This window comes from Collinsella stercoris DSM 13279 (genome assembly GCF_020735465.1).
GTDB lineage: Bacteria > Actinomycetota > Coriobacteriia > Coriobacteriales > Coriobacteriaceae > Collinsella > Collinsella stercoris.
In genome coordinates, this window is the sequence record NZ_CP085935.1 from 1,323,525 (window position 1) to 1,381,195 (window position 57,671).

The window sequence follows — 57,671 nt, forward strand, 5'->3', positions numbered from 1 at the left end:
CCATCTTGCAGCCCTCGCCGTTCATGAGCTTGATGCCGTTGTCGGTGTAGGGGTTGTGGCTCGCCGAGATCATGATGCCGCAGTCAAAGCGACCGTCGACGGTCTCGTACGCAACGCCGGGCGTGGGGATGACATGCACCATGTAGGCGTCGGCGCCCGACGCGACCAAGCCGGAGATAAGCCCCGACTCGAACATGTAGCTCGATCGACGGGTGTCCTTGCCCACCACCACGCGGGCCTTGCGCCCCTGACGCGCGCCGTAGTACCAGCCAACATATCGACCGATCTTGTACGCATGCTCGACCGTGAGCGTGGTACCGGCCTCACCGCGAAATCCATCGGTTCCGAAGTACTTCATACAGGGTCCTTCCGTTTATCCGCGCATTGCCTCCGCGCGGTTCAACAACGTGCCTTCGCACATGTCACCATGGTACAAAAAAAGGGCCCGCCGAGTAGCTCGGCAGGCCCAATTCCATACTGGAAACGTGTTCGCAAACGCCTTAGCGCTTGGAGAACTGGGGAGCGCGACGGGCCTTCTTGAGGCCGTACTTCTTGCGCTCGACGACGCGGGCGTCGCGGGTGAGGAAACCAGCGCGCTTGAGGTCGGCGCGGTAGTCGCCAGCCTCGAGAAGGGCGCGGGCGATGCCCAGACGCAGGGCGCCGGACTGACCGGTGATGCCACCACCATCGCACAGGGCGATGACGTCGAAGGAACCGAGGGTGTCGGTCACCTTGAACGGGGCGAGGGCGTCCTCAACGAGCTGATGACGGCCGAAGTACTCCTCGGCGTCGCGCTTGTTGATGGTCACCTTGCCGGTGCCAGGAACGATACGGACACGAGCAACGGCGTTCTTGCGACGGCCGGTGCCGTAGTAAACAACGGTGTTCTCAGCCATCTTTTAGCCCTCCAGCTCGATCTTAACGGGGTTCTGAGCAGCGTGCGGATGCTCGGTGCCAGCGTAGACCTTGAGCTTGGTCAGCTGCTTGCGGCCGAGGGTCGTCTTGGGGAGCATGCCGCGGACAGCGCGCTCGACGACCTTCTCCGGGTGCTTCTCCATAGCCTGGCGGAAGGACTCCGCCTTGAGGCCGCCATTGTAGCCGGAGTGACGGTAGTAGGTCTTGTGGTCGGCCTTGTTACCGGTAAGCTGGACCTTATCGGCGTTGATGACAACCACGAAGTCACCACAGTCGGAGTTGGGCGTGAACTGGGGCTTGTTCTTGCCGCGCAGGATCTTGGCAACCTGGGCAGCGAGACGGCCCAGCGTGGCGCCCTCGGCATCGATGAGGACCCAGTTGCGGGCAACCTCACCCTGCTTGGCGTAGTGAGTCGATTTCGAAATCACTTTTCCTCCATGTACAGTACGTGTCTTAACAGAGTTTCACGGGGCTCTGGAAAGTAACTTGTCAATAATACCGCCCCACGTTGCGAAGTCAACGCATTTCCGACATACGTGCAGAACTTCTGCACAGGCGGCGAGCGCAAAAAGGAACCCGGGGGCCATCGCGCCTACCCGGGTTCCCGACCTCTCCGCCCTCTGATGGGACTTCTCTGAGTATCTCAGTGGAGAGGACCCTTTGTTCACTCTTCTTATACCATGAAGTGCCAGCAGGTAGTCTTACTGGTATGAGAAATCAAGACCAACCGGTAAGCGGTCGATATTCAGCCGCCAACGGAATGCGCGGTATCGGCGTCACGCCTCCGTCCAGCCCCTATTTGCCCACGAACTCCCGTATCTCATCAATATGGGCAACCGCCTCTTGGCGGCCCTGAATATACAGATCGAGCAACTTCGCCGCATCGTGCTCGACATGCCCCACCTCAACGGGGCGCGGCGGCGCCAGCACAAATGCCCGGCCCTCACGCTCATATTCCCAAATATGCTCGCGCTGCTCGTTGTAGCGCACGTGACGATTCTCCATTGCCTCCAGCAAATACGGATATGCGGCGTATGCGCGCTGAGCAGCCGGCATGAGCCCATAGGTGCCCTTGACGTAATCGCGATCCTGCGTAAGCACCACAATCGCCCGGTCAAAACCCGCATCTTCGAGCGCATGCTCAACCGGTACGGAATCGGCGGCGCCACCGTCCAGATACAGGTGCCCGTCGATCTCGACAGGCTGCGTAACCAGCGGCAAGGACGTGGAGGCGCGCACGGCGTCGATGTCGAGCATTGCATTGCAAACCGGCAGGTACGCGGCAGTTCCGAACATCACATCCGTGGCGCATGCATACATTTCCATGGGATTTGCCAGATAGGCGTCATTATCGAAGGGGTCAAGGCGATCCTGCACGTCGTTAAGCATGAAATCGTAGCCAACCATGCTGCCGGTGGTAATGAGCGACTGAGCGCCCATGTAGCGCGGATCATTGCAAAATGCCAGGTTCACGCGGTTTGCACGGCCGATCTGACGGCTCTTGTAATTCAGGCCGTTGAGCGCACCCGCAGAGGTTCCGTAACACGCTGCGACCTCAACGCGGTGCTCCATGAGAACGTCGAGCACGCCCGCGGTGAACTGGCCACGAAAGCTGCCGCCCTCCAAAACAATCGCAACCTTACCCGCGTTTTTCGCCTTGTCTTCCATCTGAGCTCCTCTCGTCTGTATGACTTGTACCCCAATGAGTCGTGAAGATGAACAGATGTCCGCAAATCAAGGGGGCTTCTTCTCCCGCTGTGCGTCACATGAGTGCCCTGAAGACGCTCGAGACGCGAACGTGGTATACTATTCGCTTACGGATTGCGCCACGTTCGCAGTTCGGGTACTTTGACAGGTCGTCGCCGCTCATGCGGCACCACGACCCTCACATGAGGGGCCGACTGGTTTCGACACGATAGTTCTGAGAGAGGAAGCAGGCCGTGGTCTCCTCGCCCACGTTAAACAGGGGTACCGTCAAAATGAATTGACAAGAATTCTTCTTTTGAGCCCCAGCTGGCTCTCGCTGCTTAATTTATAGCGGCGCGTCAACCCGGTGATTTCCCCGACACCGGCGCGACGTCATTTGAGGGGAATGCTCCCGCGCACGTGATCGGTATGGCGCGGGCTAAGACCGAACCGGTTGGGACGCCGAGAGCGTGTCGCTCCGCGCGAGGCGTCCGAGACTAAATGAGTGACTGAGCCTGGAGATGCCGATCAGGGAGCTGTCGTGGACCGGAGTTCGATTCTCCGCGGCTCCACCATAGGAGAATTAGGCGAACTGTCAACCACGGTTGACAGTTCGCCTTTTTGTTATCTTCTCCACCATCCACCAGCTGCGATACCGCCCGGCGGACATAAGTCGCCGGAGGTTTTTCTTTGGCTTGCCATCATCTCTTCTCGGCACGGGCCACGGCGCGTTTGACGCCCAGCAGGATGAGCACAATGCTCACACCCAAAACGATATGGCCCAACCCGGCGATGCCGGAGATCGCCGCGTCCATGCCGCGGGCAAGATCGATGCCCAGAACCTGGGGCACGCCGCGAACCACGAGCATGAGGGCGGTAACGTTGAGACCCACGTGGTAGGCAACCACCGCACGGGACACGGAGCGGTCGGCGATGTGCAGGGTCTTCTCAAGCACGAGGAACAGCAAGAACATGATCATGCCCAGCGCGAAATAGTGCGTATGGACAAACGCCAGCGTGGTGACGCCATCGAACCCGTTGAACTTCGTGAATTCGCGGAAGAACACACCTCCGACCATCGCAAGAACTGCATACAGCAGAGCGCTATTCGCATACCTCTTCATGAGAGCCGCCTCTCTATCGCGCCCGTCCCATCGGGCGGTCATTTACCATGCCATCAGGGTACCAGAGCGCGCGGCATTTGATATCGTTTTTGCATCATTACCGTAATTCCCAATGAACGCTCAACACGTTCGTTCAGCTCCTTTGCCACGAGGCCCCAACGATGCGTCGGCGCCGCTTTCCGCAACACTCCCCATACGCCTTGCCCGAGCCGCATGGGCACGGGTCTGCGTCGCTCACGCGGATCTCGCTTCCGTCCGGCGCGTAAAACACCTTACGACCCGTCAGGTGCTCCATGTGCTCTCGTCTTGACCAGCCGTTATCATCCCACGAGGGCAGTGCCTGGTAGAAATTGATGACGAGGCGAATGAGCTTCACCGTGGAAGGCGCTTCGTACGGATATCCATAGAGCTTCAACGCGCGCACGGCAGATCCGAGCGAGCCCGTGGCAACCACGGAGGTCATCAGATCCTCGACCATGCGATCGGCGAAGAAATATTCGTTCTCCCCATCCGGCACGATGCCATCGAGGAAATTCCTAAGTGCTATGGCCTCCGGCAGCGAACAGGCAAAATCGAGCCATCCGTCTTTGACCAAATCGGAGCTGAGCGGACAGCGCGGGGTGGCACGGTGCTCTTGGATAAGCTGGTCGATATACTCGTTGGTTTGACTCTCAAAACGATCATAGGCAGCCTGGATGCGAGCTGCCGTCGTATCGTTGGAGGGACGTGAGTCGAGCTGTTCGCGCAACGCATCAAAGAGCTCATCGACCGTCGCACCGCCCTCTTCCATTGCGGCGAGAAGACCGAGAAGCGCCCCGTCCCCGCACTCCTTGACTGCATCGTGCACGAGGCAGGGAACGCTCAGCACGCGATTGGCTACGTACTCGGTACCATGGCGGAAGACTAGCCCCGTGCGGCACAGACTCCAATACCTGCCAGATGCGACACCCCTGAATTCTTCGAGTGAGATGGGCGTGAGCGTCATTTCCGCATACAGGCGGTACGCCTCTGCCAATTCGATCACACCGTACAAGTACGTACACGATTCAATCACTCGAACGGCCTGATCCAACGGGAACCCAATGGCTTCGAGCTCACCACAGTCCTGCGCAGGCGTGGATTCCCCCTGCCCCTGGGGTTTTACTTGGCAATCGGCCACCCCCTCTCCCTCAAGCGACTCAAGCAGCGCCACGGCCTCTTGCTCAACGAGCTCAGCGCGCTCTTCTTCGGGAAGGCCATAGAGCACGCCGCGATGGAAGCCCTCGCTGGGCTCGTCCTCGTGCTCGGCATCATTAAGCAAGTAATCGATCTTGTTTTGGAGGGCGCGCGTCTTCTCGGCGCGCGCGGCGAGTTTGAACGTCCGCGAATCCGAGATGGGCGGGCATTCCACAGACGCAGCGTACGCATTCGCTTCCTCTTTTGACAGAGGGGGCAGCCCATGCACGCGCATGGGCTCTTGCATCACGATGACATCGCCGAAAGGAAGCAAAGCGCCCTCAACGCAAACGGGAAGCACCGGAAATCCGAGCTCCAGGGTCTCCCCAAAGCCACTCACCCTGAACAAGATGCCATCGCCCACGAGCAAGGCAGTACCGTCTTGCACTTCGAGCACGATGTATATGCCAAACAGGGCATCTTTCCAGCTCCGGACCAGATTCAGCTCAGAAGCCGACAAGCGATAGACTTCCTCTTGCGCAAAGTCATCAATCACGTCGGGCGTGTGCCACAGCTCCTGCAACACGAGCAGGCATTTTTCCTCAAGTTCAGGTTCAATGGGCCAAGCTGGACTGAATACATCGAAAACCGGCACAACCCCCAAGCGCTCGTTGGCGTACGTCATGAGCTCGCGAAGGAGCCCATGGTATTCCCTTTGTTGCGCCTCATCCATGCGCATGGTCTTCCCTTCGACGCCACATCGCGCGGACCTTTTAGAATGGAAAGCCCAACGCTCCCGATTCCCTTAGAAATCATGACGCACCAATGGGACAATTACCAGTTACTCATATTCACTCCCGATATGCCGGACACAGATAGCTGCGGTAATGGAGTGCTTTTGGGATGACGACTCGTGAGTCTAGGCCGATTCTCATGTGGTTTTGCTTTTGTGGTCCATCAACTGGCCGTTTTTTTATTAAGGTGCATAGATCTTTGACGGCGCATCCGAGCGTCAACCCGCGTAGCTACCGCCGTGGGCACCTACCCCGAGAACCGGGCAACAGCGGCAAGAGACTGGGTATTGAACACCTTTTCAACCGCAACCTCATACTCATTGATCTTCCGGACCTTCCGCACCGCGCGATGGACGGCCATGGGGTCGGCGAGGGCGCACTTGGCGTAGAACCACCACTCCTTCATGCGGAAGACCGCGTTGCCGCCGATTTCATCGACGTATGCATGAAACAGCTTGTCGTGGAACTGTTTGAGCTCGGAGGCTGTTGCCGGTACACCACCGGCAAGCATGCGCACAAGTGCCGGATTGGCGAGCAGGCCGCGGCCGAGCATGACGTGACGGGTGGCAGGGTATGCGGCGCAGAGGGCGCTCGCGTCCTCGGGCACGAAGATGTCTCCGTTGTATGCCACCGGGAACGGAGCTCGAGCGAGCGTGTCCCCGTAGCGCCCTTGTCGGGGGCTGCCCGTGTACCGGTCCTTTTGCACGCGCGGGTGCACGATGAGCTCCGCGAGCGGCAGGCTGCGATACAGATCGAGGATCCGCTCGTACTCGGCGTCGTCCTCCAGGCCCAGGCGCGTCTTGACCGAGACGGGGATCGGCGAGCGCTCGCACACGTCGCGGAGGAACACCTCGAGCTCGTCGAGGTTGCGCAGGAAGCCGGACCCCTTGCCCTTGGAAACCACCGTGCCGGAAGGGCAGCCGAGGTTCAAATTGACCTCGCGGTACCCCATGTCCGCAAGCAACTTTGTCGCCCACACGAACTCTTCCGCGTTCTTGGTGAGCAGCTGCGGGATGACGTTCAGCCCCTCGTTGTTGGCGGGGTCGATCTCCTTGAAGGCCTTGCCGCCAAACGACGACCCCACGCGCGGCGGGGCCAGAAACGGCGTGTAGTAGCGGTCGAGCGCACCGAAGCACTCAGCGTGCACGCGTCTAAACGCATGCCCGGTGATCCCCTCCATGGGGGCGAGCGAGTAGATCATCTAGCGATCCTCCCAAGGCGTGATGACCAACTTGAGGCAACCGTCCTCGTGCGCCTCGAACGCGCGGTAGGCCTCCACGACGTCGTTGAGCGGGTAGCGGCCGGAGATGAGGCAGCCCGTGCCGATGCGGCCCTCCCGCACCAGGCGCATGGTCTCGCCCATGTTGCACGCGTCCACGCCGCCGGTCTTGAAGACGAGGTTCTTGCCGTACATCTCGTGCAGCGGCAGCGTCTGCGGGCCCTCGTACATGGCGGAGAGCACCACCACGCCGTGCGGGCGGGCGATGCGCCAGGCCATCTCGAAGGTGTTGGAGCCGCCGGCCGCCTCGATCACGCTGTCGGCGCCTCGGTTATGGGAGAGCTCGCGCACCGCGGCCTCCACGGCGGCGAGGTCCATGCCGCTCGCGTCGATCGCCTCGTCCGCCAAGCCGCGCTCACGGGCGAGGGCCAGGCGCGCGGAATCGATGTCGATCGCGATGATGCGGGCGGGCTCGTGCAGGCGGGCGCACATCATGGTGGTGAGGCCGACCGGGCCGGCACCGATCACAGCCACCGTGGAGCCGGCCTCAATCTGGGCGATGCTCGCGCCCCAATGGCCCGTGGCAACGATGTCGCCCAGGAAGAGCGCGTCCTCGTCGGTCACGCCCGCGGGGATGGGCGCGCACGTATGGTCCGCATGCGCCACGCGCACGAGCTCGGCCTGGCAACCGTCCTCGCAGCAGCCGAGCTCCCAGCCGCCCTCGATGCAATTGTTGACCCAGCCGCGCTCGCAGTAGAAGCACTCGCCGCAGAAGGTCTCGCAGCTCACGGCCACGCGGTCGCCGGGCGCAAGGCCGCGCACGCCCTCCCCCACCTGCTCCACCACGCCCACGAACTCATGGCCGAGCACCGTGTCGGGCGTGGCGCGCGGCACGGCGCCGTGGATGATGTGCAGGTCGCTCGTGCAGATGGTCGAGCGCGTGACGCGCACGATGGCGTCGGTGGGCGCCTGCACCTGCGGCTCGGGCCGATCCTCGAGCGCGATGTGTCCGTTGCCGTCGTGTACCAGGGCTTTCATGGGGGGCTCCTTATCGCTTGTCTACCGGCAATGATAGGCGATTGGGAAGACGGTCAACAGGGTGCGAAACGGCGCACATTTTGGGTTTACGTCCGGCGAATCCGCACTCCGAAAGCCGTACGGTTTTTTGATTGTGGTCAAAATACCCTGTCCGTGCGCCGAAACGCCGCTGGGATAGGCCCGAAACCCCTATACACTTCTTGGATGGCAGTCATCTGTCCATTATTTCTGCTCCTGAACGCTCTCCAAGATGGAAATGAGAGTGAAATGCCCAGCATCGGGAGCTTTCGCGGCTGTTTCCCGACTCTTTTCAGCGCACAGGTAGGGTATTTTGACCAGAGCTTCGAAAACGTACGGCACCCGACGGGCAAAAACCGCGCCTTTTCTTCGCCTCAGTTTTTGGCATGCATAAGCGTTGATGGCTACCTGCGATAATTCAATGACTCATGTATAGCTCATCCGCCCTTCCATGTGACAAATCAACAATCACCGAGGAGGAGCTCGAGCAGGCCCGGTCGACAGGGCACGGCCGCTACGTCTACGGATTATTCTCACGGTCTGGATTCAACGACGATATCGAGCGACGCGAGGCAAGGACGAACACCTGGTCGAGGTGAGCTTTGAGCTGTGCGACTATAAATTGGCCATGGTTCTTCGCGCGGCACACCTCAGCGGCATGGCCCCCGGCGAGTTCGTGAACATCGCGATCAGAGAGCGTCTTGACTATCTCGAATCCCAGATGGAAGACAAAGACGACGGAAATGAGGAAAAGGCTGCACCCCCTGAAGGGCAGGGTGCGGAGTGGCAAGAGGGACAGAAGCGAGACGAGGACGCCGCGAAGCCGAGATAGACCGAGGCGGCGGGGCGCAGACGTCATGGCTCCGAGCTTGCGCTGAGCGCCGACGCATCGATGCCGTTCGGGGCAAAAGAGGGACTCTTCGCCGAAATGAAGACGCGCCGGAAAAAAGCAACCACCATAGTGGGGAAATGCCGAGTCGAAGCTTACCCCAAGAAAGGAATGGGCTATGGTTCATGCAACAACCCGCAACAGATTGCTGGTGGGTGCAACGCTCATCGCGCTCGTCGCGCCGCCGGTCGTGGCACCGTGGAGCGCAGGGGCAACCGAGTACATCCAAAACAATACGACACAAGTGACCGCCACACCTCAGGGGCAGGTCGCTAACTTGGCCCTCAACGATTTCGCCACCGTGAGCGCCTCCGGCACCGAAGCCGGAACGCAATGGCAGCCCGAGCGCGCGGTCGACGGCGACAAGGGCAAAGATTTTGCCTGGCGCGACAAGGGCGAGAACTTCCGAAGCCCCAATGCCTCGCGCTGGTCGGCGGAAAGCACAGACGAGGGCTGGCTTGCCGTCGACCTGGGCGCTGAGGCGAACCTCGATCACGTGACCGTCACCTGGGGCAAGCAGTACGGCGTGGATTACGTCATCGAGACCTCCAGCGACGGCCAGAACTGGACGCAGGCCGGGGAGACGCAACACGGTGAGGCGTCAAAGGAACAGGAGACCAAGCTCTCCGGCTCCGCCCGCCATGTGCGCGTGCGATTCACCAAGCGCAACAGCACGTGGCCCGTGGGAATCTGGGAACTCGAGGTCTTTGGGACATGGAAGGACAACCCGCCCTCTCGCCCAGACGGGGGCCTTCCATCCGTCCTCCCCATGCCCGTGGTCTATGAGGGACGCGAGGGCGATGCGTTCGTGCTGGACCCCAAGTCCGATATCGTCGCCCCTGGTGAGGCCAAGGGGGAAGGCGAAAAGCTCGCCGAGACCCTTCGCGCATCCACCGGCTACTCCCTAGATGTCGTGGACCAGAGCACGGACGCCGTTGCCGACATCGAACTCTCCGTCGAGGGCGCGCGCGAAGAGGAGGCCTACACGATCGACGTCTCCCATGAGGAGCTCGCCATTTCCGCCTCCACCGCGCACGGCCTGTTCAACGGCTGCCAGACCACCTACCAGCTGCTGGGACCCTGGTCCACCGCGACGTACGTCACCAACGGCCCCTGGTCCGTCCCGGCGCTCCACATCGATGACGCCCCGCGCTTCGCCTACCGCGGCATCATGCTCGACCCTGCCCGCTCGTTCCTCACCAAAGACGAGGTCAAGCAGGCCATCGACGTCCTCTCCAAGTACAAATACAGCTATTTGCACCTGCATCTGGTCGACGACCAAGGCTGGCGCATCGAGATCACCAATGACGGTCGCGAGGCAGGCGACACGATCGACTACACCAAGCTGAGCGAGGTCGGCAGCCAAACCGCAATGGGCACAACCGACCAGCAGGAGAAGCCCGGTATTTCCGGCTTCTACACCCAAGCCGATATGCGCGAGATCACCGCGTACGCGCGCGAGCACCACATCAAGATCGTGCCCGAGATCGACATGCCCGGCCACTCTCAGAGCATGCTGCACTGCATCCCCCAGCTCAACACCCCGGGTTCCTCGCATGACGGCACCAAGGACGCCCAGGGCAACCCGATCAAGAACCCCGCGGACTACATTGTGGCGCCGCACCAGGCCACGGGTGCCGTTGGCAATTCCTATCTCGATCCCAACAGCGACCACACTTGGACGTTCCTCAAGCACGTGGTGAAGCAGGTGGCTGAGCTCACCGATGCCGAATACTTCCATTTTGGCGGCGACGAGACCCACAAGCTCAACACCGATCACCCGGGGCAGGCAAAGCCCTTCTTGACCAAAGCCGCCACCATGGTCCGCGACATGGGGCTCAAGCCCATCGGCTGGAATGAGTGGGCAATCGGTGACATGCAGCCCGGCGACGGCATCCAGTACTGGAACGGCGGCATGGGCGACACCATCGCCAAGATCAAGAACCAAGGTGCCAAGGGCCTGTACTCAAGTGCGGCCCACTGCTATTTCCCGCAAAAGGCGGGTCAGGACATCTGGGGCGCCACATGGGCGACCGGCATCGCCGACATCAACGATTTCTACAATTACGATCCTGCCCGCGAGATGGGTGCGACCGACGATCAGATGCTTGGCGTCGAGGGCGCGATGTGGAGCGAGCACGTTCGCGGCATCCAGGACTTCTTCTTCCCCTCGTTCCCGCGAGCGATGGCGACTGCCGAGGTGGGCTGGACCCCTCAAGCCAAGCGCAACGGCCAGGTAAGCGACCTTCGTCGCCGCATGGCGGACGTGCTACCCCAGCTCACCATTGCCGGGGCCGACTTTTACGCCAAGGACGGCTTGGTGCACACGCCGCAACTTGCGGCCGCAGACGTGATGATCGCGCTCCAGCAAGATGGGAGCGGCGCGACCATCGGATACGGTTATATGCCCGAGACCTACACCCAAGATGCAAGCGCGACCATAACCTGGGATAACGGCACGTCTGCATCGCTGACCGTCAAACAGGCACGCGACTACAGGCCCTCCAACCCCGACAACAATAACAACCGCGCTCAAAACGGCATCTTTGAACTTGTGCTTTCCTCGCCGGTGCCAAAAGAGGCCAAGAGCGGGACCATCGAGTTCAAGGTCAAGGACCAAACGGCCACCGACACGCTGCAAATCGAGCGCGAGGTCGCACCGGAACCGCTTCAAAAGCACACTGTCACGCTCGATCTCAATGGGGGCACCGGCCCTACTGCCACCTTGGAAGTCGCAGACGGCGACAGGCTGCCCGCCATCGCGGCACCCACGTTCGAAGGGCATACGTTCGTCGGCTGGTTTGACAAGGCAACCGGCAAGCCATGGAATATGGACGCGCCCGTGACGTCGGACCTTGTGCTTATCGCGCGCTGGAACAAATCGGCCATGGAGATCGCACCGACGCCGAACAAGCCCAACGGCTCTGAAACAAAGCCCGAGCCAAAGCCCGAACAGAAACCCGGCGCTCTTCCCAGCACCGGAGACGCCGCCACCGTGCTTGGCGTATTCGCGGCTCTTCCGGGCATCGCCGCCCTTGCCGGCGGAACCCTGCTGCGCAAGAAGCGCTAACAGACAAATGCAGCATAGGCCATTCAGAGGGGTCCGACACTCGGGCCCCTCTTTTGCATTTGCCTGCTCCACACAGGCGATCATCTCGGAATTGTTGGTGTAAGCGAAATCGATACATGTGCGAGCTCATGAACGTAGAGGCCCAGCAAGCGGCAGATGCAGTTTGCCGGGCCGCTGGTCGACATAGCGAGCATAGCCGCCCGATATGAGAAGCCAGAAGATCTCTACGCTGCAGACGGGGTTCATCCAAGCAAAGCCGGTTCCCTGCTCATCGCGAATCACATTGCAAGCCTTGCCGGGGAATTGCTTTCCTCTAGACGAGACGCCGTGAGCTCCTTGAGTCGCTGGGCGTCACGCGTTTTCGTGATTGTGGTCAAAATGCTCTGATTGTGCGCTGACTTGGAGACGAGATGCGCGCAGAAACCTAATACATATCCCAGATAGTAGTCATCTGTTCATCATCCTTGCCTCCCGATCCCTCCCCAAGGCGAAAATCGCGGGAAATACGCTGAGTCGCGAGGCTTTCACCGCCGTTTCCCGGCGCCTCTTGGCGCACAATCAGGGTATTTTGACCACACCCAGAAAAACGAACGGCCGCTGACAAGCGAAATCCGCGCTTTCCAGTATGCGAGATTATCGCCCTGCATAGACACTGGCAATTACCTGCGGCAATTCGACAGCCTTTGCATAGCCTTGCTCGCTCTCCTATGTGACTAAGTCACGCTCATTTCCTGATATGCTGAAATCGAACAAGCCCAAGAGAAAGGCACGACATGAACCGTCGCACATTCCTGAATGCCGTATTCCTCGCGAGCGTTATCTCCCTCGCCGGGCTCACTGGCTGCCTTGGCGCACCTACCGGTGACAACGGCAACACAAACAGCGACAGCGGCAGAAACTCCAACTCCTACCAACAGGTTGATGCCGAAGCCGCAAAGGAGCTCATGGATACCGAGGACGATTACGTCATCCTCGACGCTCGCACGCAGACCGAGTACGACGAAGGACACATCCCCGGAGCCATCCTCATCCCGCACGACACCGTGGCGACCGCCGCCGAGAACGCACTGCCCGACAAGGACCAGCTCATCCTCGTATACTGCCGCAGCGGCAATCGCAGCAAGGAGGCCTCGCAGGCGCTCGTGGACCTCGGCTACACCAATGTCGTCGAGTTCGGCGGCATCAACAGCTGGCCCTACGAGGTCGAGAAGTAAGCGCACACGCCACAACACAACCCATCCACCCCAACTGACGGGCGGGGCGAGACCATTCCCCAATCGAGTTCCGTCCTTTTGGCTTGGAGACTCCTCTAGTCGTAGCGGCTTGTGCGCCTACGGTGGGATACGCATTGGCGCGCGCTTGCCCCGCTGCGCCACTAGGCCACGCCGACCACGCGCAGCGACTCGCCGTCGACAGTAAATGCCACGTCGAGCCCCGCGTAGGCCAAATGATACACGCGCTCGGGCTCGTGCTTGCTGCCAGCGCGGCGCGGGTCCTGACGCAGCACCTCGACTAGGCCCGGTAGCTTGGGGGCCGGGACACACCCCTGCAGCTCGAATGGGAAATCGACCACGAGCTCCTGCCATGGCGCTCGGTCGGTCCAACCGCCGGTCGCCTCGGGATGGCTGTCGGCGAAGGGGATGTAGGGCTTGATGTCGAAGATCGGCGTGCCGTCGCGCAAGTCCGCGGCGAGCACGTGGATCACGGGGCCGGCGTCGGTGAGCTCCACGTGGTCGAGCTTCACGCAGGTCAGGCCGATGGGATTGGGCCGAAAGGGACTGCGCGTGGCAAAGACGCCGCGGCGCTCGGAGCCGCCCAGGCGGGGCGGGCGAACGGTGGGGGTCCACTTCGCCGTGGTGCCGGGCTTACTGGCAGTCACCGTGTCCATGGCGATATCGGCCGCCGTTCCACCGGGCGTGCCGTTTTCGAACTCCCAGAGCAGCCACAGATGGCTGAACTCCTCCAAACCCGCTACGGCCTGGGGCAGTGCGAACTCCGGCTCGAACACGATGCGCCCCTGCAAATGCGGCGCCAAGAAGCTGTTGCGCGGAATGCCGAATTTCTGCGGCAGGTCCGTCTCGATATGCGCGATGGGCGTCATTTCCATGCCGGCCCCCTACCCGTGGAACCGCGCGACGGGAGCCAGGGGCTCGGTGCGGAACACACGCTCGACCGCCGTCTCGTACTCCTCGACCTTGCGGGCCTTGCGCACCGCGCGATGGACGGCCATGGAGTCGGTGAAGGCGCACCTGGCGTAGAACCACCACTCCTTCATGCGGAACACGGCGTTGCCGCCGATCTCGTCGAGATACGCGCAGAAGAGCTTGTCGTGGAAGCGCTTGAGCTCGGACGCGCTCGCGGGAGCGCCGCCGGTGAGCATCCGCGCCAACGCCGGGTTAGCCAGCAGCCCGCGCCCGAGCATGATGTGGCGCGTCTGCGGATACGCCGCGACAAGGGCCGCCTGGTCCTCCTCGCCAAAGATGTCGCCGTTGTAGGCCACCGGGAACGGGGCACGGGCGAGCGTCTCCCCATACGGCTCCCAGCGCGGCTTTCCCTGGTACCGGTCCTTTTGCACGCGCGGGTGCACGATGAGTTCCGCGAGCGGCAGGCTGCGATACAACTCGAGGATGCGCTCGTACTCGGCATCGTCCTCCAGGCCCAGGCGCGTCTTGACCGAGACGGGGATCGGCGAGCGCTCGCACACGTCGCGGAGGAACACCTCGAGCTCGTCGAGGTTGCGCAGAAAGCCGGACCCCTTGCCCTTGGAAACCACCGTACCCGAAGGGCAGCCGAGGTTGAGATTGACTTCCGCGTAGCCAAGCTCGGCCAGCTCGCGTGCGGCCCACACGAACGCGTCCGCGTTCTTGGTGAGCAGCTGCGGAATGACGTTCAGGCCCTCGTTGTTGGCGGGGTCGATCTCCTTGAGGTTCTTGCCGCCAAACGACGACCCCACGCGCGGCGGGGCCAGAAACGGCGTGTAATAGCGGTCGAGCGCACCGAAGCACTCAGCGTGCACACGTCTAAACGTATGGCCGGTGATCCCCTCCATGGGGGCGAGCGAGTAGATCATCTAGCGGTTCTCCCAAGGCGTGATGACCAGCTTGAGGCAGCCGTCCTCGTGGGCCTCGAACGCGCGGTAGGCCTCCACGACGTCGTTGAGCGGATAGCGGCCGGAGATGAGACAGCTCGTGTCGATGCGGCCCTCCCGCACCAGGCGCATGGTCTCGGCGAGATTGCACGCGTCCACGCCACCCGTCTTGAAGACGAGGTTCTTGCCGTACATCTGGTGCAGCGGCAGCGTCTGCGGGCCCTCGTACATGGCGGAGAGCACCACCACGCCGTGCGGGCGGGCGATGCGCCAGGCCATCTCGAAGGTGTTGGAGCCGCCGGCCGCCTCGATCACGCTGTCGGCGCCGCGGTCGTGGGAGAGCTCGCGCACCGCGGCCTCCACGGCGGCGAGGTCCATGCCGCTCGCGTCGATCGCCTCGTCCGCCAAGCCGCGCTCACGGGCGAGGGCGAGGCGCGCGGGGTCGATGTCGATCGCGATGATGGCAGCAGGCTCGTGCAGGCGGGCGCACATCATGGTGCTAAGGCCCACCGGGCCGACACCGATCACAGCCACCGTGGAGCCGGCCTCGATCTCGGCGATGCTCGCGCCCCAATGGCCCGTGGCCACGATGTCACCCAGGAAGAGCGCGTCCTCGTCGGTCACGCCCGCGGGGATGGGCGCGCACGTATGGTCCGCATGCGCCACGCGCACGAGCTCGGCCTGGCAACCGTCCTCGCAGCAGCCGAGCTCCCAGCCGCCCTCGATGCAATTGTTGACCCAGCCGCGCTCGCAGTAGAAGCACTCGCCGCAGAAGGTCTCGCAGCTCACGGCCACGCGGTCGCCGGGCGCAAGGCCGCGCACGCCCTCCCCCACCTGCTCCACCACGCCCACGAACTCATGGCCGAGCACCGTGTCGGGCGTGGCGCGCGGCACGGCGCCGTGGATGATGTGCAGGTCGCTCGTGCAGATGGTCGAGCGCGTGACGCGCACGATGGCGTCGGTGGGCACCCGCAGCCGCGGCTCGGGGCGATCCTCGAGCGCGATGTGTCCGTTGCCGTCGTGTACCAGGGCTTTCATGGGGGTCTCCTTATCGCTTGTTCGCCCGCAATGATACGCGATTCGGGAGCCTCGTGACATGCCGCCGGCAACGTCCGCCTGCAGGTTTCGTCCTTAAAAATGTTGGACTTCACATTTTTAAGGACGTAAAAGTGTTGAGTTCAACATTTTTCAGGACGAAAGACCCGTCTGCCAGCTTTGGGCAAGGCTACCGCGGTCTAGAGTGCAATAGCTATTGCACAATTCGGCGTGCAACCTACAGCCTAATAGCCATCCGGCCCGACTCGCCTATGCGTCTGAACCCAAAACGGCCATAGGACGCCATGGCAAGCTGGACGGACCGGGAGAACCCAGCCGTCATACCCAGGTCTCCTCGCGAGCAAGCAGATCGCGGGTCGACTCCGGTGGCGGAGTGTCGAGCGTCGAACGGAACTCCTCGAACGCAACCCCTGCAAGCGGGGTCAGGCGCGCAGACTCTATATCTGCTGCCGCCGCCGAGCGATGCTCCAACATGAGGCCGAGCTGCTCGCCCTCGTCCAGCACCCCGAGAGCGACGCGGTAGCGCTCGCGCCTTCGAGAGAGCTCCGCCTCGTCGACGCGCCCGCAACCCTCGAACCGCGTCTCGTCCAAGTTATGCATGAGGTCGGCGCGCTTGACCGTGCGCGCGACCGGGTCGACGACAAGGGCGTCTATGTAATCGCGGTAAGGCACGGCAGGGTCGTGCGTGAGCAGCCGCAGGGGCTCGGTGACCTCCGACGGGAACTCGCGCTCCAGCTCATCGAGCGTGATGGGCGTGTCTTCCACCACATCGTGCAGCAGGGCCACGCAGGTCGTGACCTCGTCGGGCATCTGTTCCGCGAGATGATACGGATGGAACACGTAGGGCGTGCCGCACTTGTCGACCTGCCCCGCGTGCGCCTCGTAGGCAATTTGCATGGCGCGGTTGGTAAGCGCTGTGTAGATCATGGGCGGCTCCTTTCTCGTCGTGCGCATTATCTCATGGCAGAATGTCGAGCCGTCCCGTGCGGCTACAGCGCCTCGACGCGCGGCGTCTCCTGGTCGTCCACGGCAAAGGAGCCGTCACTCAGCTCCGCGATGCGGGCGTTGAGCCTGCCCAGCAGCTCGAGCATGAGGGGTTTGTCGGCCCTCTCCTGCTCCTCGTTGGACCAGCAGGCCTGGTCGTGCGAGTCGAACTCGTAATAGGACGAATACAGCTCGCAAATCTGGTCGTTGAGGGCCTGCAGAGCCGCGTCGTTGTCGATCACGGGGATGCCGGTTCGAGTCTCACCGTCGATGAACTCGTCCTTCCGCAATGGACCAGCAAGGAAATCGAGTGAGATCTTGAGAGTCCTCCTCATTGCGCCTTTCTGTTCTTCAATGGATGGGCGCTGGCCCGGAAGCCGTTTAAGTCTATTCCCGTAAGAAGGAGGCGCTCGCCATTGTATTCGTAAATCAGCTCGTAGCCCTCTCGGCCGTTGGTTTTCTTGATCTTGTTGGAGGGCCAAAGGAAGCCTGCAAATCAGCCATTTTGCCTATGGCGGAGTTATTCTGAAAACGCAAAGCCATGACAGGCGGCCTGCAAAGTGCAGGTTACTTGCTATAATTATGTTCATAATTATGCAAGGAGGTCCCTATGCCAGTCTGTGTTCCCGTGAAAGACATGCGCGACACCTCTCGCTTCGCCGAGCTGGTGGAGTCTTCTGCCAGTCCGGTTACGGTCACTAAAAACGGATACAGCAAATTCGTCGTGATGCGCTCCGAGGATTACGATCGCATGGAGGCCGAGCTTGCCCGTGCTCGCCTGATGGGGCGCATCGCCCTGGCGGAGCGAGAGCGCAACGACGATCTCGCCAAAGACGCCTTCGAATCCCTCGCGTCGATCGAGGAAAAGCATGGCCTATGACGTCAAGATCCTCCCGACGGCGGAGCTCGAGGTCGAGGACATCGTCGAGTATCTCAGCGGATTCGGCGTGCAACCCGCCCGCCATTTCATTGAGGACTACAGGCGCCAGCTCGAGCTGCTCGCAAGCGGCGTTATCGACTACGGGCTATGCAAATTGCCGGAGGTCGCGAAGCTGGGGTACCACGCCTGCCGCGTCAACTCCTACATCATGCTGTACTACTTTGAGGGCGATGCGGTCGTCATTGCCCACGTGTTTCACCAAAGGCAGGACTACGCCCGACTGGTGTAGCAACGGATTTTGATATCACGACAGACATGGACGTGTGCGCATATGCCGACATTGCTGCATCTACATCGACCCTCCCCTTAATCCGGACAGAATCAGGACATGTTCTGATTTATTGAGACATGTCCTGACAGGCAGCAGTTCAACCACCGTTCAAGTGTTCATTGCCCGAACCGCGCCCGGCCCTCTCTTCATGAGAATGATCTCCGAGGATGCCGCACGCGCTGACAGGCCCCCGTCGCCGCGCTCCCTCATTGTCCTAAATTCCCTAAAAGGCAAGCGAAGACCGTCTGCCCCGAGCTTTTTGAACAGGTCCCCCTCTCTGACACGGTGGCCTGCTCGGCCCTCGGCAATCTTATCGAGGTGGGCCCCGTGAAGCCAGGGGTCAAGGAAGCACCAGGGCGTACACGCTGAGCAAGAGCGTGTACGCCCGCGCGGAAGAAGAGACTGGGCACATACGGCAAGCAGATATCGATAAGGCGCGCCTGTTCAGCGCCGAGAGGACAAGCAGGTCAACAGCTTGGCCGAAACATAGTTCATCGGACGAGATGGAACTGCGACCTTTTTCCTAGACAATCCTGCGCCGTGTAACCCGGTGCGAGACGGTATAGGTACAAGAATTCGTCCGCAGTCCCCCATGTCTTATAATGATTGTCAATAGCCAAGTGCATACCTTTCGCAATTTCGTAGATAGGTTTCTCCCATGGTTTTCGATAAAGAGGCCACTTTCGAAGAAGCGGTCATCACTGTGCTGAAGCAACACGGCTGGGACGACGCGGAGGGAGTGCTTCGCTATCCCACCGAGCAGGTCCTCATAGACAACTGGGCGAAGATTCTGTTCCAGAACAACGCCGGCATAGACCGCCTGAACGGCTGCCCGCTCACCCAGGGCGAGATGGCGCAGGTCATCGAACAAATCGAAATGCTCAAGACCCCGCTCGCGCTCAACGGGTTCATCAACGGAAAGACCGTCGTCGTCACGCGCGACAACCCCGACGATGTGCTTCACCTGGGCAAGGAGGTGAGCCTGAAAATCTACGATCGTCAGGAGATCGCAGCCGGGCAGAGCCGCTACCAGATAGCCCAGCAGCCGGTCTATCCTGCGAAGAGCAAGATCCTGAACGACCGTCGTGGGGACCTGTGCCTGCTCATCAATGGCATGCCGGTCATCCATATCGAGCTCAAGCGCAGCGGCATCCCCGTCAGCCAGGCCACCGGCCAGATCGAGAAGTATGCCCACGAGGGCGTGTTCACGGGGCTCTTCCGCCTGACGCAGATCTTCGTGGGGATGACCCCCGACGAGGCGCGCTATTTCGCCAACCCCGGCATGGGCGCGTTCAACCCGAACTTCTTCTTCCACTGGGAGGACTTCAACAACGAGCCCGTCTGCGCGGGCGATAAACCCGGAGCAGACGAATGGAAGCGCTTCACCTCCACCCTGCTCTCCATCCCCATGGCACACCAGCTCATCGGCTTCTACACCGTGGCCGACAGTTCGGACGGTTGCCTTAAGGTCATGCGCAGCTACCAGTACTACGCGGCTGCCGCCATATCCGACAAGGTGCGCAGGTGCAAGTGGGACGAGAGGCCCAAGAGCAGCGCCCCGGGGCGTCCCGGCGGCTACATATGGCACACCACCGGCTCCGGCAAGACCATGACGAGTTTCAAATCTGCCCAGCTCATAGCCGACTCGCACGACGCCGACAAGGTGGTCTTTCTCATGGACCGCATCGAACTGGGCACGCAGTCGCTTTCCGAGTACCGCGCCTTCGCCGACGACGCCGACGACGTGCAGGGAACCGAGAACACGCAGGTGCTGAAGTCGAAGCTCGCGAGCGACGACCCCAAGAACCGCCTCATCGTGACCTCTATCCAGAAGATGAGCAACGTGAAGGCCGGCGAGGGCAGGATAACCCAGACGGAGCTCGACCGCCTGGCCGCCAAGCGGATCGTGTTCATCATAGACGAGTGCCACCGCTCAACCTTCGGCGACATGCTCCAGGACATACGCCGGGCTTTCCCGAACGCGCTGTTCTTCGGCTTCACGGGTACGCCGATCCTCGACGAGAACCAGAAGAAGGGTTCCACCACCGCCATGGTGTTCGGCGAGTGCCTGCACCGCTACAGCATCGCCGATGGCATCCGTGACGGCAATGTGCTGGGCTTCGACCCGTACATGGTGACGACCTTCGACGATCGCGACGTACGCGAGGCCGTGGCCCTCGAGCAGGCTAAGGCCTCGAGCGTCGGCGAGGCCATCTCCGACGAGCGCAAGAGCAAGGTCTTCTATCACTACATGGACCAGGCGAAGGTCCCCATGGGTCCCATGGTTGACGGCGCCGGTAACCACATCAAAGGCATCGAGGACTTCCTGACCCGCGCCCAGTACTGGCCCGATACGCCACACCACGGCAAGGTCGTCGAGGACGTGCTGCGGCGCTTCCCTGTGCTTTCCCACGGTGGCAAGTTCCACGCAATTCTGGCGACGAGCTCCATCCCCGAGGCCATCGACTACTACCGCGCCTTCAAGAGGGAGGCACCGCAGATGAAGGTGACGGCGCTCTTCGACCCAAGCATCGACAACGATGCCGGCTCCACCGTGAAGGAGGACGCCCTGGTCGAGCTTATCGAGGACTACAACAAAGCATATGACCAGGAGTTCACCATTCCCACCTGGCCCGCCATGAAAAAGGACATCTCGGCGCGCCTTTCCCATAAGAAACCCTACGGCAACGTCGACGCCAACCGAGAGGGCTGCATCGACCTGCTCATCGTGGTGGACCAAATGCTCACAGGTTTCGACTCCAAGTGGCTCAACACCCTCTACCTCGACAAGGTCATCGACTACGAGAGCATCATCCAAGCCTTCAGTCGCACCAACCGCCTGTTCGGCCCTGACAAGCCCTTCGGTACTATTCGCTACTACCGCCTCCCCCACACTATGAAGGGCTACATCGAGGCTGCGGTGAAGCTGTACTCAGGCGACCGTCCGCTCGACATGTTCGTACAGAAGCTCCCGGACAATATCGCGATGATGGACGCACGACTGCAGGAGATACTCATGGTGTTCGAGGCCGCGGGCGTTGGTGATCTCTCGAAACTTCCCGCATCGCAAGAGGCCAGGCGCAAGTTCGCCAAGGAGTTCGTTGAGCTCAATGAGTTCCTCGAGGCCGCGAAGGTGCAGGGCTTCACATGGGAGCAGGACACTTATGAGTTTGAGGAGGAGCCGGAAGAAGGCGAGCCGAGCAGCAAGTCCTTCTTCGTGCAGCCGGTCATCGACGAACAAACCTACCTCATCCTCGTGCAGCGTTACAAGGAACTGTTCGCAGGAGGGGGCGGCCCTGGCGACACACCCGAAGCGCCCTACGAGCTCGACGGTCATATAACCGAGATCGACACGGGGCTCATAGACAGCGACTACATGAACGCGAACTTTGAGAAGTGGCTGAAATGCCTTGAGCAGGACGACGAGGGGCTCGCCGCCGCGCGCGAGGAGCTCCACCGATCGTTCGCGTCCCTGAGCCAAGATGACCAGCGCTTCGCCGAGCTGTTCCTTCACGACGTCGAGCGAGGAGACGCCGCCCTGGAAGATGGCAAGACGCTGAGGGATTACATTACGTCCTATGCCCGCAAGGCGAAAAACGCTCAGGTTGAGCGAGTCGTCGAGGCGCTCGGCATAGACGGCGGGCTTCTTACCACCATGGCCGCACTCGACTTAACGGAGTCAAACATTAACGAGTTCGGGCGCTTCGACGATTTGAAGGACTCGGTGGACAAGGCGCGCGCCAAGACCTTCTTTGAGCAGAAGGAAGGCAAAACGCTTCCCTTGTTCAAGGTGAACACCCGTACGGCGGCGCTGTTAAAGAAGTTCATCCTGGAAGGCGGCTTCGACATCGACGAATGAACAGTGATTTTCAACAGGCGAAATCGAGAGTTTGTCTATCCGAGGGGGCGTATGTGACCATGCGCCCCCTCGCTTCGTCTTGGGAACAGCGTAAGTTGGGAGATTGCTTCGAGTTCTTAAAGAACAACACTCTTTCACGCGCCGACTTGAATGACGAGAATGGCATTGCTCGTAATGTTCATTACGGAGATATTCTTATCAAGTTCGGTGATTGCCTCGATGGTGAACGAAGCGACTTGCCGTTCATTACCGACGATACCGTGCTTCCCAAATTTGCTGGGTCGATACTTCGCGAAGGCGATGTCATTTTCGCTGACACGGCAGAGGACGAAGCGGCTGGCAAGTGTGTTGAACTGCGGAAACTACCCAAAGAGCCAACTATCTCCGGGTTGCATACGATACCGGCGCGGCCTCGGTTCCCCTTTGGGACGGGATACTTGGGGCACTACCTTAATTCCGATGCATACCATAGACAGCTCCTTCCCTTAATGCAGGGGATTAAGGTGATTTCCGTTTCAAAGGCCGTGCTGCAAGATACGCAAGTGAGATTTCCTAGCTTGTCGGAGCAATCTACCATAGGCGCGACGTTGAGTGGGATTGACGACCTCATCACCCTTCATCAGCGTGAGCCACCTCACATGATGAAAGAGGGTAAAAATGCCAATCAACATCAATGAAGAATCGCTTTTCTGCGATTACTACTCGCAATGGATCAGCGTCTACAAAGAAGGGGCCATCCGTGAGGTCACGATGGGAAAGTACCGGCTCACGCAGTCCTGGCTCGCCAAGCTAATTCCAGACCTCAAGATAAAAGATCTCGACCGAACCTCGTACCAGCAGCTCATCAACGCTTACGCAGAACACCACGAGCGCCAGACAACCATGGACTTCCACCATCAGCTTAAGGGAGCGATTCTTGACGCAGTTGACGAAGGACTCATCCCCCGCGACCCCACGCGCAAGGCCATCATCAAAGGAAAACAACCGCGTGCGAAAAAGATCAAGTATCTCAACCAGTTTGAGCTTCATGCCATGCTGGGCGACCTTAACTTATCAGGCGGGCCGAGTTGGGATTGGCTTATTCTCATAGTCGCTAAAACGGGCCTGCGCTTCTCCGAGGCCCTTGGGCTTACCCCCGAAGACTTCGACTTCGCCCATCAAACGCTCTCGGTGAACAAGACTTGGGATTACAAGAACGGCGGCGGATTCGTCCCCACGAAAAACGCTTCATCGGTGCGGAAAGTTCAACTCGACTGGCAACTCATCATGCAACTTTCCGGGCTGCTTAAAGACCTTCCGCCAACTGAACCCATATTTGTGAAGGGAAAGGTCTATAACTCGACGGCCAACGGCGTCTTGGCGCGCCATTGCAAAAACGTTGGGGCGCCCGTCATATCTGTCCACGGGCTAAGGCATACACACGCGTCGCTTCTGCTGTTCGCCGGCGTCTCCATCGCCAGCGTATCCCGAAGGCTTGGACACGCAAGCATGACCACCACCCAGGAAACCTATCTGCACGTCATTCAAGAGCTTGAGAACAAGGACATTGATATCGTCATGAGGGCTCTTTCGACTCTTATTTAACCTGTATCAGCAAATCGTGGCTCACGCTGATGAAGGGTGATGAGATGGTCGAGACCCTCTAGACAATCAGATATTGCTCGCTGTTCTTCGATGGTCGATGGTACTTCAGCCGTAATTTCAGCGAAGCGTTCGTATCTCAGAGTTTGTGTATCTTTGGAATTGCCCTGAGAGTTGCAGAGGTATTTGTAAAGCAATTCAGGCCTCTTCAACAGGTAGCCAAAGCAAGTCGAATCAAGCTCGACTACAGGCTTTGCAACCACATAAGCTGGGCTTACGATACCGTTGTACCTGCTTGAACCGACCGCGCCCTGCCACATGCGCATGCTGTTGTACACGATGTCCCCAACGCGAACAATCTTATAATTGGCGATGCTTGCACCAGGATTGGTGTCTCTTTCGGATTCGGATGCCGGATAGATACCGTTGGCTACGCTAACCGACAGGATTTCTTCGGTTGAGGAGCGCTCATCGCTTTCGACAAACAGCTCTCCCAACTTACGCTGTTCCCAAGATGGAGTCGTTCAATCTGGATAATCGCTTGGGAACAGCGTAAGTTGGGAGAGCTTTGTGCGTTTTCTAAGGGGCATGGCTACAGCAAAGCCAACATTAGGGACGTCGGCACCCCACTGATTCTGTATGGACGCCTGTATACCCAATATGAATCACGCATAGAGGACGTGGACACTTTTACCGTTGAGCAAGATGGATCACTTCTTTCAAAGGGTAACGAAGTGATCGTTCCCGCATCCGGGGAAACGGCAGAAGATATTGCCGTCGCATCATCCGTGCGCAGGTCAGGTATCATTTTGGGAGGTGATTTGAATGTCATCACTCCGGTATGCAATCTCGACCCAGACTACACCGCACTTGCTATAACGTACAGCAAAGCTCATGACGATTTAGCAAAGCGAGCACAAGGAAAATCAGTCGTACATGTCCATGGCAACGATATCGCCGAAGTCGAAATCTCTTACCCGTCGGAAAGCGAACAGAGGTGCATATCTTCGATCGTTCTTGATCTCGATTCCCTCATCACCCTTCATCAGCGTAAGTGCCAATGCCGTAGCTTGTGCGGTTATCTTTCTTGGGAACAGCGTAAGTTGGGAGATGTTACCACTATTGTGGGCGGCGGCACGCCGAGCACCAATAACAGTGCGTACTGGGATGGCGATATAGACTGGTATTCGCCCGCCGAATTGGGCGAGCAGGTGTACGCCGACAGAAGTGTTCGAAGGATAACCCAGGCTGGTTACGATAGCTGCTCGGCAACATTGCTTCCAGCTGGTAAAGCAATTCTCTTTACAAGTCGTGCGGGCATTGGCAATACAGCGATCCTTCGCAGGTCAGCATGTACAAACCAAGGCTTCCAGTCTTTAGTCGTGAACGATGATACCGATGTGTATTTCGTCTACTCCATGACCGATCGAATCAAGAAGTTCGCTGAACAAAAAGCTTCTGGATCAACCTTCCTAGAGATATCTGGAAAGGGTCTGGCTGCCGGAGAATTTGCCTTTCCTTCAAAGGATGAGCAGACTGCAATAGGGTCCATGTTCAAGCAACTTGACCATCTCATCACCCTTCATCAGTGACAGCGGTAAGAAGGCAGTAGTGTCTTACGACTCGGTCACAAATAGTAAAAACCGTCGATTCGACTAATGCGAATCGACGGTTTCGGGATCCCAGAGTGATATCTGTGTTGAAAATAACTAAACGAACATCTTATCCAAAAGCGATTTCTTCGTATTCCTCAGTAGATTCAACTTACGCTGATGAAGGGTGATGAAGTTGTCGAGAGATCGCAACGTCATCCCAATTTGCTGCTGTTCCGTTCTAGAAGGAAGCATCAATTGATAATCTGCGTATTCCTGCGCATTGACGCCAGGCTGGCCGGATCGCTGCGAGGTTATGGCAACATACTTCTTGTAGGCATCGGTCAGGGTTGCCTGATAGACGAATTCGGGGTCAGCACTTTCTCCGATTCGTGCGCGAATCAGGAATCCAGCAAAGTAGACCGTTCCATCGTATTGCCTGTACAGATAGGTTTTTCCAACACTTGCGCCCGTACGAGCGAAAAGCAAATCACCTTCTTCCAGTAAATAATCTGCACTCATTGCAAGGTCAGCCAACGGAGTTGTGAGATCGCTTTTCAAGAACTCATGTGTTGTGTCATCAATGTCGGTGATGCGAAGATATTTGTTTTGACCGTCATATTCAGTTGCGGCTGCGTTCAAACCGTAATCAAACGAAGCCGCAACGCTGCCCAACTTACGCTGTTCCCAAGGGTCAGTAAAACCATCGAACCGGATTTCGGGCTTGGTCTCGCCGGGTTTCGGAAACATCTTGTCGAGCATCGATTTCTTCACAGCGCACAGCTTGTCGTACTTACGCTGATGAAGGGTGATGAGGGAAACCAATTGCGTGAAGAAGCATCCTATTTGCTTTTGTTCTTCCGTTAAGCATGGCAAAGTGAGCGCGGTTTCAAAGAAATCGTCTGGCGCAATATTAAGCAGCCCGTGATTTCGCGCGCCTTCAGCAGCAATCATCTGAACCGCACCATGCCAACGATTCGTCTCGTAATAGGTTACCAGGAAATCAGGGTCTCCTTGATCGAGCCCAAAGCAGATGTACAGCGTGGATAAGCAGCCCTTTTCGTACTTGGTCAGGCGTTTAATCGCTCCCCATGGACTGTCGCCCGAAGTGCTCTTGTTGTAGGCGAACTCTCCGTTCTCCAGCAAGTAATACCCGCTCATATCACGGCTAGCTACTTGATTGTTGAAGTAGTCGCGCTGGTCTACAAGCCCATGCTGAGCCGAGATGGTGAGGGGAAGGTCGGACTGGTTGCCCTCGTTTTTCCGGATCACCCGATGAGCAACCTCTCCCAACTTACGCTGTTCCCAAGGGTCAGTAAAACCGGCGAAGCGGATTTCGGGCACATTGGTCTTTTTCGCCATGCTATTCACCTCCCAACAGTTTCCGCAGCTCAGCAATGCCCGCCATATCGTGCTCGTTGCCCGTGAGCTGGCCCAGCATCGCCGCCAACTCGTTTTCCGCCTCAGCAATCTGGTTGCATACGTCCGAATATGTTGTCGCGTACTTTGCGTTCAGTGCGACGACCTTTGCGATGAAATCGCTTACGACAGCATTGGGCAGCTCGAGCAAATCAGTTTGCAGTGGCTCAATCCACTTCGCAGCAAGCAATTCGTCGCACTGGGCGTCGGTCAGGCTCTCGACAACCTCCTTGGTCTTCTCCTCAAGGGCAAGCTTCGCTTCCTTACTCGCTTTCTTGAGCGACTTCTCCTCGTCGAGGAGCTCCTTCGCTTGCGCAAGGACGTATTCAAAGCTATCAGCAGGAAAGCCTACTGCCAGCTTTAACTTTCCTATATAGGATGCAACCTTTGCTTTGCCGTATGTTCCGTCTTTGTTTGACTCCATTTCCTGCCAGGAAACCTCAGAGTGTTTTTCAATGAAGCCTAGCTTTTCTTGTTTCTTCGCTTTTCGATCAAGAAGCTTCAGATATTCTTCCAGGACACGAATCTCTGGAGAGGAGATATACTTCATTTCGCTGTTAAGATGGGCATTGATCTCTTTGAGGACGAATGCATCATTCGAGTCGTTAATCGCTGGAGAGTCGAGCTGCTCGACGTCGAGGGAATCGATTAATTCAGAGCAAGACGAGGATATGGCGGACAGCCTCTCCTGCATCGAGTTTATTTTGGCAACATCGGCTGTGAGCATGTGGCTTTGCACTAGCTCGAACGGGAGTATATGACCAATCCAGCCGTCCTGAACTTCAGTTTCCTTTCCGTCTTTCTTTTTTATCACCATATTCGGATCGACTTCGCGTACGGCCTCGCTGCCCTCGGTCTGGATAACCTCGAGGTCGCCGGAGATGCCCGTCCACGCATCGTCGAGAGCCTGGTAGGCATCGTACCCGTCGACGAGCGCGACATCGGAGAGGGCGTCGCGGAGCAGCTCCGCGATATGGTCCTCCTCAGCCACGGCGTCGACTTGCAACGAGCCGTCCACCAGTCTTTTCCGCAGCTCAGCAGGCAGGTGCGACAGTGTGTCCCGATAGCCGCCCAGAAATGAGACGACGTCGGCGTTAGCCTTTACTGTTGCCGCGACGTCAGCCGTCACGGAAGCAAGGCACGACCCGCCGCCCTCACCGTACAACTGGCCCTTCAGGCTCGGCCATACCTTCCAGTAGCGTTCGAGCGCGTCGACCTCGACCTTCGGCACGCCGCCGAACATGGTGGCGTACACGTCCCAGCTCTCAGCAGCTTCGGACGAATCAACATAGCGTGGAATGTTGAGGTTGTAATCGTTGGCGCGTATCTCGTCGATGGTCACCAGACGGCTGAACTTATCGACGGTCGCCCCAGCCGTGACCGCGTCCACGATGCGGCGTATATCGCTCGCGCGCAGCTTGTTGTTCTTGCCTTCCTTCACAAAGTGCTTCGACGCATCCACGACCAGCACGTCGCTGCTCTCGCGCTGCTTGCGAAGAACCATGACGATGGTCGGGATGCCCGTACCGAAGAAGATGTTGGCAGGGAGCCCGATGATGGCCTGGATATGACGATTCTCCACCAGGTTCTTGCGAATAGCGCCTTCCTCGCCGCCGCGGAACAGCACGCCGTGCGGCAAGACGATGCACATGATGCCGTCGGGGCGCAGGTGGTATAGGTCGTGCAGCAAAAAGGCGTAGTCTGCCTTGGACTTGGGCGCCACGCCGAACTTGAAGCGCGGGTCGAGCTCCTTGTCTTCCGGATCCCAGTTCTGAGAATAGGGTGGGTTCGACACCACGGCATCAACGAACAGCGGGTCGTAGGTCTCGTCCTTGTTCTCCACCGTGTCGAACCACGGCCAGTCGTCCTCGAGCGTGTCGCCGTTTCTGGCCACGATGTTGTCGGGAAGGATGCCGCGCATCACCAGGTTCATGCGCGTGAGATTGTAGGTGTTTTCCTTGAGCTCCTGAGCGTAGTACTTGATGGAGTCCGGGTCGCCATTGCGGCGTGCCACAGCCTTGCCGATGTTGATGAGCAGCGATCCCGAGCCGCTCGTGGGGTCGTAGATGGTAATGTTCTCGCGTCCGGCCAGGTGCCACGAGACTATCTCGCTCATAAGCATGGACACCTCATGCGGCGTGTAGAACTCGCCGGCCTTCTTGCCGGCGTTGGCGGCGAAGTTGCTGATGAGGTACTCGTAGATGAAGCCGAGCACATCATAGTCCTGGCGGCCGTCCATCGGGATGTCCTTGATGAGGTAGATGAGGTCGCGAGCGGCCTTGGACTGGCTGCGCGCATCGGTACCCAACTTGGAGAGGCCAGTCTGCAGCGTGTCGAAGATGCCGTCGAAGACGCGCTTGCGTGCAGGATCGATATTGCGACTGAAGGCGGAAAGCGCGTCGCGAACGTTCGAAATCTCGAAGTCGCCGCCCTTTGCCACCCAGGTGGAGAAGAGGTTGTCGTAGGCGATGAAGTAGCCGCACTCGCCCTTGACGAATTCGACCGTCTCCTCGTCGTCTTCCACCAGGCTGGGCAGGTCCTCCTCGGCGAAGTCGCGCGCCTTCAGGCGGGCAACCTCGGTCTCGGACAGGAACTTGTAGAAGATGAATCCCAGAATGTAGTCCTTGTACTCGTTAGCCTCGATCTTGGATCGCATCTTGTTGGCGGACTCCCATATCTTGGAGGCCAGCTGCTGCTTGTTCATCTAGTTTTCCTCACTTCTATAGACTTGGTTGAGCGTTTCTCCGTCGTCGCTTACCCATTCGGTCCAGCCGTTCTGGCTGCCGCCGAGCACGAACACTGCCGCGGCGCTGGGCGTCGGGAACTCGAGGTCCTCGGCGAGCTCTGCGATGCCGCCCGAATCGTCGAAGATTTCCCTGCGCGCGGCCGCGACGCCCGCGTTTTTCAGCACGGGCGTCGAGAGATTAACTTTCGAGCCGGCGAGCACGGTGAAGTGCCCGGTGGCCTTGTCGTAGCGCCCCGCCCCGCGTATGCCATTCTTCTTCGTGTGGAAGATTGCCGGCGCACCCGCGGGACCTTGGTCGACCCTGTCGAGGTCGTACCCCAGAGCCGCCATCCTGAAGAGGATCCTCTCGTGCAGGCGCTCGACGGCCTCTTCCTTGTACGGGTCAACGTAGGGCTTGGGAGTCGCCGAGTTGTCGGTCTCGTACGAGCCGTGGGTGCGCACGTAGTCGATGGCCCTCGCTTCGAGGACGTCCAGCGCGTCCCTGCTGATGTTCTGGTCGTCATCGAGGAACATGATGGCCTTGTTCCAGAACCCCTTCTTTGCCTTGTGTGCGTCGAGCCGGGCGATGCCTTGGGTCGTCTGTCCGGCGTAGATGCGGCTCACGTTGCCGTGGTCCTCGTCGAGCAGGTAGTAGATGCCGCGCTGCGGGATGTTCGGCAGCGACTTCGCCTCGGTAAGGTCCTCCCTTGGAACGACGACGGTCACAAGCGACTCGCCGTCGATACGGCAGATGCGAATGCGGTCCGGTTGCGCGTCTATGAGCTGGATGGTGAGAGTCTTGACCCGAATCACGCTCACGCCCCCTTCTTCGCGAGCTCTTCGATCATGCACGTGCGCACGAAGGCGGAGAAACTCATGCCCCTCAGGGCTGCCTCCTCCTTCGCAGCGTCGCGCAGGGTATCGGGAATGCGCAGGGTCACGGAGACCTGGTCGCCGTCCACTAGGAAGCTTCTGATCTCGGTCTCGTCGGGATTGCTCTTGATGAGCTCCTTGTAGCTGTCAGGCATCTGCGCTCCCATCGCTCGAAATGCAATACAAATGCGTTTGAAGCATTATATCGCGGCGGCATGGGGCGGCATTGGAACTGGAGGGATATCAACCGTCCAAGTTCAACCGTCATAATCGCCCGGACACAAAGCAATAGCCTGTGTTGGCGGCAAAATCGAAAAGACCGCCAAGCTGGACTGACCAAATCCTCGCCAATACCCGGATATCTTCGCCAAATCGACTCTATTTGGCGAAGATACTACGGAGATGGCGAGGATACTATGGCTCAATTCGACTACAACCGAGCGCTCGGCAGCCTCATGACCCCCGAGGTCGTCTCCGCTCTTGGGAACATCCGCGAATGCAAGGGCAAAACGTCCCTGCTCTCAAGCATCTACCCCGATCACTTCGCCGCCTTGGTGGAAGTGGCCAAAGTCCAGAACACGAGCGCATCGAACAGGATCGAGAACATCTCGACCTCAGACAAGCGCCTGCGCGAACTCATGCTCGAAAAAGCCGAGCCAAGAAACCGTGACGAGCGCGAGATCGCCGGCTATCGCTATGTTCTGGACCTCATTCACGAGAGTCATGATGACATCCCGATCACCCCCGGCGTGATTTTGCAGCTCCATCGCGACCTGTACCGCTATTCAGGGGATTCCCATGCTGGCGCCTGGAAGGACTCGGACAATGTGATCGCGGAGCGCACCGCGCAAGGCGAGCTCGTCGCGCGCTTTGTTCCCACGCTAGCCGCCATGACACCCGCCGCCGTCGAGGCCATCTGCGAGGAATACCGCAATCAAATGGATGCCGGGACGTACGACCCCCTGCTCGTGTCCCTTGTGTTCGCATTCGATTTTGTGAGCATCCATCCGTTCAACGACGGCAACGGACGCATGAGCAGGTTGCTCACGCTGCTGCTCATGTATCGATCCGGCTACGACGTGGGAAAGTACGTCTCGATCGAGAAGGAGATCGAGCGCACAAAAGAGACCTACTACGAAGCCCTTGCTGCAAGCTCCCAAGGCTGGCGGGAAGGAAAGGGCGACTACGCCCCCTTCGTCACCTACATGCTCGGCATCATCGACGCCTGCTACCGAGAGCTCGCCAACAGGTTCTCGCTTGCAGGCGCGCCTTCAGGCAACGAAGAGGCCGTTCGCGCGTTCTTCGACCGACTGATCGGATCGGTCACGAAACGGGAGATCCTGGACGCCAACCCGGGGATGAGCCAGCGCACGCTGGAGCGCATCCTCTTAAAACTGCAGCAGGAAGGTCTAATCGAGAAGATCGGCGCCGCGCGTTCGACCGCATATCGGCGGTGCCGAGGCGCTACAAAGCGCGAAAAGCACCGATAACGGAGGATGGAGATATCCGGCCGCTTACTTATAAAAGCTGATGTCCCCGTGGAAGTAGGCTTTCCAACGATCGCAAATCTCGGCGTGGTTCGCCAGGACAAAGTCCATCACATTCGCGAGGTCTTTCTTGCAAAGCTTGCTGCCGTTGCTCGCGAGCACGCAGCCGCCATTGCGCGTCAGCCAAATCTTGGTTGCCCCTACGGTGGGACGGCCCTTCGCCACATGAACGTGCACGAGCTCACCGTCCTCACCCGTCCAAAAAAAGATAGCGAAACCTTGGAAGAGGAAGAGCCTAGGCTTATTCCCTCGATGCCTCCCGAGCAAGTCGCAGAATCAGCTGCGCGTTGTTGTGGACAAAGGAGTCGAGACGCGCGATGTCAGCCTCGTCGAAGCCCTCGATTTCCGACCACTCAAATGCAGGAAGCGTGCACATAGCGGAGTCAAACCCAAGCTCAACGGGTCGCTCGATAGAAACCTGCACCTCACCTCCGTCGAGAACGTTGGAAAACGCCAACTGCGTCCCGTCCTCGAGCTCCGCATAGTTGTAGAACATCGCGCACCCCCGCCTCCGTTATTTCCCAGATTATACCCACGCGCTATCATTCCGCATTTCCAAGGGAAACAAAGCGGCGTTGCACAGCATGACGACTTGAATTATAGCCTACACAACTCTCTCGCCCATTGAATATACAAACACATGTTCGATGGATTTCGATTGGACGGCACCGCATGCGGGCCTGGCTATGTTACGGTATTCATCTACATGACTACAGAAGCCCAAAGAGGAACCACCGAGAGAGCGAGCATGGCAAAGAACACCGCTAACTATGGCAACGACAGCATCCGTCAGCTCAAGGACGAGGAGCGCGTACGTCTGCGCCCCGCCGTCATCTTCGGCTCGGACGGGCTCGACGGCTGCGCGCACGCGGCCTTCGAGATCCTGTCCAACTCCGTTGACGAGGCGCGCCAGGGCTATGGCAACCTGATCACCCTCACCGCCTTCCGCGACGGCTCCATCCAGGTCGAGGACAACGGCCGCGGCTGCCCGCTCGACTGGAATCCGTCCGAAAAGCGTTTTAACTGGGAACTCGTCTTCTGCGAGCTCTACGCCGGCGGCAAATACAACAACAACGAGGGCGGCGACTACGACTTCTCGCTGGGCACCAACGGCCTGGGCTCCTGCGCGACCCAGTACGCCTCCGAGTACATGGACGTCACGGTCTGGCGCGACGGCAACAAGTACTCCCTTCACTTCAAGAAGGGCAAGGTCGTGGGCGCCAAGAAAAAGGCGCTCGAGATCGAGCCCACCGACGAGAACCGCACCGGCACTACCATCAAGTGGCGCCCGGACCTGGAGGTCTTCACCTCGATCAGCATCCCCCACGAGTGGTACCGCGAGACCATGCGCCGCCAGGCCGTGGTCAACGCCAACGTGACCTTCCGCCTGCGCATCGAGGGCGACGACGGCGAGTTCACCGAAGAGGACTTCTGCTACCCCAAGGGTATCGAGGACTACGTGCTCGAGAAGGTGGGGGCCGACTACCTCACCGAGCCCTTCTTCATCGAGACCGAGCGCCGCGGCCGCGACCGCGAGGACCTGCCCGACTACAACGTCAAGATCACGGCCTGCCTGTGCTTCTCCCGCACCTTCCAGATGCAAGAGTATTACCACAACTCCTCCTGGCTCGAGAACGGCGGCTCGCCCGAGAAGGCGGCCCGCAGCGCCCTCACCAGCGCGATCGACGCCTACATCAAGAGCCAAGGCAAGTACAACAAAAACGAGAGCTCCATCAAGTGGCAAGATGTCCAGGACTGCCTGGTGCTGGTGACCAACTGCTTCTCCACCCAGACCTCCTACGAGAACCAAACCAAGAAGGCCATCAACAACCGCTTTATCCAGCAGGCCATGACGGCGTTCTTCAAGGAGCGTCTGGCGACCTACCTGATCGAGAACAAAGACGCCGCCAACAAGATCATGGAGCAGGTGCTCATCAACAAGCGCTCCCGCGAAAACGCCGAGAAGACCCGCCAGAGCATCAAGACCAACCTGCAGCAGAAGACCGATATGGCCAACCGCGTGCAGAAATTCATCGACTGCCGCTCCAAGGACAAGACCCGCCGCGAGGTCTACATCGTGGAGGGCGACTCGGCGGCGGGCGCCATCCGCACCTCGCGCGATGCCGAGTTCCAAGGCGTCATGCCCGTCCGCGGCAAGATCCTCAACTGCCTGAAGGAGGATTACCCGCGCATCTTCAAGTCCGACGTCATCATGGACCTCATGCGCGTGCTGGGCTGCGGCGTGGAGATCAAGGACAAGCGCATCAAGAACCTCGGCGCGTTCGACCTGGACAACCTCAACTGGAGCAAGGTCATCATCTGTACGGACGCCGACGTGGACGGCTACCACATCCGCACGCTCATCCTGACGATGCTCTACCGCCTGGTGCCCACGCTCATCGACGAGGGCTACGTCTACATCGCCGAATCCCCGCTCTACGAGATCAACTGCAAGGAGAAGACCTACTTCGCCTACACCGAACTCGAGAAGAACGACATCTTGACCGAGATTGGCGACCAGAAATGCTCCATCAACCGCTCCAAGGGTCTTGGTGAGAACGACCCGGATATGATGTGGCTCACCACCATGAACCCCGAGACGCGCCGCTTGATCAAGGTGGAGCCCGAGGACGTGGTCAAGATGGAGTCCATGTTCAACCTGCTGCTGGGCAACGACGAGGCCGGCCGTAAGCGCCATATCGCCGAGCACGGCAAGGAGTATCTCGACCAGCTGGACCTGCAGTAAGGACGGGCGCACGCCATCTGGCGTCCCCGAGCGAACCGCAGCACAACAGCCCCCAAGAAGCATCAAGAGGAAATCGTGGCAAAGAAGAAAACCAGCACCCAAAATAAGAAGAAGCAGGTCAACGCCGATAACGTCATCGGCCTGCATTCGGAGGTCACGGCGCAGCCCATCACGAAAACGCTCGAGACCAACTACATGCCCTACGCCATGAGCACCAACGTCTCGCGCGCGTTCCCCGAGATCGACGGCTTCAAGCCCTCGCACCGCAAGCTGCTCTACACCATGTACAAGATGGGCCTGCTCAAGGGCGAGCGCCAGAAGAGCGCCAACATCGTGGGCCAGACCATGAAGCTCAACCCGCACGGCGACGCCGCCATCTACGAGACGATGGTGCGCCTCGCCACGGGCAACGAGGCGCTGCTCGCGCCGTTCGTGGAGTCGAAGGGCAACTTTGGCAAGTACTACTCGGGCGACCTGACCTACGCCGCCTCGCGTTACACCGAGGCCAAGCTCTCCCCCATCTGCGCCGAGATCTTCAAGGACATCGACAAGGACCCGGTCGACTTCGTGGACAGCTACGACGGCGCCATGAAGGAGCCGCGCCTGCTGCCCACCACGTTCCCCAACATCCTGGTGTCGGCCAACAAGGGCATCGGTGTGGCCATGGCGTCCGACATCTGCGGCTTCAACCTCAACGAGGTCTGCACGGCCACCATGCACTATCTCGAGGACCCCAGCTGCGACCTGCTCGAGTACATGCCCATGCCCGACTTCTCCACCGGCGGCGAGATCATCTACCGCCGCGAGGAGATGGAGCGCATCATCGAGACGGGCCTGGGCAGCTTCCAGATCCGCTCGCGCTGGCGGTGGGTCCCCGAAGAGCGCATCATCGAGGTCTACGAGATCCCCTACACCACCAAGACCGACGTGATCATCGACCGCATCGTCAAGCTCTCCAAAGAGGGCAAGGTGCGCGAGATCGCCGACATCCGCGACGAGACCGACCTCTCCGGCCTGCGCATCGCCATCGACCTCAAGCGCGGCGTGGACCCCGAGAAGCTCATGGCCAAGCTCTATCGCACCACCACGCTGCAGGATTCGTTCTCGTGCAACTTCAACGTGCTGGTGGACGGCTACCCCCGCGTCATGGGCGTGCGCCAGATCCTGCATGAGTGGGTCGCGTGGCGCGTCCAGTCCACGCGCCGCCGCGTAAACTTCGACCTTGGCAAGAAGTCTGAGCGCCTGCACCTGCTGCACGGCCTCGAGGCGATCTTGCTCGACATCGACAAGGCCATCGCCATCATCCGCGGCACCAAGCTCGAGGCCGAGGTCGTTCCCAACCTTATGAAGGGTTTCGACATCGACGAAACCCAGGCGGAGTTCGTGGCCGAGCTCAAGCTGCGCAACATCAACGAGGAGTACATCCTCAACCGCACCAAGGACATCGCCAAGCTCGAGGCCGAGATCGCCGAGCTGGAGGAGATCCTCTCGAGCGAGGATAACATCAAGAAGGTCATCCGCGACGAGCTGGCCGCGGTCAACAAGAAGTACGTCATGCCGCGCCGCACGGGCAGGATCGAGCCGTCCGACGTCATCGAGGTGAGCCTAGAGCCCGAGATCGAGGAGTACCCGGTCACCATCATGCTCTCGCGCGAGGGCTACCTCAAAAAGATGACGGACCGCGTGCTCAAGAAGGCGGCGGCGCTCAAGTACAAGGACGGCGATGAGCCGTTCATCGAGTTCCCGTCTGCCAACACGCACGAGCTGCTAGTGTTCACCAACAAGAGCCAGGTGTACAAGTGCAAAGTCGCGGCGTTCGAGGACACCAAATCCGCGCAGCTGGGATCGTATCTGCCGACCGATCTTGAGATGGAACCCGACGAGAGCGTGATCTGGGCCATCGACCCCGAGGATTACAAGGCCGATGTGCTGTTCATCTTCGAGAACGGCCGCGCGGTGCGCGTCGCGCTTGCCGGGTACGTCACCAAGACCAATCGCAAGCGCCTCAAGAACGCCATCTACGGCGGGTCCAAGCTGCTGTACGCGCAGGTGCTCAAGGAGGACCGCGACATCGCGCTGGTCTCGAGCGACTACCGCCTGATGAGCTTCAACACGTCGTTACTCAAGACCAAAACGACCACCAACACCCAGGGCGTCCAGGCGTTCACCGCCAAGAAGGGCCGCGTCATCACCACCGTGAGCACGGCCGAGGAGGTGCTGGGCGCAGGCGTCTCCGCGGAGAAGTTCACCGCCCAGAGCCTGCCATGCGCTGGCGCCCTCATGAAGGAAGACGACATGCCGAGTTTGTTTGACTAGGGGCGGGTTCAGTCGCAACGCCTGCGCATTCCCGCGGGCGCTGCGACCATGCCGTTTTAGCCGCTTTCCTCCCTCTAAAGGAAAAAATCCCTCGCACTCACAATGCGAATGCCGTCAATGTCAGTATCATAGGAGCCCTGCCTCACGACCACGATCTTCTCATGGTTGTCCCGTATCGACTTCAGAGGAGCAGTCTCGCGTTCCCTGGTCTCACTCGCGAACATCTCGTCCGTCGCCTGCACGTAGAGCACGCGCCCATCCTTCGTTGCGACGAAGTCGACCTCCTTGCCGTAGAGCTTGCCCACATGCACACTCCATCCTTCGTAGAGCAGTTGGAAATATACGGCATTCTCGAACAGGCGGCCAATATCCGTGACTCTGTATCCTGCCATCCAGGTCCTGAAACCGGTGTCGACGATGTACTCTTTGGGGTTCGTCTTGAGGAGCGCCTTGCCGTGCAGGTCGTAACGCGCGGCACGGTAGAACAGGAATGCCTCCTCGAGTGCCGTCACATATGATGAGACGGTCTTGTTAGTGGTCTTCGACCCCGCAGAGGTCAACGCGCCGGCGATACCGTTCGAAGAGCACTCGTTTCCGATGTTGTCTGCCAGGAATTCGGCAACATGAAGCAACAAAGAGGAATCGGTCACCACACTTTTACCCTCACCGCGCTCGCGGTTTATGATGTCACGCACGGCTATTGCCTCATAGACGCCGGACATGTATGCCGAGTGTTGCGCCTGGGTCGTCGTCAGGGATGCAATAGCGGGCATGCCCCCGTACTCGAGGTAGCGAGTCAGCATCTCATCAAAGAGGATGGGCTCCCCGCCGAGAGCGATCCCAACAGACTTTCCCGATGCGAATTCGACACCGCAGAAGTCGGTGAATTCGGAGAATGACAGGGGCAACATCTTTACCTCTACGTAGCGTCCGGACAAGTAGGTAGAGAGCTCGCTCGAGAGAAGATATGCGTTCGAGCCCGTGAGGTAAATGTCGCAGTCAAAGTCAACCCTCATCGCATTGACCGCATCCTGCCAGCCCTCGATTCTCTGAGGCTCGTCTATGAAGACATAGGTTCGACCCCTATCCGACAAGCGACCGCGAACGTGGTTGTACAGTTGGTCCTCCGTCTTGATGCCCGTACTCTTGCTTTCTAGGTTGACGTTCACAAAACCGCGGCCAACGACTTCTTCGGACTCAATGGTCATCCTGATAAGGTCGAGGAGACTCGACTTACCGCATCTACGCGCGCCTGTGATCACCTTGATGAGGTCGGTGTCGCGAAACAGCATCGCTTCCTCAAGGTATCGGGCGCGGTTCTTCAGCGTAATGCTTTTCAAGTACTACTCCTAAAACATAGATTTGATTTCACTTTTAGGAGCATTGTAACCTCCTGCCACAAGCTGAGCAAAGAGCCTATCGCGAGATGTGCAGCGAAACGAAAGAATCCATCCCCCCTCCTGCATCAACGGGACAATCCTGAAAAGGTGGCGCGGATACCCCCACAACCGCCAGACTTCCTATCCCCTCAGCCATGGGGTGCATAACCTCCCAAGGGCAACCGTCCACAGATTGCGTCTCAAGGAGGCATCCATGAAAGGCCTGAACGAGGGGCACAGGAGTCTCCACAGAAAAGCTCACCTCGCAGATCCTGCCCTCCGCCCACGCCCTCATGAAAGAAGACAACACGCCGAGCTTATTCGACTAGGCGAGATCGAGCCGGGCGATCTCGTCGCACTCCTCCTCCGAGAAGCACCACACGTACCCGAAGTCCCCTGCGACGATCACGATGTCATCGCGCGTGAGACCGCGGCCCTCCGGCCAACAGCGCGCCAAGAGGCGGTTGCGACCATATTCGGCCGTGCCGTGCAAATCGCCCGTGATGTAAATCATGACGAGCCTCCCGTCCTCACCTCATGCAGCTTCCAGGCTCTCCGGATTCGGCTTGACACCCATCAGAGTAATCTCCCGCAGGGATAAAATCGGAAGAACCTCGGGTGCACCGCACCCGAGGTCCCAACTCCACTTACCCTCCGATGACCTCGTCGATCACCCCGAGCTCGAGGGCACGGCCGACATCGCACCAGCAATCGCGCTCGGTCAGCTCATGCACCTCATCGGCGCTCAGACTCATGCGTTCAGCCAGCATCTCGTCCAACTTGGCGCGCAGCGATGCGGCATGGTTCGCCACAATGCTGATATCGGTCTGCTGGGACATGCCGGCACCGGTCATGAGCTGGTGCAGCAGGATGTTCGTATGCGGATATGCGCTGCGATGGCGGCCGCAGGCCAAGATGACGCTGGCCATACTGGCAACCAGGCCGTAACCCACCGTGTCGACGGGACACGACAGGTCCCGCATCACGTCGATGAGGCCCAGGCCCGCGTACACGTCGCCGCCGGGGCTGCTCACCAGCAGCGTGATGGGAGCCTCGGGGTCCTTGCGCTCCAGCACGAGCATGTTGGCGATGAGCTGCGAGCACACGGCGGGCGTGACCTGCTCGTTCAGCATGAGCACGCGGCTGTTGTACAGCTCGCTCAAGACGTCGAGGTGATCGCAACGGCCGTTATCGAGGTTGGTGATGTTTGCAGGGTTGATGATGGGCATTTGATACTCCTATGCACCTAGCTTGAGGAAGCGGCTGGCGTTGGGATGCCGCGCAACGTCGTACTTGCGCGTGAGGAACGGCTTGGCGCCCGAGATCTTGACGATGCACTGCTCACGCGGCAGACGGCTCACCTCGGTGGGCGTGATCACCGGCGCCTCCACGCTCACCACCGTCCCCTCCTCGCCCGCACGTTGCGAGGCGATGGACGTCGTGCCGCAGAGTTCGCTGGTGAAGCGCGCCGTCCCGAGAGAGGAGCCCGTTCCCATGATCACGATGGCATCGCAGTTCTCCATGATGATATCGCGCACCTGGGGCCCATATACATGGTCGAGCTGCCCCAGGCTCTGCACACACATGATCACGCCCATGTCGCGCGAGCGCATGACCGAGATGGCGCGCTCGAAGGAGTCCAGACGCCCCAAGTTGCAGAACTCGTCGGCGATGAGCTGAACGGGGCGTTTGAGCTTGCCGCCGGGGTTGGCGTCCGCCTTCTTCATCGCCTCGTGTATGAGCTGCTTGAAGGCGAGGTTGCCCAGGAAGTTGTTGGCGGCGTCGTTGTCGTTCATGACCAGGTAGATGACGCGCCTCCGCTCGTCGATCTCGTCCAAGTGCATCTCGTCATGGTCGAGAACGCGCTCGATCTCGGGTGTGCAGACGCGTGCAAGGTCAGCCTGCAGGGAGATGATTATCGACTTGACGGTCCTTTCCGCGCCGCTTTTGAACGCATGGTACTGACGCACGCCGAAGGAGTCCCCCATGGGTTCGAACACAAGCTTTCGCCCCGGGCAGAAGGGGTCGTCCATCTCGCCGACTGACAGCTGCTCGACCATGTGGTCCAGCGGAGAGAGGTCGATGGGCCCGCCATCAGAAGGCACGCGAACAAGCGCCAGCAGCCTGCGAAGATTGCGCATGGTCATATATCGAGGTTCGACGATTCCGAGAGCCCGAGCGCATCTCGAAAGACAACCATTGATGACTTCGAGATTGTAAAGAACTCCCAAGAGCGAACCCGCACACATCTCGACGGACTTGGGCCAGAAAGTATCTGACGTCTTCTCCCGATGTGTGCTGATCGCATCGAGCACCATCTTCACAACCACGGGAATGTCGTCCTCCGAGCGCACGAACGCGAAGGGGTTGAAGCACGCCGAACGCCCCAAGTCGATGGTGTCCAGCCGCGTGACCTCATATCCATCTCGCTCGAAGCCCTCGGCAGTCGCACGATAGAGCTCCCCCTTGGTATCCGTGACCACGTAGCTCCCCGGCTGATGATTGATAAGGTTGGGCTCCACGCCACCATAGGTCTTTCCCGCACCGGAGCTCGCCAAAAACATGACGTTGCGGTTACGGCGATTCGCGAAGTCTTGCGAACCCGCGAAGTCGATTCCCGCACCCTCCGCCAGGATGAGGTCGCCCGTCGGGTCGCCCGAACTGAATACCGCCATCTCATCTTCCGTCGCCCAACGCCGCACATCGTAGGGAGCGTTCTCGTGTCGGAACCCATGCAATCCTATCGAACTCATTTTTCCTCCTGTCTTTATGCACATACTTAGAAGGCGAATCTCAGATGCCGCAACCGGAATGCGCGACATGGCAGGCGAAGGGCGGAATCGCCTGAGCAACTTCGACCGCCCCCGCCCGCCGCATCTATCAATGGGGCCCGCCGCGCAGGGAATCCATGCAGCGCTTAACCTCGCGCTGACTTTCCACGAAATGCAACTCACCGGCCGAGTCGCCGTTGAGCTCGGCGCGGCAGCCGCTCGCGACGAGCGCGTCGAGCAGCGAATAAGGCACGTCATACGCGCGACGGCGCTGAGGGGTGATGGCAAATGAGAGCGCTGCATCGAGCTCCTCGACAGCTGCGAAGCGCTCCTCCCTGCCCTCCGCGAGGAAGCGCCCGTACAGCGCGACCGCCGCGTCCTCTTCCGCCGCGAATCCCCGCAGGCCACCGAGGCGCTCATGCTGCGCGGGCTCCACTCCGTCACTCTTCCGGCGAAGGTCGCTGTACATGTACGCCATCCAGGGGAGGGGCTTGAATCCCAGCAGGCGCTCCGCCGTCTTCTCATCGAGGGTGCGGTCCGCGTCGTTCTGCTTCACGTGTTCCCTCGGCACGCATTTCACGCCCGTCGAAATCTGTCGAATCAAAAGGCCGAGAGAGGATGTGCGCCTCCAAACCTCCTCCATGCCCACGAGGACGTGCAAGCCCTCGAATATCCAGTCGGACTCGGGGAAGTAATCGGTCAACGTGACGACAACTCCGCCAATCAGGCACTCCGCTGCCTGGCGGTAACGCGAGACAAATCGCTCGCACTCCGGATTGCCGAACACGTACACCGTCCTGAAAGCGCGCGCGAATGCCAGAGCATCGGATTCCGTCGAGACATGCGGCAAGCGGTTTTTCGCGGGCTGGGCCGCAGGCGTGAGCCCTTCTATCAGCTCTGGGTTTCCGCCGTTTTCCACGAACATATCCATGAGCGCCATGTACGACTCGCCGTCTGAGGGGGCGTCCCTTTTCGCCGACTTATTCATATCGTTCATTTCTCCTTCCTTTCTCTATGCCGATTCATCGGGTCGAACGAGGCCCTCGTTGACACCCGTCCCACGAGGGCCCCGACGCGACCGCCTCCGCTACTGTTCCTTGACCAGCGAGTAAGTGTCCTCGAACATGCTGGATGAGCGATATCCCTTCTTCGCATTCGCCTTGGTGGTGAGCTTCGCCAAAGCGGCATTGGCGTCGTCGCGCGTCCCGAACCCGAAGGAGATGTGAACCTTGCCGGACGACGTCTCGGGGGCCGTGAAGCTTGCGCCGATGGTCATCGTCTTCATGCCGGCGTAGTTGACGCCGATGCTCTCGCTCTCGTTCAGCGTGGCCACGAACGGGATCTCGCCGGTGTCGGCGTCGCCCTCGACCGAGTTCGCATCGGTATCGAGGTAGGCGTGGTAGTGCGCGAGCCCCTGGAACGTACCCTCGACCTTGCCGGATTCGTCGTCCACAGACGTGATCTTGAGGATGAGCTCCTTGCCCTGGGCGCCGAAGCAGTTGCCCTCGTCCGCAACGGTATCCTTGAACGTGCCCTTCCACGTGCCGACGAGCTTCTCATGCGACACCTTCGCGGCACCAGCGTCCGCCTTGGCGCTCGAGAGGATCCAGTGACCGTTCTCGAACTTCCAGCCCGCATCCACGACGGCCTTCGCGGTCGAGAAGGAGTCCTCTCGCTTGAAGGTGAGCTGGGCCGAGGCGGTCTGCTCATCCTCGTCGAAGGTGAGGTCCTCGACGCTCGCCTTGCAATCGGCGTACAGCATCGAAAGCTCGTTGCTGCGATTCGCCGCGTCGACCATGCGCAGAGCCTCGATACCGTTCTTCCCGATCTTCTTCTCATCGGGGGCGACAGCTGCATGCCAGGTCTCGGACTCGGTGTCGGGATCGGTCAGCGGCTGCCACTCGCCCTCGTGCATCACTAAATTGCAGCTGAGGACCCGCTCGAGCTCCGCGCTTCCGTTCGACGCCTTGACCTGGCAGGTCACCTCGTAGTAGGTGTCGCCAAACTGCGCGGTGAGGAAAGACTCCATGTCGCGCTTCTCCTTGGACATCACATCCACCGAGTCGATCTTCCAGCTTCCCTCCGCGTCGTAGATGCCGGCATCTGGCATGGTCGCCAAGACGTGCTCCTCGCCCACTCGCTTGATGAGGGCATCGCTCGGCCCACTCGGGAACAAAGCAAACCCGAGGAAGGCGGTGATCATCACCACCACGAGCCCGACGGCCAGCATGCCGACCTTGGCCTTGCGCGGCATGTCCTTGAGCCTGCGCAACAGCTCCTTGGGCTTTTCGTGCAGGCTGTTGGCGTTGAGTTCTTCGGTGTTTTCAGTTTCCATGTCTGATCCTTCCCATGTGCAGGGCGCGCCGGCCCGATTACCAGCCCATGCCCTACCTCGTAGAATATGGGCTGATGGGAATCGTCCAGTTCTAAAGTACCGCTATTTAGCGATACTAACGCTATTTAGCTCCACGGGCGACTAATCGTTGAAATATCCGCCCGCCCTGATTAAACTTTTACTCGGTTATAACCGAGTCGGAAAGGACCGAGTATGGATTTCTTTGGTCGCGAGCGTGAGCTCGCCCGCATTGAGCGTGAAATCAAATCGGACGGTCAAAGCGCCATACTCGTATACGGACGCCGACGCGTGGGCAAAAGCGAGCTCATCAAGCAGTCGCTGTCGACAACCAGCTGCCGCAGCATTTATTACGAATGCAAGGAGACCTCCGAGCAGAACAACCTCGAGAGCCTCTCCGCCCTCGTATCCGAGGTCTTCGATCTCCCGCCCTTGGGTTTCGGCAACCTCGAGGCCCTTCTTGACCACCTCTTTCCTCTGTCCGTCAAGGAACCCCTTACGCTTGTCCTCGATGAATACCCGTACCTGCGCAAAACGGTCAAAGGGCTCGACAGCATCCTGCAGTCGTTGCTGGACCGCCATCGCGATTCATCCCACCTCACGCTCATCCTCTGTGGATCGTTCGTCGAGGTCATGAAATCGCTACTTGAGCGCGAGAATCCTCTGTATGGGCGAATCAACCTCACCATCGACCTCAAGCCGATGGATTATTACGACGCGGCGCGTTTCTACCCCGATTTTTCCGCCGAAGACAAAGTGCGTCTATACAGCGTGTTCGGCGGCATCCCGTACTACACACGCCTTATCAACCCGAAGCTCTCTGTACGGGAGAACATCATCGAACTCATATCAGAACCGGGAGCGCGTCTGGAAAACGAGATCTCGATGTATCTTAACTCGGAGATCTCGAAAATGGTGAACGCCAACGAGGTCTTCGGGGCATTGGCCGACGGATGCTCTAAGTATCGGGATATCCTCTCCCAGTCGCACGTATCCAGCGGGCCCACCATGGTCGATGTCCTCGACCGCCTCATCCGCATGGAGCTCGTGCAAAAACAAGCCCCCATCAACGATCCGATCAACAAGAAAAAATCGAGCTACCGGATCATCGATGGGCTGTCGCTGTTCTACTACCGCTATGTCTTTCGATACGCCTCGCAACGCACCTTCCTCGACCCACAGGTCTTTTACGACCGGTACATCTCTCAGGATTTTGAGACGAACTACGCGCCGCATGCATTTGAGGAGGTATGCCGGCAGTTCCTCATCCGAAAGAACCGCGTGGGGGAGCTGCCCGAATTGTTCGACGATATTGGCCGCTATTGGTACGACGACCCCGCCAACAAGACGAACGGCGAATTCGACGTGGTGACGCACGACCCGCATGGCTACGTGTTCTATGAGGCGAAGTTCCGAGGTACGCCCGTCACGCAGGAGATGATCGACGAGGAGATCGAGCAGGTGCGCTCAACAGGGCTCGACTGCTACGCCTACGGGTTCTTCTCGCGCTCCGGCTTTGCCAGCGATGTTGAAACACGAGAGCAGCTGCGGCTGTTCGATATTGGGGAGCTATATCGTTAACTCAATCTCGTCCCATCTATGGAGAGTCGCAGAAAAGACATTGAGCGCCGCGCCGACCCCCTTCCGCCGCAAGGGATGCCAAATCAGATGTCGGATATGCAAGAGAGCAAGAGACAATGCGTGGGCGGTGCAGGCTATGATCGCCGCGAAGCTTTCGACCCGCGCCACATCCGCAGCGCGGTCACGAATGCCTCGCGAGAGTAGAGCAGGGCGATGTAGGTGCCGGTTTTGCCGGCACGCTCATCTTCCCTTACGTCGAGATCAGCCAGCGCCTTCTCCGTGAACCGTCGGGAAGGCTTCGGAGTGATATAGCCCCGCGCCTCCAGCACCTCGTTGATCGCCATGGGGCCCTTGCGGGCATCTACACCTGTTGTCTGGGACGGACCAGCTTCCTCGAAGGCCTTTATCCAGCCGCTCAGGGTCTTGTAGTCGCCATCCCGCGAAGCCTGGGGCCGCTGATGGAGGGTCTCGGCTTCCCGCAAGGTCGCAGGCTTGCTCACATCACTGAAGCGAGGCTCGCTGCCGCCCACACCATCGTGCCCATGGTCGCGCGCAACGGTGCGCACAGGCTCAACTGAGGCATCACAAACAACCGGGGCCTCGATTCCGTGCTCGCGCATAACCTGGCGGATAACCCCCTCGTCGATCTCGCAAACATCCGTTCCCTCGGGGTCTCGCTCCCACAGCAAGGCTTTCGCGTCCTCAAGTTCACGAGCAGCCTTCTCTGCCCCGCGCGCATTGGCATATTCCTCGCCGAGAGTCGAGATATAAGCCATGAACTGCACTAATGGCGATATAGAAGACAACGTAAAGCGGAATCCTGCCTTCTCGAGCTTGGAGACGGCGATCTCCGCCAGCTCTTCTGGGCGGTAAGCATCAAAATAGACATAGTTCGTGATACGACTCCGAATGCCCTCGTTGGAGTTGAAGAAGTTCTTCATGCTGTCCTCGTAGCCGGCAAAAACGAACGCAACGTTAAGATCCCCGCTCGTCATGGCGGTTAAAAGCTCCTGAATCACCGCGTCCACAAAATCGCCACCGCCCGAGCCCTCAGATGCTTGCAGATTATATGCCTCGTCAATGAATAAGACTCCGCCACGCGCACTCTCGATAACCCTTTTGGTTTGAGGGCCGGATTGCCCCTTATATCCCGCAACCAGGTCATTCGAATTTACAACCACAAGCTTGTCCGTATCGCACACACCGATGCCATACAGCAGTCGTGCCATCAAACGCGCAACGGTAGTTTTTCCGGTACCGGCGGGACCCAAGAAAGCGAATGACGGTTTGGGCTCCACTTCCCGCCCATTTACCCCGCGCTTCACCGCAATCTCACGTTTGAACTCGAGCGTTCGTTCAATCTTTGCAAACGCCTCTTTCACGTTTTTCAACCCAATCAGAGCGTCAAGCTCCGCCATGGCGGCTGCGCGCACGCGCTCACGATCCTCCTTGTCATCCGCAGCCGGCACCCATCCGCCGTTTACCAGGGCGCTGCACACAACCTCGCTTGTAACTATAAACTGGCCCTGCTGCGTCTTCCCGCTCTCAAGCTCGATCGCATTCACCACGAGGTCGCTTCCGAGCCTATCGAGAATCTTTCCGTACGCAAATCGCTCACCCTGTGTTCTCTTCGCAAGATCAAGGCCGCGAGCCAATTCTTCTCTCGCGTTACCATCCGCCATGGCAAGGCTGGCATTCCTTCCCGGACCCATGGGCACCGCCGAGTCCAGCAGCAACGCGACCAAATCCTCACTTGTCAAATCATCGCAGACAATCCGATCCTTGGGGCGAACGAACACCCCGCCGACGCCATCAAATGCAGCTAGCACCTCTTCCGCTACAGGAGGATGACATTCGATCACGACCAAAAGCCTTGGAAACGCATCGAGCAGTCGGCGGACAATAAGGACGGTCGATTCCAGTGCATCTTGATTACGCCGATACTGAGATGAATCGGAATCGGCGACAGCCAAATAGCCGGAAGCGTCTATATGAAGAATGCCGTGACTCTTTTCATTGATCCGGTCGATAACCCTCTCGACATCAAGATTACCAGCATGCACATTAATGCTGTAGAGGGTTTCGGTCGGAAGAACGCCCGCCGAATAAAGCATCCCACGAATGGGCTGTAGTGCCCGAGTTTTTCCTACGCCCGGATTTCCAATGAGCGCCAGAGGCTCGTACACAGCGGAAATCGGCCCCTCCGCATCAAAGAGGCGCATGCGTCGTCTTAAACACTCCCAAAGCTGGGACATACCAATCATGCTCTCGGGCAACAAATGATAGCCGGACTCGTAATCGAGCATATGCCACTTGAGGTTTTTCTTCACACGTTCGACATTCTCGATTTGACCTTGAATCTCGTTTAGCACTTCTCGGGCCGAGGCCTCATGTTTCGTAGCTGCGAGACATGAGCGCAAAGCGAGCTTCTTTCTCTCTTTGGCATCCTCTAAATCCCTCTCGTGCTCGCCACGGCGAAAGACCGGGTTCATTCTCGCAAGTTCGTCAAGATGCGCCTGCGCGCGCTGCAGCTCTGCATCTGCATCGCGCGCCTCAGCGGCAGCGGCGTCACATCGCGATAACGCTTGGCAAAGCTCCGCTTTCAGCTCCCCCAATTTGCGATCGTAATTCTTGATCCGCACGCCAGCCGGTTCCAGCATCCGACCCTCCCGGAGTTCAACGAGCATCCGTGATTCTGCGATGCCCACAATACCGAATACATGCTCGCCCAGCCAATGGGCAATCTCAATAATAGCGTTGACATCAACATCACTCACACACCCATCTCTGCTCATTTGCAAAGAACGCTCCCGGTACGCACGCTATCACTCGGTTAAAACCGAGTCGGAAAAAGCCGAGCATAAGATTCCCTGGTCGTATCCGGCAGAGCATCGCTGCCTTACCACCGTCTGACCTCGGGATTCGATGACGATATCAAGCCGAGCGAGCAGCTGCGGCTGTTCGATATTGGGGAGTTGTATCGCTGAACACGCACCGAACGCGGCAGCTATAAATCTGAACTACAACGCGATAGCAACCGCATTGTTTCGATGCAATCGTTTTGCTATGCTTAACGGCGAACGGCGGGGACACAATGGGTTCCCGCCGTTCGCCGTTAAATAGCGACGCTTTGCCCTTCATCCCATGCCCTTGCGCGTAAAATGTCCCTAATGGCCACATTGTCACATCGAAAGAAGGACACCATGGGACGTACCTCAATACCACGGGAAACCATTGTCTGCGTTGAACGAATCCTCTTAGAGCACAGCGATGCCGACCGAGGAGAATATCTCACAATCCACGGCATTCGCGAACTCCTAAAAGACCACTACGGCATCGACGTATCGAAGGACACCGTCGCGGACTGCCTGGAGGCACTTGGTAGCGAAACCCTGAGCGTGCCGAGAAAGGTCGCACTTCGAACAAGCAGCTCGCTCGTCCCGCCGTATGAACTTGAGTCCCTCTTGGGAGAAAAAACGAACTCGCCCAAACGGTTTGCTGCGAAGCGCCTCTATCCCATCAATCAAATAAAGCATCTGATTAGACATCTGCGCGAAGATGATCCTGACTCCGACAGCCTCAATACTGAGCGTCTGCTCCTCAAGCTTGTCGATCAGAGCACACGCGATGAGTTTGACGACGATATCTACAATGGCGACCCTCTCGCCGACGCCCCAACCGAAGCGCAGGGAACCAGTGGCCTCCGAGCGCTGCTGACCAAGGTCGAGATTCTCGATCGGGCGATTCGTGAAAAGGTAAAGGTTCGATTCACCAGGCCCACGGAGCCGAATGCGAATCCGGAAAACTGGACTCCGTATCTGGTGGCACCCAGCGGTGGCTATTACTACTTGTTCGTACGACCACAGGGAAGCTCGCGCAAATACAACGTTTTGCCTTTTCGCGTCGACACGCTTAGCGACCTCACACGCACCGACTTAACCGTAGGCGATTATGACGCATTTGAGGAAGAGCAGGCGACGGCAAGGCGGATCTTCCGTGCCGGCATCGGTCGCTGGTTCAGCCGCACGACTGCTGACATTGAAAATGTAGTTGTCGCCCCTTCAAAAAGCGCATGCGAAGAGTCGAAAAAGCAGCGGTATCTCTTCGAAGCAATGGAGGATAAAGACGGCTTTGGGCAAGTCGGCACCACGGATGACGGGCGCCCACAGTACCGCTTCCAGGCATCACACCAGGCAATGGTCCAGTGGGCACTCAAGATGTCCGACCTATTCGAACTTGTGAGCCCCGAACCTTGGCGACAGGAAGTCATTGACAAGTTGGAAAACCAGATGGCCCGATCGGCCTACGGCAATTTGGCTTCAAAGGAGGTCGATAATGATTGACGATGGAAAGCTGGAACGTATAAACGCGGCTCTTGGGTACTGGAGTATGATCGATCTCCTAACCCAAGATTCTCTACCAAACACAGACCCATACGCAAGCGTATACTGCACGAAGAAAAAAACAGCCGAGGAGAAGCCCCGCGTCTCGGTATCCCACCAATTCAAGTACGATCTCGACAAGAATGTCGAGGAAATGATTTGCGCCTGCACCGAATCAGATGTCATCAATGCATGTCGGAAACGCATAGGCCTCCTCAGCAAAAAAGAAATCGGAAAAACCGACAAGGAGGTAAAAGACCTCGCGCAGCTAAAGGATGCAGTTGCCAAGAACGCTTTTCCGCAGATCATCGCCATAGATATCTTCCTCGGAATTATCCCACGAGAGCCCGTCATTACCGCATTGGAAGAAAAACTTGCCGCCGCATCGATTCCGACCTCAAAGAAGCGTCAGGAAATCGAGACCGACGACCTGGCAAGCGCACTTGTCCATCTCGATGGATCGGGGGTGATCACGGGACTTGAGATCTCGCCGGCTATCTGGCTTCTTGCCCGCAGCTCGCGCGACATGAATACCCTATATGATGCGTTCAAAAATGAGACGGAAGCGCTCTCCAGCAACATAATTGAAAGATACGGAAGGGCACCGGCAACCTTTGGCGATCTAAAGGCAATAGTTTCCGAGCTCCTTCCCGCCGCCCTACAGGAGCGCATCGACACGTTCCTAGAAGAGCATCCGGTCTACAAACACGAACACAGTTGTCACCCGCTCAGCCGCAGCATCATTTCTTACCAGGCATTTGACGATCCGGAGCGCAAGCCGTTCCCCGTCACTCTGCACTCCTCGTTCTACTCAAAAGACATAACTGCCGTACACGATGCAATTTGCGACGCGAAAAACAACGGCAACCCAAAATCCCTTGCTCATGGTCAGCTCAAGCTCGTCCTCTCTTATCTCGAAGGCGGGCTAGAGCAGCACAACGGGCGTGATGCCCGTCGGCTTGATATTCAATCCGCCGCCAACGAGGCTGAACATCACCGAGTCTCCTCCTTCTATCAGAATATCCTCTCCCTCAGCAACACGCCCCTCGGTCGCTGGCCCTCCAAATTCAGCTTATCCCTCATGCAGCAAACTGCCGTCAATTTGGTGGCAGGAAGGGAACTCGCGCAGGACAGCGCCACGACTGATGTCCCCATCTCCGACCTCATGTCGGTCAACGGGCCTCCTGGTACAGGAAAAACCACGCTGCTCAAAGATATCATCGCAGCGAATATCGTTGAGAAGGCACGGCTGCTCTCGAGCTACGAGAAGCCAGATGATGCGTTCACGGAAATCACGGGTGTTGACAAGTACCTCAAATATGCAAAGCACGCCTATCTCCTTGTGAATCCCAAGATCGCCGACCTAGGCATCATCGTCTGTTCTTCAAACAACACCGCCGTCGAAAATATCTCCGAGGAACTGCCTCAAAGCGCAGAGCTTCTCGATGGCCTAGAGAAAGAGGAAAAGGACCCGAGGCGAGAGCGGGCCATGTTCAGGGGCGACATAGAAAATGATCGCAATCTGTTCGAAACGCCATGGAAAATCAAGCAAGACGGTGATGACCCGAAGGGAAAAAGAGAGCGGAAAGTCATACCCGATCTCTATTTCTCCCGTATCGCCTGCGAGCAATTCAACTCAAAAGAAAAGGCGAACGCATCCCTCGGCATGCTGATTTCCGCCCGTCTTGGCAAGAAGGACCACATCGACAGCTTCCGCGAGACAACTCTTGAGGAACTTATTTTCGCGTCCGATCAAGACTCACGCGAAAACCATCTCAAGCGCTTTGAACTGTCAAGGAAGGCATTCAGCGATCAATATAATCACGTGGAAGAACTCATGGGGCGTTACGCCAACCGACAAAAAGATGTGCTTCGGCTCCAAACCTCCGTCAAGGAGGCCCGCCTTCGACTCACCCGTGCCGAAAGCGATCTCAGTCAGGCAACTCATGCTAACGAAAATGCGAAGCGACAGCTATCCGACGCGCTCTCAAATTCCATTCTGCAGCTTAAATCCAACGAGGACTATCGGGACCGCCTGTCGCAGATCAACGACATCCGAAGCCTCCGCATCCTTGAAGACCAACTCAAAGAAGAGCTCGCTCCCTACACTGGAGAACTCGAAAGGCTCAAGAAGCAACTGGAAATCGTTCGCCAATCTAGCGAAAAGTCAAATTTCCTTTCCAACGTATTCAATCACTTGGGCGGGCATAAGAAAAAGCCGAATCTTGAAATTCTCAAAGCAGAAGAAGAGCTGACCGTTTTTCAAGAAGGAAACAGCGGAAACGAGCGACTCGCTCGTTTCAGGCGCGAAATCACAGGAGAACTCAAGAAGCTCAATCGCCTTGCGCAAGCGGCACGTGAGGCACAAGCGTCTGTCGACAAAGCAGAGACTGACCTTGAACGGGCCAAGGATCTCCTGGACCTTCAACAAAACGAGCTTGCCCAATCGCTTTCATCCTGTCCCCATGCGCTTACCTCCGGCCGAATCGCTTCGATAACAGGAGAAAACCCGGAGCAACGGAAGCTCCATGATGCCCATCTGTTTACCCCGGCAGCAGAGGTTCCCGACGAGAACGAGTTGCGTTACGAGCGTGACAAGCTCTTCCTACGAGCCCTGCAGGTTACACGCGATTTCATTCTCTCCTCTAATTGCATGGCGAGCAATTTCAAACTGCTTAATGCATATTGGGGAGCTACCGTTGAGAAGGCGAATGGTACCGGCAAGGGTAAAATCACGTTCACCAATGAAGATGCGTCAAAAATCGTTCCTGCCTTATTCCAGACGCTGAGCATTCTCACACCCGTCATCTCCACGACGTTCGCCTCCGCCGGGCGACTATTCAGAGATATCCCGATCGCCAACAAAGATCACGCACCTCTCGGGCTCTGCATTGTCGATGAAGCGGGACAAGCCGTACCTCATGCTGCCATTGGAATTCTGGCACGCTGCGATAAGGCTCTGGTGGTTGGCGATCCCTATCAAATCGAGCCCGTCGTTGACTCTGAGGTCAAAATGTTCACAGAGCTCTTAGGCAAATCAATCGACTTCCTGTTCAAGAGCTGCACGTCCTCCGTCCAGGCACTCGCCGACGCGACCAACCCCATAGGACACTATCGGACCAGTGACGAAGAGGGCAGGGAGTGGATCGGGTGCCCCCTTATCGTGCACAGACGCTGCGTCTCCCCCATGTTCGAAATCTCAAATGAGATTTCCTATGGAAACAGCATGCTCAACGAGACCGCCAAGCTCGACCCCAAGAAGGACAAAGAAAAGCTCGAGAGCTTCTACCTCCCCTCGTCGCAATGGATCAATGTTGCCGGGCATGAAAGAGGTAATAAAGACCATTATGTAGCCGCGCAGGGCGAGCGCGCCAAAGAAATCGTCTTATCGGCATTCACAAAGAAGCGCTCGGATGAAAACAGCCCTTCGCTGTACATCATCTCGCCCTTTGGCACCGTCGTAACAGGCATACGCAAAGCGCTTGAAAGATGTCGTCCCGATAGTGTGAATGGGAAAACGTGGGAGAGCTTCCTGAAAAACAACATCGGGACGGTCCATAAATTCCAAGGTAAAGAGGCTCAAGAGGTCATCTTCATGCTCGGATGCGATAATTCGGCATCCGGTGCCGTGCAGTGGGTCAATTCGAACATCGTCAACGTTGCCGCCAGTCGCGCGAAACAACGCTTGTACGTTATTGCCGACTACAATGTCTGGAATCGAAACCCGTACGTTTCCGCGATGAAACGAATACTCGATACCGCATGGATTGACCTTTTGGATAATTCACAGGCCAACGATGGCCGAGGAATCGAAGAAGTCCGAAGCGCGGTTCCACGTCTTGAATCCCTACCCACCGACAACCTTGAATCGATCGCAAGCGACAGCGATGGCAATGCTCTGAGCACCAATACGGAGAATACATACTTCGATACTAGTGCCTTTCTTCAAAATGTTCGGCCCCGCATCGCACATATCACGTTAAGCCAATCCGTCTGTAATCGCTTCGGGTTTGAAGATGAAGACGCGCTCGATACCGCATTCGCCGCCTGCGTCGATGCTGACAGCCCGATCTCAAACCCCGTCCTCGCCAACATCAAGATGGGGATGTTCCTCTATGACCTCTTTGACATCGACCGCAGGTCGTCCAATGGCGATAAAGAGGACTGGTCATTCTGCGCTATCATGTTCTGCCGAGCTGCCGAGCTTCTCTTAAAGCACGAGCTACTTCCATCGCTCAAGTCAATCAATCCGTCACTGATAATCAACGGAAAACAAAACATTGCCGACGTGAACGAACTCAGCCTGGGCCAGTACTCCAATGCACTTTGTGGCAAAGAGACTAAGGTTGCCTACGGCATGGCGGCAGGCTATCGGTGCGGAAATTGTGACACCAGAACAGAGACCATCATCAACAGCGTGACACCGCGTGATCCTGCATGGTGGAATTCATTTGGCAACAATCTTGGTAAGCTCCGAATAATACGAAATGATTTCTGCCATTCCGGGCGCAACGTCACTCCCGATATCAAGAAGTTGCTTGCCAGACTCTTCGACGGCCACATCGAACGGGCAAACCGAGGCAAACAAGTCGCATTGCTATGCGAAGCCCGCACGCTCGAAATCGCCAAAGAGGGCATAGGCTCAAGGGGCTTCCCCGACATGATGCGAGAGCTTAAGGGCGTCGGCCTGAAGGAGCCCGACCAAACCCCCGCTGACATAGCTCACCACACTGAACAGTCAGCAAAGCAGATTTCTACCGATAGCCAGCGATTGACACCCAAGCCCGGAAATCACGCAGCACGTCCAAGTAAACAGCTTCAACAAGCCGCAGATCCAAGTGCCTTCCCGAAATCTAATCTCGAAGCCACCACAACAGAAGGCCGAGAACATCAATTCGATGAGGGGCACTGGACCATCAGCAAATGGAGTTCGCTTCTGAAAAGCAAACTTGCCAATTATCCTGGGCTCAGCGATGGAGCAAGGGAGATTAATATCGCTCTTGAGGAAGCCGGATATGTCACAAGCGGTGACCACAGATTCACTCAAAAGGCATTCGATTCCTGGGATGTTCAGGAGAAGCCTGGATTTGACAAAAAAACGGGCAGGAGTTTCGTCTATTCTCTCTACTCGCACGGCGCTCTTATTGAGGCCCTCGGAATCTACAATGCTTTTAAGGACAAATCGTAGGCTGCCTAATCAGCTATGACCCTAAAACCGAAGCATCGGCCCCGCCCATAATGAAAGGGGCCGATGCTTTCAACACTATCTTCCAAATGACACTATGCTGCAAGCCTACTCGACAGCCTCCGCAGCGAGCGTCCCGACGATTCTCTCTGCAGCGCGCATCGCCTCGGCGCGCTCCGAGTATCCGCACGACTCCATGAATGCATCGAGAGCCTTTTGCAACTCGACGCCGTCCTCGGAACCCTCCATTGCGCGAGCATGGACCTCCGCCTCAAACGGTGTAGCCCCATCCCTCGCATCTCGCGCCCCGCACGCAACGACTCGGCGCAGGCCGTCGACACGCAAATCGTCGTGATCCTCCAGCAACGTGAGCACCAAGAAACACAACGCCAGATACTCCTCGAGCCCCTGCGGCTCCCCTGCCAAACCTTCCTCACCCTCGCTGAACATCGCATCGGCGCGAATGAGCGCACGGGCTGCCTCGCGAGCCTCATCGCAATCGAACACCATCAGCAGCCAAGCGGCAAAGCGCCCGTCTACAAATGGATACCGAGTCAGTCGTGCACGGATTTCATCCGGCAGCTCGTCCACAAACGCGAACAGCATGGGGCAATCGGGAATCTGATCCGAAAACATACCCATGAGATCCTCCAACTCTCCTAAATGTCACGGTCACACAGGAGGTGCAAAAACACCGCACCCAGTATGAAGGGCAGCATCTTGATGGTAATCCAGAGGCCGGCCATAAAGATAAAGACGCAAAACGCGAAAAGCAATAAAGCGGGATACGCGAACAAACCGACCATAAGCGCCGCTGTGAGCACAATCCAACTCACCACGCCGTTGCCTGCCACGCACAAGCAGCACGCAATCTTACGAACGATGGCGTTTTTGCGCCCAAAATAGGCGACCGCGGCAGAAACGAATCGCTTCACGCGAACCGTCACAAAAATCGTGATAGGTGTCAGCAGCGCGCCCGCAAACAAAAGCATAAGCCCCGGAAAGGCCGAGCCGTCCTTTTGCGCCCACAGATCGGGGCACTGAACGTAGCCCTCTCGCAACAAATGCTCGGAGATGCCAGCAACCAGCAGAATCATCATCGCAACGGCGGCGGCCCATCGCAACGCGGGGCGAACGAACACGAGCTTCTTACCCAGCTGACCCATGTCCGCGCCGAGCCATGCCGAAAACACGAGTGCCGCATCAACGGCGATGTAAAGGATAATGAATGTCCACAGCAGCACCGGCGCAGCCCACAAACCCTCACCGGCAATGAGGACCTGTCCTACGTTCATGATGGCAACGTCGCTCGGCACCCGCTCGATGAGACCCATGACAAACCAGTAGATGCCTTCCGCGCCACGCGGGGACAGCGTAAAGGGTGCCACCGTTGCTATCGCCGCAAGAGCGAGCAAGAGCGTGACGCAATACCAAGCGATCCGAGCCGTCCCCGCATCCCAGCTCCCCATCTTTTCCTGCACACGAACTCCCTCATGTGCGGCGCAACTCACATCAACCATGCTCCCGTCCCTTCAACTCGGCACGATGATTAACTGAGGACAGCATAGGGGCGAAAACGTGCATTGCACGAGAACAAGCGTTGCTAATTAACGACGCTAAATGAGTAAAATGGCCGTCTGTAGGGCGAAAACACGGTCATCGACAGCACCGGCTACCGCAACGCCCTCTTCACTATCTACAATCTATATAGACGAGCACAAAAAGAAGATGGTCAATCATCGGGAATGGAGCAATCAATGCTAGATATTTGCGCATGCCTCCAGCAACGGCAAGTAAGCGAACCAACCCGTCCCGATGACGTCCTCCTCGAAAGCTTATTGAACTCCGGGCAGGACGAGGTTTTTTGTATCCTTCCCACACCTTATTTTGAACGGTGCACCCACAAAAGGATACGTGCCATCAAAACGGAATGGCATCTCCTATGCTCCATCGACCTCAATAGCATCCTGCCCGGCACGGCAGCAAAATACACCCTGTATGGACTATCCATAACGCCGAAAAGAACCGTTTGCTTTGCCCAATGGCTAAGACGCGGTATCTTCAATGAGCCAGGGAACTATCATTGGGTTAACGACGGCATTCCTTGCGGCCCCTCGTCGCCAGCTGCTGGAAAGCCCCTCCTCACATATCTACCTGAAGACTACAAGTCCTATCTGCAGAATTGCGAACGGTTCGTCAACACGGGGATAGCCCCACAGGGGGACGACTTCGCCGAGTACACCTTACTCGACAGCTCGGATCTTATTGAAGATAAGTGGATGCCTGCGTTCTACAAACAAGAGCACCTAGAAATGCGGCGTAAACTCAGATCGGAACATACCGTTCCGCTCGCAGAGATAGCAGAGGTGCGCACCGCCCACTTCGGACATTTCAAACAAAACGTACCCACGCTAACAGATGTTTCATTTCCGCCCCTTCCCAAGAATATACAACTTGGTATGGGATCAGATGTTGAGTTGCAACATGGAGATGTGATTCTCAGCACTTGCGGTAAGCACAGCCACGCCATTGTCTACAACGGAAGCAGCGGTGTGTATGCCCGTCGGGGATTATCCGTCCTACGACCCGTAAAAGACGTCTCTCCAGAGTACCTCTGCCTCTACCTCACAAGCGATTTCGCCCTTGGAGTCTTTGACGCACTCGACCCGATTGCCAGCCATAGTCGCCATATCTCGAAGGAGGAACTGAAGCTATTCCCCGTGGTTCTCCCAACTCTAGACGAGAGATACTACCGCGCAGAATATGCTAAGCTCGCCAACCCCCAACAGCGAGATTACATCTCGCTCGAGCGCCTCAGAACCGGACAACTTACTGATGTCGAGAGCATCCTCGATGCCGAGATAGCCCGAAAGATACAAGCCCATAACGATGAACAGCTCCGTGAGTTCCTTACCTCCGACCTTCGCGAGCTCAACACATGCTTTGCCCACGGAGCATATAAAGCAGCCATCATTCTCGCCGGGTCCATCTTGGAAGCCGTGCTTACCGACTGGCTATCCGAAATCCACGGCACGAACTTCTTTGAGAACGACTACATGATCGAAACGCGAAACGGGCACTGCAGACAGGCCCGTCTTTCCGACATGATTAACGA

Annotated in this window: 45 protein-coding genes and 1 other RNA gene (2 of these 46 cut by a window edge); 17 read left to right on the forward strand and 29 right to left on the reverse strand. The window is 58.2% G+C overall.

Annotated elements, in window-relative coordinates; translation table 11 throughout:
• The 4 genes from glmM to LK434_RS05705 form a co-directional block, all read right to left on the reverse strand.
• A protein-coding gene (gene glmM, locus LK434_RS05690) for a phosphoglucosamine mutase (RefSeq protein ID WP_006720176.1) crosses the window boundary here: on the reverse strand, positions 1–358 show its beginning. It extends 980 nt beyond the left edge of the window; the window shows 358 of its 1,338 coding nt (coding positions 1–358); its start codon is at positions 356–358; its stop codon lies off the left edge, out of view.
• 142 nt (positions 359–500) lie between these two features.
• Positions 501–896: a 30S ribosomal protein S9 gene (rpsI, locus tag LK434_RS05695; protein WP_006720175.1), complete on the reverse strand. Its 396-nt coding sequence runs from the start codon at positions 894–896 to the stop codon at positions 501–503.
• Between the two features lie 3 nt (positions 897–899).
• A complete protein-coding gene (rplM, locus tag LK434_RS05700; protein ID WP_006720174.1) occupies positions 900–1,343 on the reverse strand; it encodes a 50S ribosomal protein L13 in 444 nt (147 codons plus the stop codon).
• 367 nt (positions 1,344–1,710) lie between these two features.
• Positions 1,711–2,583, reverse strand: a complete 873-nt coding sequence (locus LK434_RS05705) for a patatin-like phospholipase family protein (protein WP_006720172.1) — start codon at positions 2,581–2,583, stop codon at positions 1,711–1,713.
• Between the two features lie 225 nt (positions 2,584–2,808).
• Here LK434_RS05705 and ssrA point away from each other — a divergent pair.
• Positions 2,809–3,176, forward strand: a transfer-messenger RNA (tmRNA) gene (ssrA, locus tag LK434_RS05710).
• A gap of 126 nt (positions 3,177–3,302) precedes the next feature.
• Here the strand turns inward: ssrA and LK434_RS05715 are convergent.
• The 4 genes from LK434_RS05715 to LK434_RS05730 all read right to left on the reverse strand — a co-directional run bounded on the left by LK434_RS05715 (position 3,303) and on the right by LK434_RS05730 (position 7,931).
• Entirely contained in the window at positions 3,303–3,725 is a 423-nt protein-coding gene (locus LK434_RS05715) for a DUF2871 domain-containing protein (protein ID WP_040360518.1), read from the reverse strand.
• A gap of 133 nt (positions 3,726–3,858) precedes the next feature.
• On the reverse strand, positions 3,859–5,619 hold the full coding sequence (locus tag LK434_RS05720) for an SEC-C metal-binding domain-containing protein (protein ID WP_006720169.1): 1,761 nt from the start codon (positions 5,617–5,619) through the stop codon (positions 3,859–3,861).
• Between the two features lie 302 nt (positions 5,620–5,921).
• Complete coding sequence (locus LK434_RS05725; protein WP_006720167.1) at positions 5,922–6,875, reverse strand: tRNA dihydrouridine synthase; 954 nt, start codon at positions 6,873–6,875, stop codon at positions 5,922–5,924.
• On the reverse strand, positions 6,876–7,931 hold the full coding sequence (locus LK434_RS05730) for an alcohol dehydrogenase (protein WP_227917658.1): 1,056 nt from the start codon (positions 7,929–7,931) through the stop codon (positions 6,876–6,878). It lies immediately after the preceding gene.
• Positions 7,932–8,544: 613 nt separating this feature from the next.
• Here LK434_RS05730 and LK434_RS05735 point away from each other — a divergent pair.
• From LK434_RS05735 to LK434_RS05745, 3 genes are all read left to right on the forward strand, one after another.
• Positions 8,545–8,781, forward strand: coding sequence for a hypothetical protein (locus tag LK434_RS05735; RefSeq protein WP_006720163.1), 237 nt, complete (start codon positions 8,545–8,547; stop codon positions 8,779–8,781).
• Positions 8,782–8,956: 175 nt separating this feature from the next.
• Entirely contained in the window at positions 8,957–11,908 is a 2,952-nt protein-coding gene (locus LK434_RS05740) for a family 20 glycosylhydrolase (protein WP_006720162.1), read from the forward strand.
• A gap of 773 nt (positions 11,909–12,681) precedes the next feature.
• The gene (locus tag LK434_RS05745; protein WP_006720159.1) at positions 12,682–13,122 is read left to right on the forward strand and encodes a rhodanese-like domain-containing protein; all 441 of its coding nucleotides are present in this window, start codon (positions 12,682–12,684) and stop codon (positions 13,120–13,122) included.
• 161 nt (positions 13,123–13,283) lie between these two features.
• Here LK434_RS05745 and tsaA read toward each other — a convergent pair whose 3' ends face one another.
• The 5 genes from tsaA to LK434_RS05770 form a co-directional block, all read right to left on the reverse strand.
• Positions 13,284–14,015 (reverse strand): tRNA (N6-threonylcarbamoyladenosine(37)-N6)-methyltransferase TrmO, encoded by a 732-nt coding sequence (tsaA, locus tag LK434_RS05750; protein ID WP_006720158.1) that lies wholly within the window; start codon positions 14,013–14,015, stop codon positions 13,284–13,286.
• A gap of 9 nt (positions 14,016–14,024) precedes the next feature.
• Positions 14,025–14,978, reverse strand: coding sequence for a tRNA dihydrouridine synthase (locus tag LK434_RS05755; RefSeq protein ID WP_006720157.1), 954 nt, complete (start codon positions 14,976–14,978; stop codon positions 14,025–14,027).
• A complete protein-coding gene (locus LK434_RS05760) occupies positions 14,979–16,034 on the reverse strand; it encodes an alcohol dehydrogenase (protein WP_227917659.1) in 1,056 nt (351 codons plus the stop codon).
• Between the two features lie 336 nt (positions 16,035–16,370).
• Positions 16,371–16,979, reverse strand: a complete 609-nt coding sequence (locus LK434_RS05765; protein WP_083784181.1) for an HD domain-containing protein — start codon at positions 16,977–16,979, stop codon at positions 16,371–16,373.
• A 62-nt stretch (positions 16,980–17,041) separates the two neighbouring features.
• Positions 17,042–17,371 carry a hypothetical protein gene (locus LK434_RS05770; RefSeq protein WP_006720153.1) on the reverse strand — a complete coding sequence of 110 codons (330 nt, stop codon included), beginning with the start codon at positions 17,369–17,371 and terminating at the stop codon, positions 17,042–17,044.
• 275 nt (positions 17,372–17,646) lie between these two features.
• Here LK434_RS05770 and LK434_RS05775 point away from each other — a divergent pair, with 275 nt between their 5' ends.
• From LK434_RS05775 to LK434_RS05795, 5 genes are all read left to right on the forward strand, one after another.
• Complete coding sequence (locus LK434_RS05775; protein WP_040360517.1) at positions 17,647–17,916, forward strand: type II toxin-antitoxin system prevent-host-death family antitoxin; 270 nt, start codon at positions 17,647–17,649, stop codon at positions 17,914–17,916.
• Positions 17,906–18,205: a type II toxin-antitoxin system RelE/ParE family toxin gene (locus LK434_RS05780; protein WP_006720151.1), complete on the forward strand. Its 300-nt coding sequence runs from the start codon at positions 17,906–17,908 to the stop codon at positions 18,203–18,205. Before LK434_RS05775 ends, LK434_RS05780 begins: the two co-directional genes overlap by 11 nt.
• A gap of 700 nt (positions 18,206–18,905) precedes the next feature.
• The gene (locus tag LK434_RS05785) at positions 18,906–22,106 is read left to right on the forward strand and encodes a type I restriction endonuclease subunit R, EcoR124 family (RefSeq protein ID WP_006720147.1); all 3,201 of its coding nucleotides are present in this window, start codon (positions 18,906–18,908) and stop codon (positions 22,104–22,106) included.
• A 59-nt stretch (positions 22,107–22,165) separates the two neighbouring features.
• The gene (locus tag LK434_RS05790) at positions 22,166–22,783 is read left to right on the forward strand and encodes a restriction endonuclease subunit S domain-containing protein (protein WP_227917909.1); all 618 of its coding nucleotides are present in this window, start codon (positions 22,166–22,168) and stop codon (positions 22,781–22,783) included.
• Positions 22,764–23,690: a site-specific integrase gene (locus LK434_RS05795; RefSeq protein ID WP_006720145.1), complete on the forward strand. Its 927-nt coding sequence runs from the start codon at positions 22,764–22,766 to the stop codon at positions 23,688–23,690. Before LK434_RS05790 ends, LK434_RS05795 begins: the two co-directional genes overlap by 20 nt.
• Here the strand turns inward: LK434_RS05795 and LK434_RS05800 are convergent.
• Positions 23,687–24,184 carry a restriction endonuclease subunit S gene (locus LK434_RS05800; RefSeq protein ID WP_083784180.1) on the reverse strand — a complete coding sequence of 166 codons (498 nt, stop codon included), beginning with the start codon at positions 24,182–24,184 and terminating at the stop codon, positions 23,687–23,689. The two genes, LK434_RS05795 and LK434_RS05800, sit on opposite strands and share 4 nt — an antisense overlap.
• Before the next feature lie 39 nt (positions 24,185–24,223).
• On the opposite strand from LK434_RS05800, the gene LK434_RS05805 reads away from it, so the two are divergent.
• The gene (locus tag LK434_RS05805; protein WP_262360822.1) at positions 24,224–25,279 is read left to right on the forward strand and encodes a restriction endonuclease subunit S; all 1,056 of its coding nucleotides are present in this window, start codon (positions 24,224–24,226) and stop codon (positions 25,277–25,279) included.
• A 117-nt stretch (positions 25,280–25,396) separates the two neighbouring features.
• Here LK434_RS05805 and LK434_RS05810 read toward each other — a convergent pair whose 3' ends face one another.
• The 4 genes from LK434_RS05810 to LK434_RS05825 are packed head-to-tail and all read right to left on the reverse strand — an operon-like array spanning position 25,397 to position 30,451.
• The gene (locus tag LK434_RS05810; protein WP_006720142.1) at positions 25,397–26,641 is read right to left on the reverse strand and encodes a restriction endonuclease subunit S; all 1,245 of its coding nucleotides are present in this window, start codon (positions 26,639–26,641) and stop codon (positions 25,397–25,399) included.
• Between the two features lies 1 nt (position 26,642).
• Positions 26,643–29,402 (reverse strand): type I restriction-modification system subunit M, encoded by a 2,760-nt coding sequence (locus LK434_RS05815; protein ID WP_006720141.1) that lies wholly within the window; start codon positions 29,400–29,402, stop codon positions 26,643–26,645.
• Positions 29,403–30,242, reverse strand: coding sequence for a GIY-YIG nuclease family protein (locus LK434_RS05820; protein WP_006720140.1), 840 nt, complete (start codon positions 30,240–30,242; stop codon positions 29,403–29,405).
• On the reverse strand, positions 30,239–30,451 hold the full coding sequence (locus LK434_RS05825; RefSeq protein WP_227561562.1) for a YlcI/YnfO family protein: 213 nt from the start codon (positions 30,449–30,451) through the stop codon (positions 30,239–30,241). Before LK434_RS05825 ends, LK434_RS05820 begins: the two co-directional genes overlap by 4 nt.
• 261 nt (positions 30,452–30,712) lie before the next feature.
• Between LK434_RS05825 and LK434_RS05830 the strand changes: the two genes are divergently transcribed.
• Positions 30,713–31,786 carry a Fic family protein gene (locus LK434_RS05830; protein WP_006720138.1) on the forward strand — a complete coding sequence of 358 codons (1,074 nt, stop codon included), beginning with the start codon at positions 30,713–30,715 and terminating at the stop codon, positions 31,784–31,786.
• Positions 31,787–31,810: 24 nt separating this feature from the next.
• Here LK434_RS05830 and LK434_RS05835 read toward each other — a convergent pair whose 3' ends face one another.
• The gene (locus LK434_RS05835) at positions 31,811–32,110 is read right to left on the reverse strand and encodes a DUF4160 domain-containing protein (protein WP_006720137.1); all 300 of its coding nucleotides are present in this window, start codon (positions 32,108–32,110) and stop codon (positions 31,811–31,813) included.
• Positions 32,085–32,339 (reverse strand): hypothetical protein, encoded by a 255-nt coding sequence (locus LK434_RS05840; RefSeq protein WP_006720136.1) that lies wholly within the window; start codon positions 32,337–32,339, stop codon positions 32,085–32,087. The genes LK434_RS05835 and LK434_RS05840 overlap by 26 nt, the downstream gene beginning before the upstream one ends.
• 252 nt (positions 32,340–32,591) lie before the next feature.
• Here LK434_RS05840 and LK434_RS05845 point away from each other — a divergent pair, with 252 nt between their 5' ends.
• Positions 32,592–34,589: a DNA gyrase/topoisomerase IV subunit B gene (locus LK434_RS05845; RefSeq protein WP_040360515.1), complete on the forward strand. Its 1,998-nt coding sequence runs from the start codon at positions 32,592–32,594 to the stop codon at positions 34,587–34,589.
• A gap of 75 nt (positions 34,590–34,664) precedes the next feature.
• Positions 34,665–36,905, forward strand: a complete 2,241-nt coding sequence (locus tag LK434_RS05850; RefSeq protein ID WP_006720134.1) for a DNA gyrase subunit A — start codon at positions 34,665–34,667, stop codon at positions 36,903–36,905.
• 74 nt (positions 36,906–36,979) lie between these two features.
• Here the strand turns inward: LK434_RS05850 and LK434_RS05855 are convergent, their stop codons facing one another.
• From LK434_RS05855 to LK434_RS05880, 6 genes are all read right to left on the reverse strand, one after another.
• Positions 36,980–38,245, reverse strand: coding sequence for an ATP-binding protein (locus LK434_RS05855; protein ID WP_006720133.1), 1,266 nt, complete (start codon positions 38,243–38,245; stop codon positions 36,980–36,982).
• 364 nt (positions 38,246–38,609) lie between these two features.
• A complete protein-coding gene (locus LK434_RS05860; RefSeq protein ID WP_006720132.1) occupies positions 38,610–38,798 on the reverse strand; it encodes a metallophosphoesterase in 189 nt (62 codons plus the stop codon).
• Positions 38,799–38,931: 133 nt separating this feature from the next.
• Complete coding sequence (locus LK434_RS05865; RefSeq protein WP_006720131.1) at positions 38,932–39,513, reverse strand: ATP-dependent Clp protease proteolytic subunit; 582 nt, start codon at positions 39,511–39,513, stop codon at positions 38,932–38,934.
• Positions 39,514–39,522: 9 nt separating this feature from the next.
• A complete protein-coding gene (locus LK434_RS05870) occupies positions 39,523–40,959 on the reverse strand; it encodes a VirD4-like conjugal transfer protein, CD1115 family (protein WP_040360514.1) in 1,437 nt (478 codons plus the stop codon).
• Between the two features lie 205 nt (positions 40,960–41,164).
• Positions 41,165–42,052, reverse strand: coding sequence for a hypothetical protein (locus LK434_RS05875; protein ID WP_006720129.1), 888 nt, complete (start codon positions 42,050–42,052; stop codon positions 41,165–41,167).
• Positions 42,053–42,142: 90 nt separating this feature from the next.
• Entirely contained in the window at positions 42,143–43,390 is a 1,248-nt protein-coding gene (locus LK434_RS05880) for a lipase chaperone (protein WP_006720127.1), read from the reverse strand.
• A gap of 213 nt (positions 43,391–43,603) precedes the next feature.
• Here LK434_RS05880 and LK434_RS05885 point away from each other — a divergent pair, with 213 nt between their 5' ends.
• Complete coding sequence (locus LK434_RS05885; RefSeq protein ID WP_006720126.1) at positions 43,604–44,989, forward strand: ATP-binding protein; 1,386 nt, start codon at positions 43,604–43,606, stop codon at positions 44,987–44,989.
• A 134-nt stretch (positions 44,990–45,123) separates the two neighbouring features.
• On the opposite strand, the gene LK434_RS05890 is transcribed toward LK434_RS05885, so the two are convergent.
• Positions 45,124–47,766, reverse strand: a complete 2,643-nt coding sequence (locus tag LK434_RS05890) for an AAA family ATPase (protein WP_040360513.1) — start codon at positions 47,764–47,766, stop codon at positions 45,124–45,126.
• 426 nt (positions 47,767–48,192) lie between these two features.
• On the opposite strand from LK434_RS05890, the gene LK434_RS05895 reads away from it, so the two are divergent.
• Positions 48,193–49,332 carry a WYL domain-containing protein gene (locus LK434_RS05895; RefSeq protein ID WP_040360512.1) on the forward strand — a complete coding sequence of 380 codons (1,140 nt, stop codon included), beginning with the start codon at positions 48,193–48,195 and terminating at the stop codon, positions 49,330–49,332.
• Positions 49,325–54,559, forward strand: a complete 5,235-nt coding sequence (locus LK434_RS05900; protein WP_006720123.1) for a DEAD/DEAH box helicase — start codon at positions 49,325–49,327, stop codon at positions 54,557–54,559. The genes LK434_RS05895 and LK434_RS05900 overlap by 8 nt, the downstream gene beginning before the upstream one ends.
• Before the next feature lie 105 nt (positions 54,560–54,664).
• On the opposite strand, the gene LK434_RS05905 is transcribed toward LK434_RS05900, so the two are convergent.
• Both LK434_RS05905 and LK434_RS05910 read right to left on the reverse strand, forming a co-directional pair.
• Positions 54,665–55,198, reverse strand: a complete 534-nt coding sequence (locus tag LK434_RS05905; RefSeq protein ID WP_006720122.1) for a hypothetical protein — start codon at positions 55,196–55,198, stop codon at positions 54,665–54,667.
• 17 nt (positions 55,199–55,215) lie between these two features.
• Positions 55,216–56,076, reverse strand: a complete 861-nt coding sequence (locus tag LK434_RS05910) for a hypothetical protein (protein WP_006720121.1) — start codon at positions 56,074–56,076, stop codon at positions 55,216–55,218.
• A gap of 237 nt (positions 56,077–56,313) precedes the next feature.
• Between LK434_RS05910 and LK434_RS05915 the strand changes: the two genes are divergently transcribed.
• A protein-coding gene (locus LK434_RS05915) for a restriction endonuclease subunit S domain-containing protein (RefSeq protein ID WP_040360511.1) crosses the window boundary here: on the forward strand, positions 56,314–57,671 show its 5' portion. Its footprint extends 211 nt past the window's final position; only the first 1,358 of its 1,569 coding nucleotides appear in the window; the start codon lies at positions 56,314–56,316; its stop codon lies off the right edge, out of view.

Coding starts and splice junctions, on each gene's coding strand:
- rpsI (WP_006720175.1), bottom strand. CDS start 896: ATGGCTGAGAACACCGTTGTTTACTACGGCACCGGCCGTCGCAAGAAC.
- LK434_RS05705 (WP_006720172.1), bottom strand. CDS start 2,583: ATGGAAGACAAGGCGAAAAACGCGGGTAAGGTTGCGATTGTTTTGGAG.
- LK434_RS05715 (WP_040360518.1), bottom strand. CDS start 3,725: ATGAAGAGGTATGCGAATAGCGCTCTGCTGTATGCAGTTCTTGCGATG.
- LK434_RS05720 (WP_006720169.1), bottom strand. CDS start 5,619: ATGCGCATGGATGAGGCGCAACAAAGGGAATACCATGGGCTCCTTCGC.
- LK434_RS05725 (WP_006720167.1), bottom strand. CDS start 6,875: ATGATCTACTCGCTCGCCCCCATGGAGGGGATCACCGGGCATGCGTTT.
- LK434_RS05730 (WP_227917658.1), bottom strand. CDS start 7,931: ATGAAAGCCCTGGTACACGACGGCAACGGACACATCGCGCTCGAGGAT.
- LK434_RS05740 (WP_006720162.1), top strand. CDS start 8,957: ATGGTTCATGCAACAACCCGCAACAGATTGCTGGTGGGTGCAACGCTC.
- LK434_RS05745 (WP_006720159.1), top strand. CDS start 12,682: ATGAACCGTCGCACATTCCTGAATGCCGTATTCCTCGCGAGCGTTATC.
- tsaA (WP_006720158.1), bottom strand. CDS start 14,015: ATGGAAATGACGCCCATCGCGCATATCGAGACGGACCTGCCGCAGAAA.
- LK434_RS05755 (WP_006720157.1), bottom strand. CDS start 14,978: ATGATCTACTCGCTCGCCCCCATGGAGGGGATCACCGGCCATACGTTT.
- LK434_RS05760 (WP_227917659.1), bottom strand. CDS start 16,034: ATGAAAGCCCTGGTACACGACGGCAACGGACACATCGCGCTCGAGGAT.
- LK434_RS05765 (WP_083784181.1), bottom strand. CDS start 16,979: ATGATCTACACAGCGCTTACCAACCGCGCCATGCAAATTGCCTACGAG.
- LK434_RS05770 (WP_006720153.1), bottom strand. CDS start 17,371: ATGAGGAGGACTCTCAAGATCTCACTCGATTTCCTTGCTGGTCCATTG.
- LK434_RS05775 (WP_040360517.1), top strand. CDS start 17,647: ATGCCAGTCTGTGTTCCCGTGAAAGACATGCGCGACACCTCTCGCTTC.
- LK434_RS05780 (WP_006720151.1), top strand. CDS start 17,906: ATGGCCTATGACGTCAAGATCCTCCCGACGGCGGAGCTCGAGGTCGAG.
- LK434_RS05785 (WP_006720147.1), top strand. CDS start 18,906: ATGGTTTTCGATAAAGAGGCCACTTTCGAAGAAGCGGTCATCACTGTG.
- LK434_RS05790 (WP_227917909.1), top strand. CDS start 22,166: ATGCGCCCCCTCGCTTCGTCTTGGGAACAGCGTAAGTTGGGAGATTGC.
- LK434_RS05795 (WP_006720145.1), top strand. CDS start 22,764: ATGCCAATCAACATCAATGAAGAATCGCTTTTCTGCGATTACTACTCG.
- LK434_RS05810 (WP_006720142.1), bottom strand. CDS start 26,641: ATGGCGAAAAAGACCAATGTGCCCGAAATCCGCTTCGCCGGTTTTACT.
- LK434_RS05815 (WP_006720141.1), bottom strand. CDS start 29,402: ATGAACAAGCAGCAGCTGGCCTCCAAGATATGGGAGTCCGCCAACAAG.
- LK434_RS05825 (WP_227561562.1), bottom strand. CDS start 30,451: ATGCCTGACAGCTACAAGGAGCTCATCAAGAGCAATCCCGACGAGACC.
- LK434_RS05830 (WP_006720138.1), top strand. CDS start 30,713: ATGGCTCAATTCGACTACAACCGAGCGCTCGGCAGCCTCATGACCCCC.
- LK434_RS05840 (WP_006720136.1), bottom strand. CDS start 32,339: ATGTTCTACAACTATGCGGAGCTCGAGGACGGGACGCAGTTGGCGTTT.
- LK434_RS05845 (WP_040360515.1), top strand. CDS start 32,592: ATGGCAAAGAACACCGCTAACTATGGCAACGACAGCATCCGTCAGCTC.
- LK434_RS05860 (WP_006720132.1), bottom strand. CDS start 38,798: ATGATTTACATCACGGGCGATTTGCACGGCACGGCCGAATATGGTCGC.
- LK434_RS05865 (WP_006720131.1), bottom strand. CDS start 39,513: ATGCCCATCATCAACCCTGCAAACATCACCAACCTCGATAACGGCCGT.
- LK434_RS05870 (WP_040360514.1), bottom strand. CDS start 40,959: ATGGCGGTATTCAGTTCGGGCGACCCGACGGGCGACCTCATCCTGGCG.
- LK434_RS05875 (WP_006720129.1), bottom strand. CDS start 42,052: ATGAACGATATGAATAAGTCGGCGAAAAGGGACGCCCCCTCAGACGGC.
- LK434_RS05880 (WP_006720127.1), bottom strand. CDS start 43,390: ATGGAAACTGAAAACACCGAAGAACTCAACGCCAACAGCCTGCACGAA.
- LK434_RS05885 (WP_006720126.1), top strand. CDS start 43,604: ATGGATTTCTTTGGTCGCGAGCGTGAGCTCGCCCGCATTGAGCGTGAA.
- LK434_RS05895 (WP_040360512.1), top strand. CDS start 48,193: ATGGGACGTACCTCAATACCACGGGAAACCATTGTCTGCGTTGAACGA.
- LK434_RS05900 (WP_006720123.1), top strand. CDS start 49,325: ATGATTGACGATGGAAAGCTGGAACGTATAAACGCGGCTCTTGGGTAC.
- LK434_RS05905 (WP_006720122.1), bottom strand. CDS start 55,198: ATGGGTATGTTTTCGGATCAGATTCCCGATTGCCCCATGCTGTTCGCG.
- LK434_RS05910 (WP_006720121.1), bottom strand. CDS start 56,076: ATGGTTGATGTGAGTTGCGCCGCACATGAGGGAGTTCGTGTGCAGGAA.